Genomic DNA, 55,648 nt, shown 5'->3' on the forward strand with positions numbered 1-55,648 from the left:
GCCGCCGGGCGAGCGCGCGCAGCCAGGGGATGGGGGAGGCCCCGCCCTCGTCGAGCAGGGCCAGTTCGCCGCCCAGATCGCCGACGCGACCCTCGACCACCGCCTCGACCGCATCGCCCATCTCGACCTCGCCCAGATCGGCACCGATCGCGTCCATCGCGGCATGATCGACTTCGCGGGGACGGTCGGGGGCGGCATCGAGATATAGAGCGAGCTTTTCCAGTTCGCGCAGCATCACCGAACGGTCGGCGGCCGCCGACTCTACCAATCGCGCCGGTACTCCGGCGGCCAGGCGCAGGCCCATCTCTCCACCAATGGTGACGGCCAGCCGCTCGGCATCCGCCGCGGTCGGGGCATAGCATCCGAACGCCATCGCTCGCGGCGAATCGAGCGCGAGCTTGACGATCTTGGCCGTCGTCTTGACCGTGGGGGCGATGGCGACGACCGGGTTGCCCGCCGACTCGGCCTCGAGCAGCGCGGTAAAGGCGGCCAGTCCTTCCTCGCCCACGCTGGCGATGCGGATATGGCGCAGGCCGCCGAACAGCGACATGGACGCCGCTTCATCGGTCAGCCGGGCCGGGTCGCTTTTCAGCGTGGCGGAGTCGAGGTCGATCCGCTCGGCCTCCGGGCCCATCGCCTTGGCGAGCACCCGCGCCAATTCGCTGGCACCGGCTTCGTCGGGCCCGTGGAGCAGATAGAGACGAATATCGGCGCTGGGCCGTCCCAGCGCCTGGCGAATCTGGTTGGCGTTGGCTTTCAAGACCGCAGCGCCGTCACGGGCGGGTAGGGGGCGCCATCGCCTCGCCGGGACGCGACCGGGCATAGGTGGCGAGTCGTGCGACGATCTCGTCCGCCACGATCACCGACAGCCGCTCCAGCGCGGTGTTTTCCGCCGCGATCGTCGCATATTCCGAGCGGACGACGTCGATACCCGCATCCGATCCGGCGGTGGCATCGACCAGCACCGCGTTGCTGGTCTGGTCGACAAGCTGATAGCGCGCGCGCAGGATTCGCCGTTCACGCACCACCGAGTCGTCGCGCCGCACGCCAAGCCCGCGAATCTGGTCGTCCAGCTTCACGTCCAGGCGATAGCGCGCCGTGCCGCTCTTGCCGCCCAGCCGGTCGTTCAGCGCATTGGCCATCAGCCAACCGGCCTTCCCCTGGATCGGTGCGACCTCGATCTGCGACAGCGCACCCGCCACCGGGCCGGCGCCGCCCCCCGCATAAAGCGGATGCAGGCCGCAACCCGACAGGCCGAGCGTCAGCGCCAGAGCGGCGGCGATCAGGGGGAGGACACGGTTCATGCGACGATATTCACCAGACGGTCGGGCACGACGATCACCTTCTTCGGGGTTGCGCCGTCCAGCGCGCGGACGATCTTGTCCGACGCCAGCGCGGTCGCCTCCAGCTGGTCCTTGGGCAGCCCCTTGGCGACGGTCAGCGTGTCGCGCAGCTTGCCGTTGACCTGCACCGCGACGGTGACTTCGTCCTCGACCAGCAGGCTCTCGTCCACGACTGGCCAGGCCGCGTCGGCGATAAGGCCGTCCTGGCCCATGCCCGCCCAGGCTTCCTCGGCCATGTGCGGGACCATCGGGGCGACCAGCAACATGGTGGTGCGGATCGCCTCGTTGCGCGCCGCCGACGGCTTGGCCTTTTCGATCGCGTTGACCAGCTCGTACAGCTTGGCGACCGCCTTGTTGAAGGCGAGTGCTTCGATATCCGCCGCGACGCCCGCGATGGTCTGGTGCAGCTTGCGCGAGAGCGGCTTGTCCTCGCCCTCGGCGGCTTCGGAAGCGTCGAACAGACGCCACAAGCGCTGGACGAAGCGCCACGAACCTTCGATGCCCGATTCCGACCAGGGCAGGTCGCGCTCGGGCGGGCTGTCGGACAGCATGAACCAGCGTACCGCGTCCGCGCCATACTGATCCACGATGGGTTCGGGATCGACGGTGTTCTTCTTGGACTTGGACATCTTCTCGACGCGGCCGACGGTGATCGGGTTACCGGTCGCGATCTCGATGCCGTCGCGGATTTCCCCCGGCGCGAGCCAGCGGCCGTCCGAGGACTTGTAGCTCTCGTGCGTGACCATGCCCTGCGTGAACAGGCCCGCGAACGGCTCCGCCACGTCGATCAGGCCGATATGCTTGAGTGCGCGCGTCCAGAAGCGGGCATAGAGCAGATGCAGGATCGCATGCTCGACGCCGCCGATATACTGGCCGACCGGCAGCCACTGCTTGACCACCTCGGGATCGAACGGGCGATCCTTGGGCTGGCTGGCGAAGCGGATGAAATACCAGGACGAATCGACAAAGGTGTCGAGCGTGTCGGTTTCGCGCCGGGCGGGCTTGCCGCAATTGGGGCAGTCGACATGCTTCCAGGTCGCGTGCCGGTCGAGCGGATTGCCGGGCACGTCGAAGGTGACGTCCTCGGGCAAGGTGACCGGCAACTGTTCCTTGGGCACCGGCACCGCGCCGCAATCGTCGCAATGGATGATCGGGATCGGCGTGCCCCAGTAACGCTGGCGGCTGACGCCCCAGTCGCGCAGGCGGTACACGGTCTGGCCCTGGCCCCAGCCTTCGCCCTCGGCACGGGCGATGACGGCGGCCTTGGCGGCCTCCACGTCCATTCCGTCGAGCGGGCCGGAGTTCACCAGCCGCCCGGTGCCGGTATAGGCGGTGTCGCCCTCGAACACCGGGACAGCCACGTCGCCATCGGCGACGACACGAGTGACGGACAGGCCGTATTTGCGTGCGAAGTCGAGGTCGCGCTGGTCGTGCGCGGGCACGCCCATCACCGCGCCGGTGCCGTAATCCATCAGCACGAAGTTCGCGATATAGACGGGCAGGGTGATGCTCTGGTCCATCGGATGCTGCATCCGATAGCCGGTGTCGAAGCCCAGCTTTTCCTGCGTCTCCAGCTCGGCCGCCGTCGTGCCGCCCGCCTTGCAACGCTCGATAAAGGCCGCAGCGTCCGCGTTGGCTTCGCCCAGCTCACGCGCAATCGGGTGATCCGCCGCGATCGCGACGAAGCTGGCGCCGAAGATCGTGTCGGGCCGCGTCGAATACACCTCGATCGGCGTCGCGAAGGGGGCGACGGGCGCAAAGCGGAACTGCAGGCCCTTGCTGCGGCCGATCCAGTTCTCCTGCATCAGCTTCACCTTGTCGGGCCAATGCTCGAGGGTGGTGAGGCCCTCCAGCAGCTCGTCGGCGAAGTCGGTGATCTTCAGGAACCACTGGTTCAGCTTACGCTTCTCGACCAGCGCGCCCGAACGCCAGCCGCGCCCGTCGATTACCTGCTCATTGGCGAGCACGGTCATGTCGACCGGGTCCCAGTTGACCGCCGATTCCTTGCGATAGACCAGGCCACCGGCATACAGGTCGAGGAACAGCGCCTGCTCATGCCCGTAATAATCGGGCTCGCAGGTCGCGATTTCGCGCGTCCAGTCGAGCGCGAAGCCCAGCCGCTTCAGCTGCGCCTTCATCGTCGCGATATTGTCGCGGGTCCAGCCGCCGGGATGGACGCCCTTTTCCATCGCGGCATTCTCGGCGGGCATGCCGAATGCGTCCCAGCCCATCGGGTGGAGCACCTCATGCCCGATCATCCGGCGATACCGGGCCAGCACGTCGCCCATCGTATAGTTGCGGACATGCCCCATATGGATGCGCCCCGACGGATAGGGAAACATCTCAAGGACATAGGACCGGGGCTTGGGGCTGTGGTCGTCGGCGGCGAAGGTGCGCCGTTCTTCCCAGATCCGCTGCCAGGTCGAATCCGATTTCAGGGCATTGTAACGCGAGGCCATCGGTATCGTCTTTTACTTCGTGATCGAGGCACGGCGCAGGTCGCGCGCCTTGGTCAGGATGATGTCTTCCAGCTTCTGGATGGTCGCGGCCTGCACCGGCGCGTCCACCCACTGGCCACCGCGATTGACTTCGCGCAGCGCGGTCACGCGCAGCGCGTCGGCGCGCAGATCCTGGTCGAGGATGGTCACGGTTACCTTCATCCGCTCGGTGGGGACCTGCGGGTTGATGTACCAGTCGGTGACGATGACGCCGCCGTTGGAATCGGTCTGGGTCAGCGGCATGAAGCTGAGCGTGTCGAGGCTTGCGCGCCACAGATAGGAGTTCACGCCGATCGTCGTGACCTTCGACGCGGCCATATCGCCCTGGGGGCGCTCCTTCTTGCCGGCACAGGCCCCGAGCGACAGGGCGGCGATAACCGCGAACGCGGTGGCGGAACGGCGAAGCATCGGCAATATCCTGACTGGGAATAAGGGTTGCCTATCGCCTCTACAGGGGCCCCGTCACCCCGGCAAGCGCCCCGGCGAATCGCGGAAGGCCATTCGATTCTGTGGGGGATGCGCAACACTCGGACAAGATTCGCATTCGTGCCCGTAACAATGGGATCGCTCACGCCGCTTTCCATGTTAGGAGCGAACCTGCAAAGGGTTTCAAGACAAAGGGGTGAGCCGTGTCTTTCGGGCGTGTGGTGATCGGAATCGCAATCGGGGCGCTTGCCGCCACGACCGCGATGGTCGCGCCCGCCATCGGCGCGGTCGAGCAGAACGCCCGGACACCCAAGCGTTCGCTCAGCCTGATGCGCGGCGGTTTCACCCCCGCTGCGGCCGATCCCCGATTGGCGGCGATCTTCGCGCGTAGCGGGCTCGATGCGGGCGATCTGCGCTTCACCCCGGCCGAAAGCCAGCACGGCAACAATCGCGCGGTCAGCGTCGCGGTGCGCGCGCGGACCAGCCGCACCAGTGACGAACGGATCGCGGCGGGTACCGCGGCCACCGTCGGGCTGGCGCCGGTATCCTATAATCTGGGCGCGGCGGTTGGTTGGAAGCGGGTGGCCCTGTCGGGTGACATCGCGCGCGTCGACCTGGCCGGCCTGCCGGGTAGCCGCGAAACCGCCGATGTCGCGGTCAGCTATACCGCCAATCGCTTTACCGGCCGCGTGAAGGCGTCGACCGATCGTCCGATCGACGGCGCGCCCAAGCTGGTCGATATGCCCGCCAATTATTCGCTCGACATGGGCGGATCCTATGCGCTGACCCGCAATCTGGATGTGACGGCAGGTGTTCGTTATCGTTCGGATCGCGAACGGCTGGCACGGATCGACGACGATCGCCGCAACAGCCAGGCCGTCTATCTGGGCACCGCCTTCCGCTTCTGATGCGGCACTGCCCGCCAAGCGGTGGGCGGCGTTTTTTCTCCGATCAGCGTATCTTCGCCGCGATGACGGTCGTGCCGCGTTCGGACCCCTTGATTGCCTGGGCGGGTGCGACGCTGGGATTGGCGGGATAGCCCTTGCCGTCGAAACGCAGCCGGGCGCGGTAGCCGGGCTGGATTCCACCCCCGGCGACCAGCACGCTCAGGTCGTGCCAGCCGTTCGACATGCCGGCCAGCACGCGGATCGGTGGATGCGTGATACTGATGGTCGAAACCACGCGATAACCGGTCGGGGTGAGCGAGAGCACGGTCAGATCGCATCCGCCCGATCCGCACAAATTCACGTCCCGTCCGCCCTCGCGACCTTGCCAGGCATAGACCAGCGCCTCGGGACGGCCGTCACCGTTCAGGTCGGAGAGCGCGTGGTCGTAACGTGTCAGCTTCCGGTCACGGACATAGGCGGCAAGCCCCGCCGGAATCGGTGGCGTCACAGTGGCGGTCAGGATCAGGGCGAGCATCGTCGTTTCCTCTCAAACCATCGGCGAAGGAGACGATGGTTCGGCGAGAGGGTCAAGCCCGGCAAATCCAGGCATCGATCGCCGCCCAGCCGTGAAAGCGTCCGCGCAACGCCCGGAACCGCGCGGCATCCATTCCCCCCAGCGCGATCCTGGGCAAGCCGAGTTCCCGCCCGATCCGCGCGGCGCGGGCCGGGCCCAGCGATGGCGCGCCGGGATGCGAGCGGGTGGGATGAATCGGCGATACGAACAGCAGGTCGGCCCCGGCCTTCCAGCCCTGTACCGCCTCCGTCTGGTCATGCGCGGGCCAGCTTCGCACACCCGTCGTCCGGCCATGCCTGTGCACCCCGTCGCCGGGCAGGCCACCCCCCGCGACCAGCAGGACCAGCCGCCGCGCCTTGGCGATCCGCCATACCCGGCGATGGATTGCCCGCCGCGCCGCCGGGGGTGTCGCGTGATGGCGGAACACCACCCCCGATCCCGGCGGCAGGCGCCTGAGCGCGCGCCACAGCCCGTCGCCCAGCCGTTCGTCGGTCATCAGCCATGTCACGGGGTATCGGTCGGCCATCGGCGCGACTATAGCGCGGGGCATGACCGACGACAGCGTTTCCCGCCTTTCCACCGTTTCCGACCAGCTTCGGCGCGCCGCCGCGCTGGGCGATCACGCCGCCCCGACCCTGATCGCGGTGTCGAAGACGCATGATGCCGACACGATCCGCCCGCTGCTCGAGGCCGGGCACCGCGTGTTCGGCGAAAACCGCGTGCAGGAGGCGGCGACGAAATGGCCCGCGCTGGCCGAGGCGTTTCCGGGTGTCGAACTTCACCTGATCGGCCAGTTGCAGTCGAACAAGGCGGCCGACGCGGTGGCGCTGTTCGACGTGATCCACACCGTCGACCGCCCCTCGCTGATCGCTGCCCTGGCCGAGGCGATGGCCAGGAGCGACAGGCGGCCCGACTGTTTCCTGCAGGTCAATATCGGCGAGGAAGAGCAGAAGGGCGGCTGTGCCATCGCCGACGCCCCCGCCATGCTGGAGCAGGCACGCGCCGCCGGGCTGCCGATCATCGGCCTGATGGCGATCCCGCCGCACGGCGTGGATGCCGCGCCCTATTTCGCGCTGCTCGCCAAGATGGCGCGCGAACTCGGCATGGAAAAGCTGAGCATGGGCATGTCGGACGATTACGAGATCGCCGCGATGCTGGGCGCCAGCCATGTCCGCATCGGCAGCGCGCTGTTCGGAGCGCGCGGATGAGCCGCTTTACCGCGCTGCTGTTCGATTTCGACGGCGTCCTGATCGACAGCGAATATGAGGGCAATCGCCATCTGGCCGAATGGCTGACCGCCAACGGCCATCCGCACACGCCCGAAGAGGCGATGCACCATTATATGGGGCTGGCGGGCAAGGACTTCATTGCGACCATCGAGGGGCGGATCGGGCAGACGCTGCCCGAGAGCTTCTATGCGGCACGGCGCAGCGAAGATGTGCGCGCGATGGACGAGGGTGTCGCTGCGATCGCCGGGGCGGTGGATTTCGTCCGCACGCTGCCCGCCGATCTTCCGAAGGCGGTGGTGTCGTCCAGCCCGACCGTCTGGCTCGACCGGCACCTGCGCCATCTGGGTCTGCGCGAGGCGTTCGGCGAGCATGTCTATAGCGGGCGCGAGCATGTCACGCGGGGCAAGCCCGCGCCGGACCTGTACCTGTTCGCGGCGGATCGCCTGGGCGTTCGGATCGAGGATTGCGCGATCCTGGAGGATTCCCCCGTCGGCGCGACCGGCGCGGTGGCGAGCGGCGGGCACGTCATCGGTATGTGCATGGGCACGCACTGCGCGATCGGGCACGACCAGCGGTTGCGGGATATCGGGGTCGCGGCGATCGCGCACGATTATGCGGATGTGCGGCAGGAATTGGGGCTTTAACCCTAGGTGTTTGATCCACCAGACCAGACCTGTTGCGTTACCACCCCGGCGGAGGCCGGGGTCCAGTTGCGAAGGCTTCATTGATGGGGCGAGCCGGACCATCACAACGGCACCCCCGACTGGACCCCGGCCTCCGCCGGGGTGGCGCTTCGGCTTGGATGGATCAAACACCTGGCCCCCGTTCGGCCTGAGCGAACGGGGCGTGGGGTATCGCCTTAGAGCTGGTGCCCGGTCCGGTCCCGCTTGGTCGCCAGATAGCGTTCGTTGTGCGGATTGGGCGGCAGGCTGTGCGCCACCCGTTCGACCACCTGCACACCCGCGGCCTCCAGCCCGGCCACCTTGGCCGGATTGTTGGTCAGCAATCGCACCCGGTCCTGTCCCATCAAGGTCAACATCCGCGCCGCCACGCCGAAGTCGCGCGCATCGATCGCGAAGCCCAGCCGGGTGTTGGCGTCGACCGTATCGAAACCCTGATCCTGAAGCTGGTACGCGCGCAGCTTGTTGACCAGTCCGATCCCGCGCCCCTCCTGCCGCAGATAGAGCAATATGCCCCAGCCCGAGTCGGCGATGGCATGGATCGCGGCATGAAGCTGCGGCCCGCAATCGCACTTCAGGCTGCCGAGCACATCGCCGGTCAGGCATTCGCTGTGCAGCCGCACCAGTGGCGGCTGGCTGTTCGGCTGGCCGATCAGCAGCGCGACATGCTCGCCCGCTGCATGGGGCGAGCGGAAGGCGACGATCTCGGCGTCTTCCGCCCCCGCCACGGGCAGGCGCGCGCGGGTGGCGATGGCCAGCGCTTCGGCATTTTCATGCGCGGCGATATCGGCCAGGTCGATCTCCGCCTCGACGCCCGTGCCGCCCAGGAAAAAGGCGGGCAGCATCCCGGCGATCCGCGCGAACCGGATCGCCGCCGCCGCGACCGCCGGGTCGGGCAGGGGGAGCGCGCGGAACGGACCTTTCAGCGGGGTGGCGAGGTCGAATTGCGGGTCGGCCAGCGCGGTGGCGGCGGCAAAGTCGATCCAGGGGGCACGCTCGACCAGGACGGCGGCGTCGGGATCGGCCGCCTCGACCTGGTTGGTCAGTTTCAACGTCGCGGCGCGACCGGCCGAGATCAGGACCGGCGCGCGAGCGTCGGGATCGAAGGCGGCAAGGCGCAGCGGATCGGCGGTCTCCACGGCAAGCAAAGGCTGGCCCGCGATCGCGATCGGCCAGCCCCGGCGCAATGCGTCGATCGCGCGCGCCGCCGCCTTGGAGTCGGGAAGGCTCAAAAATCGAATTCCGTCATGATCGGGATATGGTCGGAGGGTTTCAGCCAGCCGCGGCACCCCTCGAACACCTGATGGCCGACCGCCTTTTCGGCCACGTCGCGCGTCGCCCACATATGGTCGAGCCGCCGCCCGCGATCCGAAGCCGCCCAGTCCTTCGCGCGGTAGCTCCACCAGGTATAGAGCCGCTGCGGCGCGGGGATGAAGTGGCGGCCGAGATCGACCCAGTCGTTCGACGCCTGGAGCTTGCCCAGCGTTTCCACCTCGATCGGGGTATGGCTGACCACGTCGAGCAGTTGCTTGTGGCTCCACACGTCCGATTCGAGCGGGGCGATGTTGAAGTCGCCGGTCAGGATGGTCGGACAGTCGAGCTGGCTGGACCATTCGATCATGCGGCCCAGGAAATCGAGCTTCTGGCCGAACTTGGGGTTCACCTCGCGGTCCGCCACGTCGCCGCCCGCCGGGATATAGACATTCTCCAGCCGCACGCCGTTCGGCAGTCGGATGCCGACATGCCGCGCCTCGGCATTGGCCTGCCAGTCCAGGCGGTCGTCCTCGACGATCGGCACACGCGCGACGATCGCGACGCCGTGGTGCATCCGCTGGCCGTGGATGATGATGTGCCCGTAACCCAGCGCGCGGAACAGATCGAAGGGGAAGTCGTCATCGACGACCTTCGTCTCCTGAAGGCACAGCACGTCGGGCGCGGCTTCCTTCAGGAATTGCTCGACGATCGCGGCGCGGAAACGCACCGAGTTGATGTTCCAGGAGGCGATTTTCACGGGAAGCGATGTAGCGGGGGCAGGGGGGTGAGACAAGGTTACCCTGAGCCGGGCAGCCGCGCTGTATATTCCTTATCACCCCGGCGAAGGCCGGGGTTCAGATGCGGCGGATGATCGAGCGCGCGACGCCTTTGCCTCCCACGCCGCGTGATGCGCGCCACCTGCGGCATGGCGACTGGGCCCCGGCCTTCGCCGGGGTGGGAGCCGGAAGAAAAATGGAAAGGCCCCCGCTCCGGGGGCATGGAGCGAGGGCCGACCTAGCGTTCGTCACGCAGGCGGGATGAGGGTGCTCGTCCGAGCAACAGGGGGGAATCTCGAAGGCCCCTCAACCGCAACGCCTTGATAGGCCAGCGAACCTGTCGCGCGGATGAATGAAACGGCCCCCGACCGTTCAGTTACGGGTCGGCGTCCTCCGCGGGTCGTTGAATCGGAACGCCTTGTCGTCCACCGGCACGCCGAATCGCTGGTTGGACAGGCGGATCGTCGTGCGATTGTTCTGGCTGTCCAGCGCGACCCAGCCCTGCATCATCAGGCCGCCCGGCGCCGCCGGATCGCGCGCGAAGACCAGGGTGATCTTGCCATACTCGGGATGCTTGGGGTCGTTCGCCTCGACCGACAACAGCCGCGAATCGGCGCTCGGCACGACCTTGGCATAACGGCCGATGTCACGACTGGGGTCGAGCAGGACGCCCAGCGGCGAGTTCTTGATCGGCCAGCGCTGCACCTGCCGGACCGAATAGTCGATGAAGGTCAGGCTGCCGCCATCGGCGACGATCAGCAGGGGCACGCCCTTTTCATACTGAAACCGGATCTTGCCCGGCTTCTTCATGGTCAGCGTACCGGTCAGCACCTTGCCCGCGCGGTCCTGTTGGGTGAAGTCGGCGGTCATCGTCTGCACCGATTGCAGGTGCCGCTGCACCGCCGCCAGATCGCCGGTGGCTTGCGCGACGGCGGGCACGGGGGCGGCGACCATCGCCATGGCGGTCGGCGCCAGCAGGGCGGACGCCATCATCGAACGGATCATCAAATCACTCCTTTGGGCACGCCTGTCCTTGCGCGCCGCCTATTGAATGGGTCGTGAATTGCCCGCGTTACAGGGTGAAGGCTGCCTTCAAGCCCAGGATCGTCACGTCATCGGCCTGCGCATAGCCGCCGGGATGGTGGACGAACTGGACGTTGGGGCGCATCTCCAGCCATTCGGCGGGGTGGATGCTGTAATAGATTTCCGCCGCATATTCGGAGCCCTGCACGGGCGGCCGGGCGGGATCGAGCCGCTGGCCGTCCGCCACGCGCCCGTTCACATGGGTGCGCGCCAAGCCGAAGCCCAGCACGTCACCCGGCACGGCGGGGACCAGCCCCTTGTAGAACAGCCCGGCGGCGATCTGGTTGTCCGTCACGCTGGTCGCGCGGTCGGCCTGGGTCGCATTCATGAAGACGCTGAGGCCGTTTTCCGCCTTGCCGTCCTTGGTCTCGCCGGTCAGCTGCTGCTGGATGTTGACGTACACGCCGTAGCGGCTGGTCCGCTGCAACGGGGCCAGTCCGGTGATCGCGATCGGACGGCGGTTGATGTCGAGGAACACGTCCGCCGCATCCGCCGTCGCGACCCAGCCGCCCAGCTTGTACGATCCGATCTTGCCCGCACTGGCATTGCGGATCCAGCCGACTTCGGCGGGGACCAGCACGCCGGTCGCGCCCTTGAAATGGCCGATGAAGAAGTCGGTATCCAGGTTGCGCGGATTGATCTCATAGACCGCGCCCTGGACATACAGGTCGTCGCGCGGTTCGTAGCGCAACCGCGCGCCCCATTGGCTGACCGGCCAGTTCTGCCAGTAATCGCCGACCAGATTGCCCGGCTGCGCCCCGCAGAAGCTGAGATTCATGAAATGGCAGGAGAAGATGGCGAAATCCTCGCCCGGATTGGTGCGGCCCAGCTTCAGCTCGAACCGCTCGCCGATCCGCTGTTCGTACCAGAATTGCGTCAGGCGCAGCGTCTGGCCGCGCCCATAGACTTCCTGCACCTGTTGCAGCGTGCCGAGATTCGCGTCATCGCTGAGATTGCGGCCACGGCGATAGGTGAGGGTGGCCTGGAACGCCCCGCCCTTCAGCCCCATCACCTTTTCCAGGTCGAACAGCGCGCCCGCGTCGAACTGCCCCGTCTCGCGGAACAGCGTCTTGCGCCCGCCGGTGAGATTGGCCGCGCTTTCCGAGGCATAGCGCGCGGTGACGGTAATGCCCCGCTCGTTGAGCCGGGTGCGGATCTCGTGCCAGTCGCCGATGATCCCGGGCGGCGGCGTCCGGCGCGTGTCGGCGGTGATCGCCGAGGGGGCGCTATCGGATGGGCGAACGGCGCGGCGGCGGGTCGGGGGCCGCTGCGTATCGCCAACAGCGGCATCGGGGGAGACGCGTGCGGCGGTCGGCACCGGGTCGGTGGTCTGCTGGGGTGCCAGTGGTGCTGCCATCAGCAGCGGAGCCCAACCCCAGACCATCACCATCCCTGCATCCCCTCTTGTTCGATCCCGTCGTTACGGGACGCAAACGACCATAAGGGCAAAAGGTGCCGTTAACGTAAGGTGGCGCAGTTCCTCCCCCGCAAGGGGAGGAATTTTATCCCTGCTCGGCCGCGCGGACCTGATCGACATAGTCGCCATAGCCCTCTGCCTCCATGTCCCCGAGCGGCACGAAGCGCAGCGAGGCGGAGTTGATGCAGTAGCGCAGGCCGCCGCGATCACGCGGGCCGTCGGGGAAGACATGGCCCAGATGGCTGTCGCCATGCGCCGAGCGGACCTCGGTACGAACCATGCCGTGCGTGGTGTCGCGCAGTTCGTTGACGTGCGCGGGCTCGATCGGCCGGGTGAAGCTGGGCCAGCCGCAATGCGAATCGAACTTGTCGGCGGAGGCGAACAGCGGCTCGCCCGAGACGATGTCGACATACAGCCCCGGCTCGCGGGTGTGGAGATATTCGCCGGTGCCGGGACGCTCGGTGCCGCTCTGCTGCGTCACATAGAACTGCTCGGGCGTCAGCTTGCCGAGTGCTTCCTCGGTCTTGGCGTAACGGGTGTCGGCCATGGGATGTCCTTTCTGGCTCAGGCTTCGGCGGCGATCTGGCGCAGCGCCTGCTCGAACGATTCGGGCGGCTGGCCACCCGAGATGAGATACCGGTTGTCGATAACGATGGCGGGCACCGATTGGATGCCGCGCCCCTGCCACAGTCGCTCCGCCTCGCGCACTTCGGTGGCGTAGTGGTCAGACGACAGGATCGCGCGGGCCTGTTCGGCGTCCAGCCCGGCACGGGCGGCGGCGGCGACCAGCACGTCGTGGTTCGAAATATCCTCGCCGCGCGTGAAATAGCTGTCGAACAGCGCGTGCTTCAGCGCCGCCTGTCGCCCCTCGACTTCGGCCCAGTGGAGCAGCCGGTGCGCGTCGAAGCTGTTATAGATGCGCGCATCGTCGGTCATCGCCATGGTGAAGCCGACCGCCGCCGCCCGTTCGCGGATGGTGACGCGGTTGGCGGCGGATTGTTCGGGCGATGCGCCATATTTGCGACCGATATGCTCGACGATATTCTCGCCTTCCGGCGCCATGGCGGGGTTCAGCTCGAAGGGCTGGAAATGGATCTGGGCCTCGACCGTGTCGCCCCACTCGTCCTTCAGCCGCTCCAGCGCGGTCTCCAGCCCGCGCAGCCCGATGATGCACCATGGGCAGGAAACATCGGAAACGAAGTCGATACGCAAAGGGCGGGGCATGGGCGATCCTGCATGATGCGATCGGTCCGATCGCCCCGCTTATGTGGGAAAAGGCCCAACGCCCTGCAACCTCCCCGAGTACTCGGGAGGCGATGTCAGCCGCGCACCGGCACCCAGCGTTCGGGCAGGTGGGGGCGGGGCGAAGCGCGGGGATAGACGGTGCGTACGGCCTCTCCGGAGGTATCGGGTGCGGCTGGTTCCTCGGTCGGGTCCAGGGCGGGGCGGAACTCGCACCATCCCCCCTGCGCGCGCGGGAAGGGGCCGGAGCGGGGAAGGGGCCTGGATAATGCCGGACGGTGGTGCATGTTCGATTCTCCCGCCCGTCCTTCTGGCTGGGCATCACTGTCCGGAACATCCGGGAAAAGCCCTGGTTTCAGTGACATGGTGAGTTTTGGATCGCGGATGCCCGGTAGCGACTTCGTGCAACCGGCCGCTTTGCAAAGCGTACATGGCCCCTGATCCGTATCCCGGATACTCAGGGGGCCGGATTTGAGAGGGAATTGAAACCATGACCAAGACTGTCCTCGTCACCGGTGCGACCGCCGGTATCGGTGCGGGCACCGCGCGTGCCTTCGTCGCGGCCGGGTGGCGGGTGATCGGCACCGGCCGCCGCGAAGACCGGTTGCGCGCGCTGGCCGACGAGCTGGGAGAGGCATTTTGTCCGCTGGCTTTCGACATCACCGACGAGGATGCGCTGGACGCCGCGCTGGCCGGTCTGCCGGATGATTTTGCGGGCATCGACCTGCTCGTCAACAATGCGGGCCTCGCACTCGGCACCAAGCCCGCGCAGGACAGCGACCTGGCACAGTGGCGCACGATGATCGCGACCAATATCGACGGGCTGATCACCATCACCCACCGGCTGCTGCCCCGCCTGATCGAACGGCGCGGGGGGATCATCAACCTGTCCTCGGTGGCGGCGAACTATCCGTACACCGGCGGCAACGTCTATGGCGGGACCAAGGCGTTCGTGAAGCAGTTCTCGCTGAACCTGCGCGCCGACCTGCATGGCAAGGGGGTGCGCGTCACCTCGATCGAGCCGGGCATGGTCGAAACCGAGTTCACCACGGTCCGCACCGGCGGTGACCAGGCGGCGTCGGACACGCTCTATGCCGGGTCCGATCCGATGACCGCCGACGATATCGCGGCGACTTTGCTCTGGGTCGCCACGCTACCGCCACACCTGAACATCAACCGGCTGGAGCTGATGCCGGTCAGCCAGTCCTTTGCCGGTTTCCAGGTTGCCCGAAAAAACTGATCGCCGGATGACTATAGCGGTCGGTGCATCACCAGGGCATCGACCGCCCCCAGATGCGGGTGCCGGAACGCCCCCGGCACCCGTCCGACCGTGGCGAAGCCAAGCGCCGTCCACAGATGCACGGCGGCGGCATTGCTGCTCACCACGAAGTTGAACTGCATCGCGGTGAACCCGCGCGCCCGCGTCTCGTCGAACGAGTGGAGCGCCATCGCCCGCGCCAGTCCGCGTCCGCGCGCGGCGGCGCTGGTCATATACCCGGCATTGGCGACATGGTCGCCGCCGCCCGCCTGGTTCGCGCGCAGATAATAGGTGCCCAGGATCAGCCCCTCTTCCTCCACGACGAAGGTCGCCCGGTCCTGGCCCAGCCAATAGGCGATGGCGGCGGCCTCCGGCATGGCGGGGTCGAGCGCATAGGTCTCGCCCGCGCGGATCACGGGCATGATGATCGCGCCGATGGCGGCGGCGTCCGAGGCACAAGCGGGGCGAATCGGCATCGGACCGCCTTTTCCGCAAGCAGGGCGGCTTCGCAATCCCGGATTTCCCCGGATGGCGGCGGGCCATCCGCCCGACCTACGCACTTGCCGGTTTTAGGCTGGGGGTTTTGTCATGCCATTTTCGGACGGAGATCGGGCGCGGTTGCTGATGCTGGCGGAAAAGGACGTCCGCCGCTGGTGCTGCCCGCCCGAGGAAAAGGTGCTGCGGCGTTATTACCCGGACACGCACTGGCTGCGGCTGTTCGAGGGGCGGGTGAGCGAGGAAGACGCGCACCGGTTTCTCGTCACCTTCCAGCTGACCAAGCGCCAGGCCTGGGACAAACCCGGCGTGGCGAGCGCGATCATGGCGACGCGCGCGGCGGCGACGTTCGATCCGCTGGTCGACATCGCCACGCTGGCGGGCGGGCTGCCGGCTCGCAATGCCCGTCCCCGGCGGCACAGTTCGGCCGCCAGCAAGATCGCGACCTTCACCCGGCCGGAAGCGGACATCTTCATCTGGGACCGGCTGGCCAGCAAGGCGGCCCGGCACCGCGACTGGCATCGCGGCGGGCGGACCGGCCGACGGCGGCTGCATGCGCTCTATCGCACCGGCGGCCAGCATGATTACCCGTCCTTCTGGCATGCCTGCGACGCGGCACGAGCCGACGAGCGGGGCAGGGGTGATTTCTGCGAAGCACGCGACCGGCTGATCGCCGATTTCCGGCGCGGCGCGGGAGGCCGGTTCATGGCGGAGCGAATCGACGACGGCTTCATCGAACGCCGCCTGCTCGACAAGCTGATGTTCGCCGAAGGCCAGTTGCTGGAATCGCGCGAAGTATAGGAAAAGGGGGGCAGGATCGCGGGGGGCGACACGATGCTGTTCGTGTCGTCGCCACCATCGTCGGTGACGTTTGCGTTTTCGCGATGCTGCTGAATGGCGCAGCATGTTCGCTGCGAAAACTGGAGCGGGCGAAGGGATTCGAACCCTCGACCCCAACCTTGGCAAGGTTGTGCTCTACCCCTGAGCTACGCCCGCTCTGGCGTTCCGAACCGGCGAACCGGCTGGGGTGAGGCGGGCTATTAGATGTGGGTTTCGAATCCGGCAAGCACTTTTTTCAGATTTTTTACGGCTGGCGACTCCGGCCATAGAACATTACAAGAACATATATGGAGGAGCCCTTCGCCCTGATCGACCGTTTGCGTGGCGCCGCCGCGCGGGGCGCGCGTGCGGGGGAGGCGCCGGGGGCGGGGCGGCAGGATGATGCGATGCCGTGCCTCGACCCGGCCCGGTTGCATGAGATCCATGCCCTTTCCCAGGAGGAAGCGGCCAGCGGGGCCGGTCTGGCGATCGGGTGCGTGCTGGCGGCCGGGGCACGCCCGATCCTGTGGTTGCGCACCGAGGCGGCCGAGCGACAGGGCGGGCGACTCCATGGCCCCGGGCTGGTCGCGATGGGGCTCGACCCCGCCGATCTGGTCGTGGTGGTGGTCGCCGACGATTCGGCGCTGCTGCGCGCGGCGGCCGATGGTGCGCGCTGTCCGGGCCTCGGCACCGTCATCGCGGAAGGATGGGGGGCGATGCGCGGTTTGGACCTGACCGCCTCGCGCCGGTTGATGCTGGCGGCCGAAGCCTCGGGCGTGCTGATGATCCTGCTGCGTGTCGGGGGACAGGCGGTGCCCAGCGCCGCCGCGACCCGCTGGTCGGTCGCGCCCGCCCCTTCGCGCGTGCTGGCAGCGGATGCGCCGGGTGCGCCCGCTTATGATCTGGAATTGCTGCGTCGACGGGGAGGGCCTGCGGGCGCCCGGTGGCGCGTGGAGTGGAACCGTGACACGCAAAGCTTCGACCCCGCGCCGCTATCTGGCGCTCGTCTTCCCCTGGTTGCCGATCGAGCGGCTGCGGGCCCGGCGCCCGCACCTGTTCGTGGCGCGGGGTGATGCCCCGATCGTCTTCGCCGAATCGGTGGGCGGCGCGATCCGCCTCGCCGCGCTCGATCCGGCCGCGCTTGCGGCGGGGCTGTCGGTCGGGCTGACCCTGGCCGATGCGCGGGCGCGGGTGCCCGAGATCGAGGTCTTTCCGCATGACCCCGGTGCCGATGCCGACTGGCTGGAACGGCTGGCCGAGGGGGCGCGGCGCTACAGCCCGGCGGTGGCGCTCGATCCGCCGCAGGGGCTGGTGCTCGATTCTACAGGCGCGGATCATCTGTTCGGCGGCGAGCGCGGGCTGGCCGAGGATATCGAGACTCGCATGGCCCGGCGCGGCCTGACCGTACGACTGGCATATGGCGACACGCCCGAGGCGGCGCGCGCGCTGGCGCGGCATGCGGGGGCGCCCGCCCCGGACGAGATGGGGGCGATCCGCCGCCTGCCCGTCGCGGCGCTGGAACTGGACGAGGATGCGCGGGCGGCGCTGGTCGCGGCGGGGCTGAAGTCGGTCGGCGACGTATTGGCGCGACCGATGGCGACGATCGCGGCGCGATTCGGGCGCGAGGCGGCCACCGCGCTGCGACGGCTGACCGGCGAGGAGGACAGCCCGCTGACCCCGCGCGTGGTCGCCGCGCCGATCGCGGTGGAGCGCCGCTTCGCCGAGCCGGTGGCGCGGACCGAGCATATGCTGGGCGTGCTGGAGGAACTGGCGGGCGAGGCGGCGCGCGCGCTGGAGGAACGGCACGAGGGCGGGCGGCGCTGGGATGCGCGGCTGTTCCGCAGCGATGGCGAGGTGCAGGTCCTGCGCGTCGAGACGGGGCAGCCGACCCGCGACCCGGCCGTGCTGCTGCGCCTGTTCCGCGAGCGGATCGAGGCACTGGCCGATCCGCTCGATCCGGGGTTCGGCTATGACCTGATCCGGCTGGATGTCGGCCTGGCCGAGAAGCTCGACGCGGTGCAGTTGCGGCTGGAGGGGGGCGAGGCGAAGTCGGAGGCGGTGGCGGCGCTGATCGACCGGCTGGGCACGCGGCTGGGGCGCGAACGGGTGCGCCGGATCCATCCGCGCGACAGCCATATTCCCGAACAGGCCGAATTGATGCTGCCCGCGACGGAAGCGGCGCCCAAGGCGGAATGGACTCGGCCCGAGGCAGGGGAGCCGCCGCTCCGCCCGATCCACCTGTTCGACCCGCCCCAGCCGATCGAGTCGCTCGCCGCCGAAACCCCGGACGGCCCGCCCGCGCGGTTCCGCTGGCGGCGCAAGATGCATGACGTGGCGCGCGCCGAAGGGCCCGAGCGGATCGCAGGCGAATGGTGGCGGCGCGCCGACATGGCCCCGCCGACCCGCGACTATTACCGGGTCGAGGATGTGCGCGGGCGGCGCTTCTGGATCTTCCGCCACGGCCTTTACAGCGAGACCGAGCGGCCGCGCTGGTATGTGCACGGCCTGTTCGCGTGATCGACCTGACGCTGGGGACCATCGGGAGGATGGTGGAGGGGTGTCACGGGTTGCGACGATTGGGACGCTCACAACCGGGGACACCCCTCTGTCAGGGCTTTGCCCTGCCACCTCCCCTTGCAGGGGAGGAAAAGATTAAATGCCCGACTTCGCCGAACTGATCGCGGCGACCCATTACTCCTTCCTCGACGGCGCGAGCCCGGCGGAGGATATGGTCAAGCAAGCCATCATGCTGGGATTGGACGGACTGGGCGTTGCCGATCGCAATACGGTGGCGGGGGTGGTGCGCGCGCACCGGGCGCTGCGGGAGCTCCGCGAGGAACTGGACGGGCATATGCCGCCCTTCGAACTGGTCGTCGGTGCCCGCCTGGTCTTTGCCGACGGCACGCCGGATATCGTCGCCTATCCGATCAACCGCACCGGCTGGGGACGGCTGACCCGTTTGCTGACCGTTGGTAACAAGCGCGCCCGGAAGGGCGGCTGCATCCTGGGGCTGGGCGACCTGACCCGTCATGCCGAAGAGATGCTGTTGATCGCGCTGCCCGAATCCTCGGCGCGGCCCTGTGAGCCGATGGCGGAGGCGATGCTGCCCCCGAAACGGGCCGATCCGGGGCTGGCGGCGACCCTCGACCGGCTGGTGGCGGTGGCGGCGGGGCGGGTCTGGCTGGGCGTGACCATGCCGCGATCGGGGGCGGACCGGCGTCGGCTGATGGCGCAGGGCGTGCTGGCCGAGGCGCGGGGGGTGCCGCTGCTCGCGACCACCGATGCGCTGTTCGCCACACCCGCCGACCGACCGGTACAGGATATACTGACCTGCATTCGCGAGGGGCTGACCATCCGCACCGGCGGGCGGCGGCTGGCGGCCAATGCCGAGCGGCACCTGAAACCCGCGTCAGAGATGGCGCGGCTGTTCGCCGACCGGCCGGGGGCGGTGGCGGAGAGCGTGGCGATCCTCGAGCGGATCACGTTCCGGCTGGATCACATCGCCTATCACTATCCCAACGAACCGATACCCGAAGGGTGGGCAGCACAGGACTGGCTGGAAGACCTGGTCTGGAAGGGGGCGGCGGAGAAATTTCCCCAGGGGATTCCGGCCAAGCTCCGGTCCACCCTGACGGAGGAACTGGGGCTCATCCGCGACTGTCGATACGCCCATTATTTCCTGACCGTGCACGATGTCGTGCAGCATGCGCGCAGCCTGGACCCGCCGATCCTGTGCCAGGGGCGGGGCTCGGCGGCCAATTCGGCGGTGTGCTGGATCTTGGGCGTCACCTCGGTCGATCCGACCAGGCATGACCTGCTCTTCTCGCGTTTCGTCTCGAACGAGCGCAAGGAGCCGCCCGATATCGACATCGACTTCGAGCATGAGCGGCGCGAGGAGGTGATCCAGTATATCTATGACCGCTATGGCCGCCACCGCGCCGCCATCGCCGCGACCGTCATCCATTATCGCCCGCGCAGCACGGTGCGCGAGGTCGGCCGGGCCTTGGGGCTGAGCGAGGATGTGACGCAGCGGCTGACCAGCACCGTCTGGGGCAGCTTTTCCAGGCAGTTCGAGGAGAAGCGCTTCCACGAAACCGGCTTTTCCCCCGACAATCCGGAGATCGCGCGGTTGCGCACCCTGGTCGACCGGCTGCTGGGCGCGCCGCGGCATCTGTCGCAGCATGTCGGCGGTTTCGTGCTGACCCAGGGGCGGCTGGACGAGACGGTGCCGATCCACAACGGCGCGATGGAGGGGCGGACCTTCATCGAGTGGGACAAGGACGATATCGACGAGCTGAAGATCATGAAGGTCGACATATTGGCGCTCGGCATGCTGACGTGCATCCGCAAGGCGTTCGACCTGATGGAGGCGAACGGCCTCGACCGTCCCGACCTCACCGATCTGGCCCAGGACGAGGACGAGCGGGTCTTCAGGATGCTGCAAAAGGGCGACAGCATCGGCGTGTTCCAGGTGGAGAGCCGGGCGCAGATCAACATGCTGCCCCGGCTGAAGCCCCGCGAATTCTACGACCTGGTCGTGCAGGTCGCGATCGTCCGGCCGGGGCCGATCGAGGGCGACATGGTCCACCCCTATCTGCGCCGACGGTCGGACAAGGAGGTCGTGACCTATCCTTCGCCGCATCCCGATCATGGTCCGAAGGACGAACTCTACCAGTTGCTCCACAAGACTTACGGCGTACCGCTGTTTCAGGAACAGGCGATGAAACTCGCCATCACCGCTGCGGAGTTTACCCCCGACGAGGCCAACCAGCTTCGCCGCGCCATGGCGACCTTCCGCAATGTCGGCACGATCCAGAATTTCCGCGAGAAGATGGTCGGTGGCATGGTCCGGCGCGGATACGAACAGGATTTCGCCGAACGCTGCTTCAAGCAGATCGAGGGGTTCGGCTCCTACGGCTTTCCCGAAAGCCATGCGCTGTCCTTTGCGCGGCTGGTCTATGTCTCGGCCTGGTTGAAATGCCATCAGCCCGCGATCTTCACCTGCGCGTTGCTCAACGCCCAGCCGATGGGGTTCTACGCCCCCGCGCAACTCGTTCGCGACGCGCGCGAAAATGGCGGGGTCGAGGTGCGGCCGGTCGATGTGAATCACAGCGGCTGGGACAATCGGCTGGAACGGCGCGACGATGGCGCCTTCGCGCTTCGGCTAGGCTTTCGCCAGATCGACGCATTCCGCGAAGCCTGGGGCAGGGACATCGCGGACCACGCCCCCTATGACGCGATCGAGGCGGTCGCCATCCGCGCCCGGCTGCCCCGCCGCGCGCTCGATCTGCTGGCCCAGGCCGACGCCTATCGCTCGCTGGGGCGTGGGCGGCGCGAGGGGCAGTGGGAGGCGCGGCGGATGAAGTCGGCGCAACTGCCGCTGTTCGCGGCGATGGATGCCCCCGAAATGGCGGCCGAACCCGATGTCGCGCTGCCGCCCATGCCGCTGTCCGAACAGGTCAGCGCCGATTACCGGGCGACGCGACTGTCGCTTAAGGGCCATCCCATGGCGTTCCTGCGCCGCGAGCTGGCGGCCGAGGGCATCTTGTCCGCCGCCGATCTCCACCGGCTGGCCGATGGGCGACGCGCCAAGGTGGCGGGGGTGGTGCTGGTCCGCCAGCGGCCGGGCAAGGGCAATGCGATCTTCGTCACGATCGAGGACGAGACGGGCATCGTCAACGCCCTGATGTGGGCGCGCGATTTCGAGGCGAACCGGCGCGCCGTGATGGCATCGCGACTGATGCTGATCCACGGCGTCGTCCAGCGTAGCGAGGAGGGCGTCGTCCACCTGATGACGGCGGGTGTCGAGGATCGCAGCGCGATGCTCGCCCGGCTGGAGGACGTGCCCGCCGTCGCCACCCGGTCGCATGATCCGCGCGGGACCCCGGCCCAGCGCGGCGTCCATCCGCGCGACGTCCGCCTGCTGCCGCGCTCGCGGGATTTTCACTGAAATGTGATTCCGTCCATGCTCCACCCCCGGCGAAGGCCGGGATGGTGTGGCAGGTGATGCAACGATCCATGGACCGGGACACCCCGCCGTCAGGGCCGTGCCCTGCCGCTTCCCTTTTCAGGGGAGGAATGAAACCATGCCGATTTATACGAACGATCCGCCCGCCAAGGGCTTGTGCGTACCCCCCGCCATGCCATATTTTGTCGTCATGGCCCAGAACAGCGACACTCTCACCCATCCTCTGGGAATGGCCGGTAATGGGCCGGGGCAAGGCCCCGATCATGGGGACGACGAAGGCAACGGCCTGGGCGTCGCGACCCGCACCCGGACGCGCACCAAGCAGCCGACGCCCTACCGCGTGCTGATGCTGAACGACGATTACACGCCGATGGAATTCGTCGTGCTGTGCCTCCAGCGGTTCTTCCGCATGAGCATGGACGACGCGACCCGCGTGATGCTGCACGTGCACCAGCGCGGCGTGGGCGTGTGCGGTGTGTTCTCCTACGAAGTCGCCGAAACCAAGGTGGCGCAGGTGATCGACTTCGCCCGCGCCAACCAGCATCCGCTGCAATGCACGTTGGAGAAGGCGTAACGCTGCTGACCGGCTTCTATCCGGCCAGCACTGCCTCCGCTGCCTGTCGCCCGGACAGCCAGGCGCTTTCGACCCGTGGAGCGATCAGCCAGTCGCCACAGGCCGCCAGCCCCAGATCGGGTCGGTGCCAGGCGCCGATCCCCGCCTTGCCCGACCGCGCATAGCGCCAGCGATGCGCCGCCGCATAGGTCGGGGAGGGCAGCGTTCCGACCCGTTCCTCCAGCGCGCGTAGCAGCGATGCGGTGACCGAGGCGGTGTCGCTTTCGAGATGGCGGCGCGACCATTCGGGTGTGGCATGGATCGTCCAAGCCTCGCCGCCGTCACGGCCGGGCTTGGCGGAGTTGCGGGCGGCCCAGTCGATAGGACTGTCGCCCGCATCGCCATTCGCCAGGATGTCGGCGGCCGACAGCACCGCCTCGAACCCCAGCATCACGGTCCAGCAGGGGGCGGACGGATGCGCCTCGGCCCGTTCGGCCAGGTCGGGGGCATGTGCCGTGGCCAGCGCCGGAACCTGTTCGGCCGGGATCGCCAGGATCACCGCGTCGAACGGCCCCTCCCGCCCGGCGTCATGGCCCAGCCACCAACCATCGGACCCGCGCATCAGTTCGCGGATATGCGTCGACCAGCGCGGGGCGAGCGGCGCGGCCATGTGGGTGGGGATTGCGTTCATGCCCGGCACCCCGACCCAGGCATCCTCACCCGCCGCCGGCCAGGGGGCGACGACGCCGTCCCGTGCCCAGACCTCGACCTGCGCGACGAAGGTGGGATCGCGCGCCGTCATATACTGTGCGCCGTAATCGAAGGCGAAGGACTGTCCGTCCGCCATGACCACCTTGCTCGACAGGCGTCCGCCCGGACGGCGGCCCTTGTCGAACAGCGCGACGCGCCAGCCGTCCTGCGCCATCCGCGTCGCGCAGGACAGCCCCGCCATGCCAGCGCCGATAATGGCGGCCGATCCGACCATCGCTGAATTCCTCCATGCCCGGTGCGCATGCCGCTGCGCAAACCGGACTTTTTGCCGAACAGGGTCAACGCCCTAATATTCGGGCTGATCCAGGATAATTTTTTAGGGCAGGCCGGGCCTGACGAAGGATCGACGCCGGGTGCGCAACGTTGTCGAAGCGGATGAGCGGCGAATGTGTTTGTCGCTTCAGGAAAGATGCGGCCGCCGATGTTCCCGACAGGTGACATGATCCTCGCCGATCACGGCATGACGGCGGACGACCTTGTCCGTCGTCCCGGTGCGGCTTGCGCGATTTCAACCCGATAGACCCGAAGAGGCTGGCAGATGGAAGATTACAAGACCGTGCTCGAAGGCAAGTGCCCCTTTGGCGGCGACCGGATCGGGGGCAGCTTCACCACGCCGCCGACGCTGGCCGAATGGTATCCCAACCGGCTGCGGGTCGAGCAGTTGCACCGCCATGGCCCGCGCGCCAATCCGCTGGGTGAGGATTTCGATTATCGCGCCGAATTCGCCAAGATCGACCTCGATGCGCTGAAGGCGGAAATCAAGCGCTTCCTGACCAGCTCGGTCGCATGGTGGCCGTCCGACTATGGCAATTACGGGCCGCAGATGATCCGCATGTCGTGGCACTCGGCGGGCAGCTATCGCATCGCCGACGGGCGCGGTGGTGCCGGCGAGGCGATGCAGCGTTTCGCGCCGATCAACAGCTGGTGGGACAATGGCAATGTCGACAAGTCGCGTCGCCTGCTCTGGCCGATCAAGCAGAAATATGGCGCGGCGCTGTCCTGGGCCGACCTGATCGTCCTGACCGGCAACTGCTCGCTCGAGATCATGGGGCTGCCGACCTATGGCTTCGGCGGCGGGCGCGAGGATGCGTGGGAAGCCGATGACGCGACCTATTGGGGGCCCGAGGTCTTCGACATGACCAAGGTCGATTCCTATGACGAGATGGTCAATCGCGACAAGCGCTGGCGTGGCCAGAATGGTGATGCCGATTACGATCTGGAACAGCCGCTGGCCGCCTCGCACCAGTCGCTCATCTATGTGAATCCCGAAGGGCCCTATGCCAATGGCGACCCGATGGGCTCGGCTCGCGATATCCGCGTCACCTTCACCCGCATGGCGATGAACGACGAGGAGACGGTGGCGCTGATCGCGGGCGGCCACGCCTTTGGCAAGAGCCATGGCATGGTGAAGGCCGACCGCATCGGCGCGCCGCCGGAGATCGCGGCGATCGAGGAGATGGGGCTGGGCTGGCACAATCCCGAAGGCACCGGCAATGCCGAGTTCACGATGACCAACGGCATCGAGGGCAGCTGGACGCAGGACCCGACGACCTGGGACAACAGCTATCTCGAAAACCTGCTGGGCCTGGAATGGGAACAGACGCGCAGCCCGGCGGGTGCGCTGCAATGGACGCCGGTCAGCGGTGACGCGCCGCGCACCCCGGATGCGCATATCGAGGGCAAGACCCATGCGCTGATGATGATGACCAGCGACATCGCGCTGAAGGTCGATCCCGTCTATCGCCCGATCTGCGAGCGCTTCCTCAACGACTTCGACTATTTCACCGAGCAGTTTTCCAAGGCGTGGTACAAGCTGACCCACCGCGACATGGGTCCGCGCGAACGCTATGTCGGTCCCGAGGTCACGATCCAGCCCGACCTGTTGTGGCAGGACCCGATCCCGGAGCGCGATTACGAACTGATCGACGCGGCCGACATCGCGCAGCTGAAGCAGCAGATTCTGGGCAGTGGTCTGTCGGTCTCGGACCTGGCCTTCACCGCCTTTTCCGCGGCCGTCACCTACCGCGACAGCGACAAGCGCGGCGGCGCGAACGGTGCGCGGCTGGCGCTGGCGCCGCAAAAGGACTGGGCGGTCAATCGCCGCACCGTGCCCGTCATCGCGAAGCTGCGCGAGATCATGGATGCGTTCAACGGTGCGGCGACCGGTGGCAAGCGTGTGTCGCTGGCCGACCTGATCGTGCTGGGCGGCACGGCGGCGGTCGAGAAGGCGGCGGCGGATGCCGGGATCGCGTTGGAGGTGCCGTTCACCGCCGGGCGTCGCGACACCACCGACGAACTGACCGACGCCGACAGCTTCGAATGGCTGAAGCCGGTGGTCGACGGCTTCCGCAACTATGTCGATGATCACTTTGCCGAGGTGACGGCGGGCCGTGTCGCGCCCGAGGAACTGTTCCTCGACAAGGCGGCGCTGCTGAAGCTCAGCGCGCCCGAATGGGTGGTGCTGACCGGTGGCCTGCGCGCGCTAGGCGCCAACTGGGACGAGAGCGAGGCGGGTGTGTTCACCGACCGGGTGGGCGTGCTCAGCAACGACTTCTTCCGCGTGCTGACCAGCATGGACTATGTCTGGACCAAGCAGGACGAGGCCGGGCTGCGCTTCACGCTGGATGACCGGGATACGGGCGAGACGCGCTATGCCGCGACGCGCAACGACCTGATCTTCGGCGCCAACTCGCAGCTGCGCAACATCGCCGAATTCTACGCCGCCGAGGATGGCGAGGCCCGCATGGTCCGCGATTTCGTGAAGGTGTGGAACAAGGTGATGACGGCGGATCTGTTCTGATCGCCCGTGGCGGCCCGGCAGGACCGGGCCGCCACGTCACACGGACAAGCGCCATGAAGACCGTCACCGTCTGGTACGACAATGCCTGTCCGCTGTGCCGCCGCGAGATCGCGATAATGCGGCGGCTGGACACGCGCAAACGGATCGATTTCGTAGCGATCGGCGGGGACGGCCCGGACCAATGCCCGATCGACCGCGACACCCTGCTCGCGCGCTTCCATGCGCGGGAGAATGGCCGGATGCTGTCGGGCGCGGCGGCCTTTGCCGCGATGTGGCGGGCGATCCCGTTACTGCGCCCGCTGGGGCTCGCTGCGCGCTCGCCATGGCTGCTGGGGGTATTGGAGCGAGCCTATCGCCGGTTCCTGACGGTCCGGCCGCGCTTGCAGAAGTGGGCGGGCGGCCGTTCCTGAACATCGCTTCCCTCCCCGTCATAGGGGAGGAATGAAGCGGCCTACCGCCCCGGCGGCAGCCAGCTGAGGTCCAGCCCCTCGAACCGGTCGATATAGCGGGCCTCGCCCACCAGTTGTGCTTCGTTCAACAGGTGGACGCGGCCACCCTCTCGCTTGATCAGGCCCTCGTCCTCCAGCTGGCGCAGCATGCGGTTCACATGCACTGCGGTCAGCCCGATCGCATCGCCCATCTCCTCCTGGGTCAGGCCGGGCGCGAAGGAGGCGCCGACATCCATGCCCGCCTGGCGCATCTGGCCCCGCAGCGACAGCAGCAGCGTGGCCACCCGCGTCCGCGCCGAGGTGCGGCCCAGTCCCGCCAGCCGATCGGTGGTGATGACCCGTTCGATCTGGTTGAGGACGAGGATCAGGCTCAGCAGGCGCGGATGCTCGGTCGCCAGCATCGTGATCTGCCCCCGGTCGAACGGACAGACGACCGCGTTCGATACCGCCACCACCGTATCGGGCGACCGGTCATAGAGCAGCGCCGACAGGGCAAAGAGATCGCCGGGAAACAGGAAGCGCAGGATCTGGCGGCTGCCGTCGTCGAGCAGGACATAGCACATCAGCATGCCCTGTCGGACCACGTACATGTCCTCGCTGCGCATCTGTTCGTCGGTCAACACGGTCCCGCGCCGTATCGCGCGGGGCCGATCCTCCAGCTGCGACAGCGCGTCGCGCTCTGCTGGGGTCAGCGAAACCCATTTGTCCAGGCGATCCCCAAGCCCGAAATTTCCCACTGACACCTCATTCCCCGAGCGGAACAGTGCCTTAGCCATCAAGGGGATCGGCATGCATTGATATCGATCAACCGGCCCTTTTCTTGGTTTTTCCTGCCGCTTTTCGCCCTCTGGGGCGGGGCGTGACCCTTGGCGATGCCCCGGACCTTCGCTAGGAAGGCGGGTCTATGGACCGTATCCTTATTCGCGGCGGCAACCGGCTGTCGGGTCGCCTGAAGATCTCGGGCGCGAAGAACGCCGCGCTCACCCTGATGCCTTGCGCCATCCTGACCGACGAACCGGTCACGTTGCGCAACCTGCCGCGTCTGGCCGATGTCGACGGGTTTGGCCATCTGCTGAACCAGATCGGTGCGTCGACCCGTGTCGAGGGGACGCGGCCGGAGGATTTCGGCCGGGTCATGACGATCCGCGCAGGCCAGCTGTTCTCGACCGAGGCGCCCTACGACATCGTGCGCAAGATGCGCGCGTCGATCCTGGTGCTCGGCCCCATCCTGGCGCGCGCGGGCGAGGCGCGGGTATCGCTGCCCGGCGGCTGCGCGATCGGCAACCGTCCGATCGACCTTCACCTGAAGGCGCTGGAGGCCATCGGCGCGGAGATCGAACTGACCGCCGGTTATGTGAAGGCCAGCGCGCCCGGCGGTCGCCTGTCGGGTGGGCGCTATACCTTCCCGGTGGTGTCGGTCGGCGCGACCGAGAATGCGCTGATGGCCGCGGTGACGGCCAAGGGCACCTCGGTGCTGGGCAATGCCGCACGCGAGCCCGAGATCGTCGACCTGTGCCGCCTGCTGATCGCGATGGGCGCACGGATCGATGGCGTCGGGACCGAGACGTTGACCATCGAGGGTGTCGACCGGCTGCACGGCGCCACCTATTCGGTGATGCCCGACCGGATCGAGGCGGGTTCCTATGCCTGCGCCGCCGCGATCACCGGCGGTGACCTGGAACTGGTCGGCGCCTGTGCCGAGGATATGCGCGCGACCCTCTCCGCGCTGACCGAGGCGGGCGTCACCGTCGAGGAAGGCCGCGATTCGATCCGGGTGAAGGCCGATGGCCCGCTCCAGCCGCTGACCCTGTCGACCGCACCCTATCCGGGCTTCGCGACCGACATGCAGGCGCAGTTCATGGCGATGCTGTGCAAGGCCGAGGGCACCAGCACCCTGACCGAGACGATCTTCGAGAACCGCTACATGCACGTACCCGAACTGGCGCGCATGGGCGCGGACATCCAGGTGCATGGCCGCACCGCGATGGTGAAGGGCGTCGAGAAGCTGACCGGCGCGCCCGTCATGGCGACCGACCTGCGTGCTTCGATGAGCCTGATCCTGGCGGGCCTGGCCGCCGAAGGCGAGACGTCGGTCGCCCGTGTCTATCACCTCGACCGTGGTTACGAGCGGCTGGAGGAAAAACTGTCGGCCGTGGGTGCCGATATCGAGCGCGTCGGCGACTGATCTTGGTCCTCCCCGGGCTTCTGCTTGGGGAGGCGGTTGTGGAGGGGTGTCACCATCGGTGTGGACACCCCTCCGTCAGCCCTTCGGGCGGCCACCTTCCCTTGCAGGGGAGGAAATAGCGGCCGTTACCACCAGCCCTCCGCCTCCAGCACCGGCACCATCGCGCGCGATACCCGCGCCTCGACCCCGCCGGTCAGGACCAGCCGCAGTCCACGCCCTTCGCGACGCGCCTCGCGCACGGCATCGCGCGCCACCCACCAACTGCGATGCACCTGCGCGCCGATCAGCGGCGCGACCTCCGGCACCGCGTCGCGCATCCGCAGCAGGATCAGCTCCGACCCATAGGCACCGTGGACGCGCAGATAATGGTCCTCCATCTCCAGCGCCACGATGGTGGGGCCGAAGCCCGGCGGCAGGCGGTCGAGCAGTGCGGGGTGGGGTGTCGCGATCGGCGCGGAGGATTCGGGCTGGGTGGATTCGGGCGGGGCGGCCTCCGGGGCGGGGGCTCGCCGCTTATCGCCATACCAGAGCAACAGGCCGGCCAGCCCGCCGATCACCAGCACATTGCCATAGAGCAGCACCGCCTGATCCGTATCGGGCCAGCGCATCGGCAGGCCCAGTCGCCCGACCCACCAGACGACAACGCTCATCGGTATGCTGGCCAGGATCGCGGCTCCGGCCCAGCCCGCCATTTCGGGCAGGTGCAACCGCGCCGCCACGACCAGCGCCCCCGCCATCACCGGCTTGTAGAGGAGATAGCCCGCCAGCATCAGCGTGATCCAATAGATCAGCCGATAGGCAAAGCTCGCCCCGAACGTCCCGAACGGCCCCAGCACCGCCAGCAGCAGCCCGACGCCGATCATCGCGGCGATATCGATCACTATGCGGCGAGAGCGGGGCATCACGGCCCCGTGACTATGGCCAATTGGCGCTTCGCGAAATGGCAAATCGGCCTGTCCACGAAGGGAAACGGCCGATCCGCGCAAACAGGCTGGCAAAGGCCCGGTGCGACGGCAGGACCGGGGGCGAACCGTTTCCGATCAGGATTTCGACCGATGACCGACCTTTCGCTTCTTCCTGCGCAGCCCCGCCGTGGCGACACATCACTGCTGTTGCGCGCCGCCATCCTGGCCGCCGGGGGTACGTTGTCGCTGATGGCGGTGGTCGCCATGGCACGCGGCGCGCTGGGCCTGTCGCCGACGCTGGCGCGGGCGCATGACGTGGCGGTGTGGATCCATCTCGGCTCGGTGCTGCCCGCCCTGCCGCTTGGGTTATATGTCCTGCTGTCGCGCAAGGGCGATGCGCGGCACCGGATGCTGGGCAGGATATGGGCGGGGCTGATGGTGGTCGCGGCGCTGTCGGCACTGGCGCTGCGCGACCTGAATCACGGGCAGTTCAGTTTTATCCACATTTTTATCCCCATCACCCTGATCGGCCTGTGGCGGGCGATCGCGGCGGCGCGGGCGGGGCGGATCGCTACGCACCGCAAGGTCATGGTCAGCCTGTATCTCGCCGGGTTGATCGGCGCGGGCTCCTTTGCCTTCATGCCGGGCCGGGTGATGGGGACGTGGCTGTTCGGTTGAGGGGCGGAACGGCGTGTTTCAGGTGATCAGCCGCTTGAGCGTCTCCACCCGGTCGGCTTCCTCGGCGGGCTTGTCGGTGCGGATGCGGGCGATCCGGGGAAAGCGCATCGCCACCCCCGATTTGTGCCGCTTCGATTCGTGGATCGAATCGAACGCGATTTCCAGCACCAGATTCTTTTCCACTTCGCGTACCGGTCCGAAGCGCTGGACGGTATGGACGCGCACGAAGCGGTCCAAAGCCCGCAACTCCTCGTCGGTGATGCCCGAATAGGCCTTGCCCACGGGCAGCAGTTCGCCCTCCTTGGTCCAGCAGCCGAAGGTGTAATCGCTATAATAGCTCGACCGCCGGCCACTGCCGCGCTGGGCGTACATCATCACGCAATCGGCGGTCAGCGGGTCGCGTTTCCACTTGTACCACAGGCCGACGCGCCGCCCGCCGCTATAGGGTGAATCGCGGCGCTTGAGCATCACGCCCTCGATCGCGGCATCGCGGGCGGTGGCGCGCAAGGCCTCCAGCGCGGTGAAATCCGCAGCCTCGATCACCGCGCTGACGTCGAAGCGCTCGGGGTCGAGCCTGGCCGCGAACGCCTCCAGCCGTTTCCGTCGCTCGGTCCAGGGGAGGGGGCGGAGATCCTCCGTCCCGTCGACCAGTATGTCGTAAAGCCGGACGAAGGCGGGGTAATCGGCCAGCATCCGGGCCGACACGGTCTTGCGCCCCAATCTCTGCTGGAGCGCGTTGAAGCTGGCCGCGCCGCCGCCATCCTCCAGCGTACCGCCCTGATGCTCGCCCTTGACCAGCAGCTCACCATCGACCGCGCCCACCGTATCGAAGGCGCTGGCGATATCGGGAAAGGCGTGGGTCACATCGTCGCCGGTCCGGCTGTACAGCCGGGTCTGCCCGGCGACATGGACGATCTGTACCCGGATACCGTCCCATTTCCATTCGGCGGCATATTCGTCGAGATCGACCCGCAGATCCTCCAGCGGATGCGCGAGCATGAAGGGGCGGAAGACCGGCACATCGGCCGTCGTCGGCTGCGCGCCCGTCCCCTCGCCCCAGGCGAACAGTTCGGTATAGGGCGGCGACAGGCCGTGCCAGATTTCCTCCACCGCCTCGACATCCAGCCCGAAAGCCTGTGCGAAGGCGGTCTTGGCCAGTCGCGCCGACAGGCCGATGCGCAGGCCGCCGGTCGCCATCTTCAGAAGGGCGAACCGCTCCTCCGCGGTCGACCGATCGAGCATGTCGGCCAGCACGGCGGGCGCGTCGGAGCGGGACAGATGCCGCAACCGCTCGACGACCGCACTGAGCGACAGCGGCTCGGGATCGAGCGGCCGGTCGGGCGCTGGCCAGAGCAGGGCGACCGTCTCCGCCGTATCACCGACATAGTCACGGCTCATGCGAAAGAGGACGGGGTCGACGCGTTGTTCGATCAGGGCGCGAATGAGCGCGGGCTTGACGCCGGGCAGGTCGAGGTTGCCGGTCAACGCCGCCATCGCCCAACCCCGGTCGGGATCGGGCGTGGCGGCGAGGTAATCCGCGACCAGCTTCAGCTTGGCGTTGCGCGACCGCGTGTAGATCAGCGCGTCGAGCAACCCCGCAAACTCGCGCATATGCGAATCAGTCGATCGCGTTCTTCACCGACTTGCCCGCGACCAGCCCGAGCACCAGGAAGATCACGAACAGCGCGATCGCGATGAAGAACAGGATCTTGGCGATCCCGACGAACGCGCCGCCGATACCGCCAAAGCCCAAGGCCCCCAGGACCAGACCGACGATAAGGAACGTGATGGCGAGCTTGAGCATGGGGCAATCCTCCTGACCTGATAAGGGCTTAACCGGCCAGGAGGGTTGGTGTTCCGGTTACGCATGAAGAGCGTGATTTGCAGCCCCGTTTCCAATCGCCATCCCAACCATATCCGCTCGCCCCGGCACCCACGGACACGGCAAATCCGGCCATGCGAGCGACCAAGCAAACGGTATAAGATAACCCAAATTTAAGCCTTGCCCGCAATATCGACGCAAACCAAAGCGCACCTCGCGAGAGGAGCCGGTAATGGATTGGTTGTTCGGGCTTCGTCCTGGAGAACCTGATGGCCCGCCGGGAGACGTTGGCCGCCTCATTCGGGAATCACGAATGACGTGATCCTGTTCCGCCATGCTTGGGTGTTGTCAAACGCCTCATCAATCGGGAAATTTCTTCATGCGGCCTACCATCAAGGTCAAATTGGGGGCGGTCTTCGTGATCCTGCTCTTGCTGATGTCGACGGTCATCGGACTGGGTCTGCTCAAGATGAATGCGCTGAACAGTGCGATCAACGACCTGGTGGCCGGTCCGGCCAAGCGCCTGGAACTGGCGCAAGGTTTCGCGATCAAGGCGTCCTATGTCGCGCGTCAGGAAAAGAACCTGGCACTGACCAGCGACGACGCGCTGATGCATGCGATCGACACCAGCCTGATGAAGGCGCGCGCCGATACGCAGGCGATCCTGAACGAAGGCTATGCCAACGCCACCGACGAATCGCGTCCCCTCTGGAATCAGGCGCGGGGCCGGTGGGCCGAATATCTGCCGATCAACGACCAGATTCGCGAAATGGGCATGCGCAACGACAATGCCGCAGCGGGCCAATTGTCGATCGGCAAATCGCGTGTCCTGCTGGGCCAGCTCTCGGACGTGTCCGATCAGATCGTGGCGCTCAGCAAGCGGAACATGGATAAGGCCGCGCGCGAAACCGATGAACTGTACGACCAGGCGGCGATGGTCCTGCTGCTGACCGGCGCCATCGCGATGGCGATCGCGATCGCCGGTGCCGTCTGGATATCGCGCATCGTGTCCAAGGGGCTGCGCAGCATCGGCGGCGCGATCACGGCGGTCGCGGACGGCGACCTGAGCACCGAAGTGCGCGTGACCACCAACGACGAGATCAAGGACCTGATGGATATCGTCAACCGCATGATCGAGCGGCTGCGCGATACGATCGGCCAGACCAGCCTGGCGGCGCAGAATGTCGCGGCGGGCAGCGAAGAGCTGTCGTCGACGTCGCAGCAGGTCAGCGAGGGCGCGACCGAGCAGGCGGCGGCCGCCGAGGAAGCCTCTGCCGCGATGGAGCAGATGGCGGCCAACGTGAAGCAGAATGCCGACAATGCCAGCCAGACCGAGAAGATCGCGCGCCAGTCGTCGATCGATGCCGATCAGAGCGGCGAGGCGGTGCAGCAGGCGGTCGTCGCGATGCGTACCATCGCCGACAAGATCACGATCGTGCAGGAAATCGCCCGCCAGACCGACCTGCTGGCGCTGAACGCGGCGGTCGAGGCGGCGCGGGCCGGGGAACATGGTCGCGGCTTTGCCGTCGTGGCGGCCGAAGTCCGCAAGCTGGCCGAGCGCAGCCAGATCGCGGCGACCGAGATCAGCGGCATGTCGAGCGACACCGTCACCGCGGCCACCCGTGCGGGTGACATGCTGGCCAAGCTGGTTCCCGACATCCGCCGCACCGCCGAACTGGTCGCCGAGATCGGCGCTGCGTGCCGCGAGCAGGATATTGGTGCGGTGCAGATCAACGAGGCGATCCAGCAGCTCGACAAGGTGACGCAGCAGAATGCGTCGGCCTCCGAACAAATCTCGTCCACCTCGGAGGAACTGGCCTGTCAGGCGGAGGAGATGCAGCAGAGCATCAGCTTCTTCCGGATCAACGTCGCCGATCGCGGCGCGCCACCCGCGCCGCGTGCCCCAGGCCGCAGCCCGGCACAAAGGCGCGCGACCGTCACGCGCGCCGGATCGATCGCCGATCAGCAGGCCCGGGTGCGCGGCTTCGCACTGGACCTGAGCGTCGGGGCGCCGGATGCCGAGGACGCCGATTTCGGACGGGCGGCATAAACCGCAAGGGGAGGGGCGGCAGGCCCCTCCCGATATTCCACGAAAAAGCCCCGGCTTTCACCGGGGCTTTTTTATCGTCGAAAGGCGCAGGCGCGGCTCAACCCTTGCGGCCCGCCTCGAACAGGAACCAGGCGCGTTCCTCGGCCTGGTCGGTCCATTCGTCGACGATGCCGCTGGTGGCATTGTCCTTGGCCTCTTCGGCGGCATCCTTGACGGCGCGGAAACGCTCGACGAGCTTCAGATTGTCGTCGCGCAGTTCGACCAGCATGTCGGCGGCCGACACGAATTCGCGGTCATTGTCGACGATGGTCTGGCGGCGGGCAATGTCGCCGATCGAGCGCAGCGTCAGGTTGCCGGTCTTGCGCACCCGCTCGGCAATCGCATCGGTCACGCCCAGGATCTGTGCGGCCTGATCGTCGAGCATGAGGTGATAGTCGCGGAAATGCGGGCCCGAGACGTGCCAGTGAAAGTTCTTGGTCTTCAGATACAGCGCATAGCAATCGGCCAGTGCGCCGTTCAGGGCATCCGCGACGCTGGCGGTCGCGTTGCGGTTGAGGTCGGTCGGCGTATCGAGCGCCGGGTTGATATCGGACATGGACGTGCTCCCGCAATCAGTCGTGGCAGTCTGGATCGTTGCGTGAACGAACCGATGGCGCAAATGCTCCCCCCATGTCCATCGACAAAGCCCGCGCAATCTGATCGATCGCCTAGATCAACCCCTTTGCCGACAAGCCGACGACCACGCCCGCCAGTATCAGCACCGCGCCGATCGCGATGCGGATCGTACGCCAGGGCAGGCGCTGCCACTCGCGCTCGCCCAGCATCAGCGGGGGCAGCAGCGCGCCGAGCAGGCCCAGGATCGCGGCGGGCCAGGCCGCCCAGGGCAGCGGCGATCGCGCGGCGGCGGCCGCCACCAGCATCATGCCCGAATCGGCGACCAGGATCGCGCCGCCCCCGAACAATGCGGTGCCGAACGCCCCCAGCCGGGGCCAGCCGAACGGCGATCCGGGCCGGGGCATGCGCGTGGTCAGCGCGATACCGATCAGGACCAGGGCGAGCGCCAGCAACAGGCTGCGCAATTCGGGGGTCAGCTCCGGCGCGATCGCGATGCCCAGCGCGACCGCCATCGCGGCAAGCACCGCTTGTGCGACGAGAAGGCCGGACAGCACGGGCACGATCGCCCCGGTCCGCTCGGCCAGCCGGGTCGCAAAGCCGCTCGACCGTCCACCAAGCTGGGCCAGAAACGTCACGACCAGAACGATCATCAATGCGTCCATCAGCGCGCCAGCCGGACCGAACAGGCTTCGGCGAAATGCTGGGTCGTCTCCAGGTCCTGGCGCTCGCTGGCCACCGCGTCGGTCAGCATCGCCAGCCAGCCATGGACGGGCGGTGTATCCACCGCGCGCATCAGCGCACGGTCGATGAAATGGGTGACGGTGACCGCAGAGGTCAGGCCATGCGCATGGGCCAGGCGGCGAATCGCGTCGATGCCGGGCATCAGCTCGGTGGCGGGTGCATAGGGTGCCCGGACGTCGAGCGCGGCGATTCGCGCCCGAAGCTGGTCGCGGACATCGGTATGCTCGCGAATCGCAGATCCCGAATCGGTCATGTTCCTCGCACCTTTCCCCTCGCCGCCATGGCGGTTTTCGTGCGCCCGCCTAGGAAGTCGATGGGACGTCGTATAGGCTCTTGGGTGTAAAGAGGGGCTTAAATGGGGCGAAATGCTTGACTCAGGCAGGTCCATGGGCCATGGACGGCCCTTATATAGCGGCGGCTTCGGCTGCCGCTTTCGCTTTTTCACGCATACAGGAACCAGGTCATGGCCAAGCCGACCACCGTCAAGATCAAGCTCGTCAGCTCGGCTGATACCGGCTTCTTTTACGTCACGAAGAAGAACCCACGCACCAAGACCGAGAAGCTGAGCTTCAACAAGTACGACCCGGTCGTGCGCAAGCATGTCGAGTTCAAGGAAGCCAAGATCAAGTAATTCGCGAGGGGCGCTGGCATAGCGCCCCGCGAAGGACTTGAAGGCGTGAAGCCGCCGTCCGGAAGGGCGCGCGGCTTTTTGTCGTTTGTTCTTTTTTGCATCCGCGGGCCAAAAGCGCACCCCCTCCCGCAGGCGGGAGGGGCGTGCTCGTGGCGGGTGTTTGGGGCGCTACCTACGCCGCCTCCGGGTACAGCGTCCCGATCAGCCAGTCGTGGAACAGCTTCACCGACTTCTGCTGCAACGCGCGCGGGCGGCACACGAACCAGTGGCTGTACGGGCTGTCGACCTCGATATCGAACAGCCGCACCAGGCGGGGGTCGTGCGCGTGTTCGAAATGGCTGGCATGCATGAACGCGACGCCCAGTCCCTGCGCCACCGCCTCCAGCATCAGGCCGCCCGAATCGAAGAAGTCGATCGCCTTGGGCTTGATGTCGCTCAGGCCCGCGACCTGGCACCAGGCGGTGAAGGCGTCCGGCATTTCGCGGTGCAGCAAGGCGGTCATGCCGTTCAGCTGTTCCGGGCGGAGCAGCGGATTAGGGCCTTCGAGCAGCCGCTTGGCGCCGATGACATAGACCTTGTTGCGGTCGAGTCGCTTGGCATAGAGCGACGGATCGATATCGCGGCCCAGCGCGATCACCGCGTCCAGCCCCTCGCCCAGCCGCGCGATGCCATGCCCGGCGGTGTCGATATCCAGATGCAATTCGGGATGCGCCGCGCGCAACAGCCCCATATGCGGGAACAGCCGCTGCGACGCATAGAGCGGCAGCACACCCAGTCGCAGGCGCAGTACCTCCTGCCCGCTGGTCATCGCCTCCACCGCGTCGGACAGCTGGTCGAGCAGGGGGGCGATCTGTTCCATCAGCCGCTGGCCGTCCTCGTTGGGCACCATCGCCTGATGCCGCCTGGCGAACAGCGGCTTGCCGACGAAGCGTTCCAGCGTCTGCACCCTGCGGCTGAGCGCGGGCGCGGACAGCGCCAGTTCCTCGGCCGCCGCCTTGATGGAGCCCAGGCGCACGACCTGGACAAATGCTTCGATCGCACCGAGCGGGGGGAGCCTGCGCATGGAGTACCTGTACTCGTTGACCTATTGGTCAGAGGATTGCACAAACTGCAATCATAGCCAAGCTTTTCGCACTTGCAACATAACGTTTCGCACCGCAAAAGGAACGGGCCTTTCAGGCATCCTCTCCTAAAAACTTTCACGGGCTGGTCGTTTCGATCGGCCCTTTTTTTTGCCTCGGCTGGGCCGTCCGCCCTTTTGCAGACCGGAACCCACCCCCACGTCCCGCGCTTTCGTGTCTCAGACACTTTGCCAAGGGACGATCATGGCCGACAGCGACGCGCCGACCCGCAAGATACAGGTGGCCAATAGCCGCCCCGAGGATTCGGGCCGGGGCCTGGCCCATGTCCCGCGCAGCCTGATGGCCGCGCTTGGCATCACCGAGGGGGATGTGGTCGAGATCGTCGGCAAGCAGGCGACGCCTGCGCGCGTCGTCGCCCCCTATCCCGAGGATGAAGGCCTGGACCTGGTCCGCATCGACGGGTTGCAGCGGGCGAATGCGGGCGTCGGCTCGGGTGATTTCGTCGAGGTGCGCCGCGTCGAATCGAAGCCTGCGACCCGCGTCGTCTTCGCGCCGGCACAGCAGAATCTGCGGCTCCAAGGCTCGGCCCAGGCGCTCAAGCGCACCTTCTTCAACCGCCCGCTCTGCCAGGGCGACGTGGTGGCCACCGCCGGACAGCAGCGCGTGACCAACATGCCGCCGGGCGTCGCGCAGTTCATGAACGCGCCAGCTTACGCGCTCCAGGAAATCCGCCTCGCCGTCGTCGCGGCCAGCCCGAAGGGCGTCGTGCATATCGACGAAAATACCGAGGTCGAGCTGCGCCCCGAATATGAGGAGCCGCGCGAGGCCCGGCGTGCCGACGTCACCTATGACGATATCGGCGGCATGGCGTCGACCATCGACCAGTTGCGCGAGATGGTCGAGCTGCCGCTGCGTTATCCCGAATTGTTCGAGCGGCTGGGTGTCGAGCCGCCCAAGGGCGTGCTGCTTCATGGGCCGCCCGGCACCGGCAAGACGCGGCTGGCGCGCGCGGTGGCCAATGAGTCGGATGCGCAGTTCTTCCTGATCAACGGTCCCGAGATCATGGGTTCGGCGTATGGCGAGTCGGAACAGCGGCTGCGCGACATCTTCGAGGAAGCGACCAAGTCGGCGCCCTCGATCGTGTTTATCGACGAGATCGACTCGATCGCCCCCAAGCGTGACCGTGTGCAGGGCGAGGCGGAGAAGCGGCTCGTCGCGCAGTTGCTGACGCTGATGGACGGGCTGGAGGCGCGGGCGAACCTCGTCATCATCGCCGCGACCAACCGGCCTGAGGCGATTGACGAGGCGCTGCGGCGGCCGGGTCGCTTCGACCGCGAGATCGTGGTGGGTGTGCCCGACGAGCGCGGGCGGCGCGAAATCCTGGGCATCCATACGCGCGGTATGCCGCTGGGCGACAAGGTCGACCTGAACGAACTGGCGCGCACCACCTTCGGTTTCGTCGGCGCGGACTTGGCGGCGCTGACCCGCGAGGCGGCGATCGAGGCGGTGCGGCGGATCATGCCGCGCCTGAATCTCGAGGAACGGACGATCCCGGCCGAGGTGCTCGACACGCTGTCGGTGACGCGCGAGGACTTCCTGGAGGCGCTGAAGCGCGTCCAGCCCTCGGCGATGCGCGAGGTGATGGTGCAGGCGCCCAGCGTCCGCTGGGATGACGTCGGCGGCCTGGACACCGCGCAGATGAAGCTGAAGGAAGGCGTCGAGCTGCCGCTGAAGGACCCGGACGCGTTCCGGCGACTCGGTATCCGCCCCGCCAAGGGCTTCCTGCTTTATGGGCCGCCCGGCACCGGCAAGACGTTGCTGGCCAAGGCGGTGGCGCGCGAGGCGGAGGCGAATTTCATCGCCACCAAGTCGAGCGACCTGCTGTCCAAATGGTATGGCGAGAGCGAGCAGCAGATCACGAAGCTGTTCGCCCGCGCCCGCCAGGTCGCGCCCACGGTGATCTTCATCGACGAACTCGACAGCCTCGTCCCCGCACGCGGCGGCGGGCTGGGCGAGCCGCAGGTGACGGAGCGGGTGGTCAACACCATCCTGGCCGAGATGGACGGGCTGGAGGAGTTGCAGTCGGTCGTCGTGATCGGTGCGACCAACCGGCCCAACCTGATCGACCCGGCGCTGCTGCGGCCGGGGCGGTTCGACGAGTTGATCTATGTCGGCGTGCCGGACAAGGTCGGGCGGCGGCGGATCCTGGGCATCCAGACCGCCAAGATGCCACTCGCCAGCGATGTGGATCTGGACGATGTGGCGGCGCGGACCGATCGCTTCACCGGCGCCGATCTGGGCGATGTGGTGCGCCGGGCGGGTCTGATCGCGCTGCGCAAGTCGCTGGGCGCGACACAGGTCGACATGGCCGCCTTTGACGAGGCGCTGACCGAGGCACGGGCCAGCGTGACCCCGGAGATGGAGCGCGACTATGAACAGATCGCCGCCAAGCTGAAGCAGGACGCGGCGGCGATCCAGCCGATCGGCTTCATCGCGCCGGGGATGCTGACACCGCGCGGGGACAAGCAGCCCTGAGGCGGAGGCCATCCTCCTTCTGAAGCCCCTCCTCCCGGCAGGGGGGAGGGGCTTGGGGTGGGGGCAGAGCCACAGACGACGATCTCGATGAGACTCCTTTCCCTCCCGCCTGCGGGAGGGGAGCGGCAAGATCGGAGGTCGGGGCTAATATGCCGACCACCCATAACTCCGCCCCACCTTGGCCACCGCGACCTCATACCGCGCATACCATCCCGCCCGCCCCCGCTCCCGGATCGACGCATGTTCGGGATGCGCCCGCCACGCCAGGGCGCTCGCCTCGTCCGCCCACCAACTGACGGTAACCCCGGATCCGTCAGCGTCGCGGGCGCTGTCGACACCGCGATAGCCCGGCTGTGCCGCCGCCAGCCGATCCATGGCCGACGCCGCATCGGCATAGCCCGGTTCGTCATCCCCCGTCCGTTGGGACATGAAAATCACCGCGATCTGACTCGTCCGGTCCATGATATTCCCCCATCCGCCCCGTTCGCTTTGCGACGGAATGCACCCATCGCGCGCAACCCAATAGCTTGAAAGTCGTTCGGCACCTGTGCGACGAGGGGGTTTCCCTCGCGCGTCCCTTACGCGGGGATCACGAACGACAGGAACTCGATGCCCAGCTCGACCACCGCCGCGCGCAAGTCCCGCACCGATGCCACGGGTTATCCGTCGCCCGGCCAGATGTTCTTTCAACAGTTCCTGAAGCATCCGGTGATGGTGGGCTCGATCATTCCGTCGTCGGGCAAGCTGATCCGCAAGATGCTGGGCCCGGTCGACTGGGCCAATACCAAGCTGTTCGTGGAATATGGCCCCGGCGTCGGCACCTTTTGTCGTCCGATCCTGGAGCGGATGGCGCCCGACGCCAAGCTGATCGCGATCGATACCAATGCCGATTTCTGCGACTATCTCAGCCACACCATCGTCGACTCCCGTTTCGCGGCGGTGAACGGCTCGGCGGCCGATGTGCAGAAGATCGTGCGCGACCATGGTTTCGATCATGCCGATTACGTCCTGTCGGGCCTGCCCTTCTCGACCCTGCCGCCCGGCGTCGGCCCGGCGATCGCCAAGGGCACGCACGACGTGCTGCGTCCCGGCGGCGCCTTCCTGGTCTATCAGTTCAGCCCGAAGGTGAAGGACTTCCTGGTCCCGCACTGGTCGAACATCGACCATGACATGGAATGGTGGAACGTGCCGCCCGCGCAGCTCTACTGGGCCTGGAAGGACTGAATCACGCCTCCCCGCCACGGGGAGGATCAATCGCCGTCGGGCGATTCGATCCCGAAATTCAAACCGCGCGATACCGACGGGTCGATCACCGCGATCAGCAGATAGGCGGTAAACTGGCGCAGTCGCTGGAACCAGCCGGTGTTGCGCTTGTACCAGTCCGGGGTGATCGCCTCCGACCGGGCGACCTCGCCATCGATATAGGCGCGGACGTGTCTCGCAAAGGCCGCGTCCTCCACCCTGAGCATCAGTTCCAGGTTCACGAACAGGCTGCGCATGTCGAAATTGGCCGAGCCGACATGCACGGCATCGTCGATGACATAGAGTTTGGTGTGCAGCTTGGTGAGCTGATATTCGAAGATCTGTACGCCCTTCCGCAGCAGGCCCGCATAGGTGAAGCGCGCCGCCGCGATGGTCGCCTGATTGTCCGACTTGCCCGCCGTCACGACCCGCACCTCGGCATCGCGGCGCCCGGCGCGGTCCAGCCGCCGGAGCATCGTCGGGCTGGGGGTGAAATAGGCGGCGATCACGTCGATGCGCTTGCCCCGCCGCATATCGTCGCGCACCGTCCGCGCCCAGGGCGACAGCCGCCGGGTCGGCCCGCCGATCAGCCAGCGAAGCCGCCCCTTCGACTCGCTCCAACGCGCCAGCGTCTTGTTCAGGTCGCGCAGCCGCCCCTTGGGATTTTCCGTCCAGGCGAACAGTGCATCGAAATACCCCGCCATCCGCGCCGCCGCCGGCCCCTCGACCAGCAGGCCCAGGTCGCGCCAGCTCTGGTCGGCGGGCGTGCCGAAATAATCGTCCTCGATATTGAAGCCGCCGATGATGATCCGTGGATCGGGTCCTTCGGCATCGGCCAGCGCCAGCTTCTGGTGATTGCGCAGCAGATAGCGGCGGCCGAAGCGCGGCTCGAACCGCGACAGCCGTGCACCGGCATCGACCAGTGGCTGGAAGAACGCCGCGTCCGCACCCGCGCCGAAGCCGTCGACGACGACCGATACCGCCACCCCCCGTCGCGTGGCGGCGATCATCGCATCGCGCACCCGTCGCCCCGTCGCGTCATCGGCATAGATATAATAGAGGATGCGCAAGCTCGTCCGCGCCCCCTCGATCAGGTGCATCACCGCATCCAGACGGCGCGGCCCGGTATCGAGCAGGGTCAGGGCCTGTCCGTCGACGTCGAAACGCGGCTGTTCGGACGGCGGAGCAAGCGACAGGGACGTGGCGACTGACAAGATATCCTCCGGGTCGCTATAACGATCCAGGCGACATGCGCGTTGCAAGGGCCAAGGCTTTTGACTTGCCCCCCCTTTGCTGTTAGGGGGCCCTCTTTCATCCCAGCATTATTTGCGAAGGACACACGCATGGCGCGCGTCACCGTCGAGGATTGCGTCGACAAGATTCCCAACCGGTTCGATCTGGTGCTGTTCGCGGCGCAGCGGGCTCGTCAGATTTCGGGCGGGGCCGACCTGACCGTCGACCGCGATCGCGACAAGAACCCGGTCGTCGCCCTGCGCGAGATCGCCGAGGAAACCGTCCGTCCGACCCATCTGGAAGAGTCGGTGGTCAGCAGCCTCCAGCGCGTCCAGATCGACGACGAGGACGAGGCGGACGACGTCGGCAGCCTGCAGGCATCGGCCGAGGCGCTGCGCCTGACCGCCGCCGCACCGCCGCGCAACCAGAATCTAGGTGCCGACTACGACGGCTGATCGCCGTCCGTCACCCTGATGAAAAAGGGCCGGTGCGAACCCTCGCACCGGCCCTTTTCACGTCTGGCGAATTGCGGCCCTTAATAGCCGTCCCAGTAATCCCGCCGCGCGGCATGTTCTTCGTGCCGGGCGAAATGCGCGTCGCGGCGTGCCTCATGTCGACGGACGGCGGCCGCATGGGCATAGGCGTCGGCCGCGCGGTAATCGCCATAGTAGGCCGCGGTGTCCGCCGCCCGCTGGTCGCGGCCCGCCTGATAGGCCCGGACCTCCGCGCCGCGTGCGGCCTGATGCGCGCGATATTCGTCATAACGCCAGTCCTGCGCGCTGGCGGCGGTCGCACCCAGCATGGCGCTACCGGCCAGCGCGACCAGCAATCCCGTCCTGAGCAGTGTCATCGCAACATCCTCGAAACGATAGGCTCCCGTACGCTGCGGACCATGTGCGACTTATCCTGAACGGACCGTGGCGCCGGCGTTCAGCGAATTGGCAGCTTGGCTGCGAGCCGGTCGGGCAGAACGTCGGATCGCCAGCATCGGCCTCGACCGAACTCCTACGTTGCGGCGCTTTCACAATGACCTGGTCGTCGTTGCGACCCCGTCGGGTGCGCAAGAAGCGCTTCTATCCGGCATGGCGCCCCGCCACCGACCCATACTGTATTGACTCAATAATACACCGCGCTCATGGTCCTTCACAATCGACGGAGAGGATATGCATGCCCAGCGATATCGACAGGCCCGGCGATCGACCCGGGCTCGACCAGGCCCTGCGCGGGCGGCGGCGCGCGCGGCGCGTGCTGGACCTGCTCGAGGGGTGGGCGATGGTCGGCGTCATGGCGTCGGCCCTGTCCGCCGATCGCCAGCGCGAATTGATCGGGCGATTGCGCCAGTCGCCCCTGCAGCGCACGCCGGATCGGTCCGTGTCGTCACCGGATGCCGTGTCCGATGCCTTGGCCGATTTCGCCGCAGGCCGCGACATGGTGGTCCTGGTCGGATGGCATGTCGATGAGGAGCCCGCGCTGCTGCTGTCGTTCCGGGCGCTTATCCGGGCGCTGCCGTATCTGCGCACGGTCTACCCGGACGGCTTCGTGCTGCTCGACCAGTCGCTCTGCGCGGCATTGCTCGTCGATGTCGATGCCGACGATCCCGCGCGCGTCCGGATCGACCGGCTGACGTTGAAGGCGGAGGGTCGGCAGGACTGACCGCTCATTCGAGGCGACAGGTCGAAGCGGGTTAGTGCAGAGTCTTTGTCCAGCCCATCATCCCGGTCGAGCCGGAGAGCGATATGCTTCGTCATCGCTCTCCGATCCTTGCGATTGCGAGCCCGCAATTCCTCAATAGGCATAGGCCCGGACGAGATCGTACAGATAGTCGCGCCCGTCATAGAGCGACTTGGCCCGGATCCGCTCGTTCAGGCCGTGGATGCCCGACATGTCCTTTTCGATGAATATGCCCGGCGCGCCGTAGACCGGGATGCCGATCGCCTGGAAGAAGATGCCGTCGGTCGCGCCGGTCGACATCATCGGGACCAGCGGCACGCCGGGGAAGTGCTTCGCCGCCAGCGTCTTCATCGGGCCGATGATCTTGGGATCGAGTTTCGGCGGAATGGCAGTCGGGCGGACCGGCTGGTTGGCGGTGACGGTGATCTTGGGGCCCGCCAGTTCCTTCAGCCTGGCGAGCGTGCCCTCGACGGTTTCGCCGGGGAAGATGCGGCAATTGATATTGGCGGTCGCGCGCTGGGGCAGGGCGTTTTCGGCATGACCGGCCTGCAACAAAGTCGCGACGCAGGTGGTGCGCAGCGTCGAGTGCAGCGCCTTGTCCTGGCTGACGATCGCATCCGCCGCCTTGTCGTTCGGATCGGCGAGCAGGCGGGTGATCGCATCGCCCAGCTGGCCGCCGACCTTTTGCGCGGTCGCGGTCATGAAGGCGCGGGTGGTGTCGGTCAGGTGGATGGGAAATTCGTAACCCTGCACCGCCTTCACCGCATCGGCGACCTCGTAGATCGCGTTTTCCGGTGTCGGCTGCGAGCTGTGACCACCCGGATTGGTGGCGAGGAAGGTATAGTTCTGCGCCGCCTTCTCGCCCACTTGCACCGCCAGCAATTCGCGCTTGCCGTCCGAATCAAGCCGCCCGCCGCCGCCTTCGTTCAGGACGAACTCGGCCGCGATCAGGTCGGGCTTGTTCCTGGCCAGCCACTCCGCGCCGTTGAACGCGAAGGTCGTCTCCTCGCCACAGGTCAGCGCCATCTTGATCGTGCGCCTGGGCGGGGTCTTTTTCAGGCGGATCAGCGTATCGGCCCAGACCGCGCTCATCGTCTTGTCGTCGACGGTGCCACGACCATAGAGGAAGCCGTCCTCCTCGATCAGCTTGAACGGATCGCGGGTCCAGTCCTCGCGCTTGGCCTCGACCACGTCGAGATGGCCGAGCAGCAGCATCGGCTTCAGCGCCTTGTCGGTGCCGGGCAGGATCGCGACGATGCCGCCGTCCTTGGGATGCTCGGGCACCGAGAACAGGGTGATATCGGCGTCCTGATAGCCCGCCGCCTTCAGCCGGTCGGCGATCTGTGCCGACGCCTGGGTGCAGCTGCCCACCGACAGGCTGGTATTGGTTTCGACCAGTTGCTTGTAGAGGTCGAAGAATGCCTTCTGGTCGGGCCTCCCTTGCGCCGCCGCGATACCGGGCATCAGCGCCAGCGTCGCCGCCACCCCGCCGAGCCATTTTGCCAACCGCATGTGATCCCCCTCTTTTCCATGTCGGCGGGGAATAGAGCGGTTCGTGCGACCGGGTGCAAGCGTTCCTCCCCTGCAAGGGGAGGGGGACCATGTGCAGCATGGTGGAGGGGGCGTGCCATGAATGACATCCTTTGTGGAGAACCCCCTCCACCACCGCTTCGCGGCGGTCCCCCTCTCCGTACCGGGGAGGATCGCAAGTCCTTTGCCCCGGCCCGATTTCGCGCTAGCAGTCGCCGATGGACCAGCCTGACATTTCCACTCGCCCCCGCCTGATCTCGCCTTCGCTGTTCGCGCTGTCGATCTTCTATGGCGGCATGGTGTGTATCGCGGGCGTGCTGGGCAACAAGCAGGTGGCGCTCGGCCCGCTGGCGGTGGAGGCGGGGATCTTTGCCTTCCTGCTGCTGGTCGTCACGTCGAGCGCGGTGGCCGAGCTTCACGGTCCGGCCACTGCCGGGCGGCTGGTGCGGGTGGGCTTCGTGCCGCTGCTCGTGTCGCTGGCGCTGTCCTGGGTGGTGTTCGTGCTGCCGGCATCGCCCGACATGATCCCGGCCAATCGCGACGCGATCCAGCTCGTGCTGGGGTCTACCTGGCGGATTTGGCTGGGCGGGATCGTCGCCTATGGCGTGTCGCAGACGCTGAACGTCACCATCTTTGCAGCGCTCAAGGGGCGGGAGGGCAGCAAGCTCCTCTGGCTGCGCGCGGCGATCGCCAGCATGCTCAGCCAGGTGGTCGATACGCTGTTGTTCGTCACCATCGCCTTTTACGGCGCCTTCCCGATCGGCCAGCTCCTGGTCGGACAGATGATCGCCAAGGTCACGCTGTCGGCGGTGCTGGTGCCGCCGCTGATCTATGTCTTCGTCGCGATCGGGCGTCGGCTGGACCGGGCCTGATCCATATTGCCGGTTTTCCCCGCCGCGCGCGCGCGATAAAGGGCCGCTCATGACCAACCACGATCCCGACGCCGCCCTGCTCGCCAAGGCCGAGACGCTGACCGAGGCGCTGCCCTATCTGCAGCGTTATGCGGGCAAGACCTTCGTGGTGAAATATGGCGGCCACGCCATGGGCGACCCCGAGCGGCAGCGTGATTTCGCCGAGGATATGGTGCTGCTGAAGGCGGTCGGCATCAACCCGGTGGTGGTGCATGGCGGCGGTCCGCAGATCGGCGCGATGCTCAAGCGGCTGGGCGTCGAGTCGCAGTTCGTCAACGGCCTGCGCGTCACTGACCGCGAAACCGCGCAGATCGCCGAAATGGTGCTGGCGGGTTCGATCAACAAGGAAATCGTCAGCTGGATCTCCGCCGCCGGCGGCCGCGCGGTCGGCATCTCGGGCAAGGATGCGGGCCTCGTCATCGCCGAGAAGATCCAGGGCCGCGAGGCCGATCCGCTTCAGGGCATCGAACGCCATGTCGATCTGGGCTTCGTCGGCGAGCCGGTGTCGGTCGACCCGCGCCTGATCGAGAGCCTGTGCGCCGACGGCATCATCCCGGTCATCGCGCCGGTCGCGATCGGGCTGGACGGCCATACCTACAACATCAACGCCGACACCATGGCGGGCGCGATCGCCGCGCGGCTGGGCGCGTCGCGCTTCTTCCTGCTGACCGACGTCGCGGGCGTGCTCGACAAGCAGGGCGAGCTGATGACCGACCTGAACCCGGCCAGGATCGCCGAACTGCGTGTCGATGGCACGATTTCGGGGGGGATGATCCCCAAGCTGGAAACCTGCGTCAACGCGGTCGAGGCGGGCGTGGATGCGGCAGTGATCCTGGACGGCCGGGTGCCGCACGGGATGCTGCTGGAGATCTTCACCAAGCAGGGTGCGGGGACGTTAGTGCGTCGGTGATGGGGTGAGGTCGTGGGCGTAGCCTTCGACTTCGCTCAGGCCGAACGGGGTTGGGGTAGTAGAACCCGGCCTCTGGCCGCTCCCCTCCCGTAAACGGGAGGGGATGGGGGAGGGCAGGCCCCAAGCAATGCGCTCTGCGAGGCTCCTTACCCTCCCCAAACCCAGTTTCAGGTAAACGATGCCCCGCATCGTTTAAGTCATGCCGGGGGCATGACCGACCTGAAACTCGCCTGCGGGAGGGGCTTCAGAAGAAGAAGGCGGGAGGGTCTCGACCCTCAAAAATCGACCGCGACGCCCTTCAACTCCCAATCGCCATATCGCACCGGATTCTTGCCCAACGGATCGTCTTGCGGCTCCGGCTTGGCCTCCGGTTCCGGCACCGGCGGGTTTTGCGACAGGTAGGCGGGCGGCTTCACATGGTCGGGGCGCTGGCCCATGGGCGGTCCTTTCGACTAAGGGGCAATGATTGCAGCCCATGTCGGGGCTGACAGGAGTTTTGCCAAGTGACACGTCCTCCCCAATCGCCGACCCGTGGCCGTTCCGATCGTCGCGGGCCCCCGAAGGGCGAGGACCGGCGCGGGCGGCAGCAGCGCCCGACCGACCCGCTGGGCACCGCCGCCCGCCGCGCCGCCATCCGCCTGCTCGACGCGGTGCTGCGTCGGGGCGAGCCGCTGGAGGCCGCGCTCGCTTCGGCGACGCGCGCGCTGGCGGGCGGGCCGGACCGGGGTCTGGCCCATGCCATCGCGGCGGAGACGTTGCGCCGCCTGCCCGATCTCGACGCGCTGATCGACTCGGCGACCAAGCAGCGGCTGCCCGACGATGCCAAGGCGCGCTTTGCGCTGCGCATCGCGCTCGTCCAGGTGCTGGCGCTCGGCACGCCGCCGCATGCCGCGATCTCGACCGTGCTGCCGCTGGTCGATGGCGGCCCGCGCAAGCTGGTCCACGGCGTGTTCAGCACTATCACCAAGAGCGGTGTGCTGCTGCCCGAAATCCCCGCTCTCCCCGAGGCGACCGAAGCACGCTGGGAAGAGAATTGGGGGGAGGACATGGTCGAGGCCGCCGCCCACGCCATCGCCGCCCCGCCGCCGCTCGACCTGACGCTGGCCGATCCGGCGGCGACCGAGGAATGGGCGGAAAAGCTGGGCGGGGTCAGCCTGCTGCCCGGCCATGTCCGCCTGCCCTCTGGCCATTCGGTCATGGAGCTGCAGGGCTTCGACGAAGGCGCCTGGTGGGTGCAGGACCTGGCCGCCTCGATCCCCGCGCGCCTGTTGGGCGAGGGCAGAGGCAAGGTGCTCGACCTGTGCGCCGCGCCGGGGGGCAAGACGCTCCAGCTCGCCGCCGCCGGGTGGGACGTGACCGCGATCGACCAGTCCGAGCAGCGTCTGGGGCGGCTGAACGAGAATCTGGAACGCACGAATCAGACCGCCCAAGTGGTCGTCGCCGATCTGCGCGAATGGGCCCCCAAGGACCAGGTCGACGCGATCCTGGTCGATGCGCCGTGCAGCGCCAGCGGCATCTTCCGCCGCCACCCCGATGTCCTCTACCGCGTCCGCCCCGCGATCATCGCCGAGATGGCGGAGTTGCAGCGGGTGATCCTGGCCCGCGCCGCCGACTGGCTGAAACCCGGCGGCACGATGGTCTATGCCACCTGCTCGCTCGAGCCCGAAGAGGGGGAGGCGCAGATCGCGGCGTTCCTGGAGCAGCGGCCCGATTACGCGCTGTCGCCGATCACCGGCGACTGGCCCGGCATCACCGAACAGGGCACGATCCGCACCCTGCCGACGATGCTCGCGAAAGAAGGGCGGCTCGACGGGTTCTTCATCGCGCGGCTGCAACGCAAAGGCTGACTTGGGCGCGATATGGGGTTAAGGACACACGCCATGCTCCCGGTCCGTATCGCTCCCTCCATCCTGTCCGCCGATTTCGCCAAACTGGGCGAAGAAGTCAGGGCCATCGACGCCGCCGGCGCCGACTGGATCCACATCGATGTGATGGATGGGCATTTCGTGCCCAACATCACCATCGGCCCGGCGGTGGTGAAGGCGCTGCGCCCGCACACGACCAAGCCGTTCGACGTGCATCTGATGATCTCGCCGATCGACGCCTATCTGGACGCCTTCGCCGAGGCGGGGGCGGACACGATCACCGTCCACCCGGAGGCGGGACCGCACATCCACCGCACGATCCAGCATATCAAGGGGCTGGGCAAGCGGGCGGGCGTCGTCCTGAACCCCGCCACGCCGGCCAAGATGCTGGATTACCTGATCGACATGGTCGACCTGGTCCTCGTCATGAGCGTGAACCCCGGTTTCGGCGGACAGAGCTTCATCGAGAGCCAGCTCAAGAAGATCGCCGCGATCCGCAAGATGATCGAGCATTCGGGCCGCGCGATCGACCTCGAGGTCGATGGCGGCGTCGATCCGCATTGGGCCAGACGCTGTATCGAGGCCGGGGCCGACGCGCTGGTCGCGGGCACCGCCGCCTTCCGGGGTGGCCCGGAGCATTACGCCGCGAACATCGCCGCTTTGCGCGGTTGAGCGTAATGCCCGATCGCATGGGGGCCGAAGAGGCCCGGATTGCCGCCGACAGCATCGAAGAGGGCAAACGCCTCGTCCGCGTGCAGAGCGGCGGCCTGTCGCTCGCCGATCGCCTGAGCGAGCATCTCCACCGGCTGACCTGGCGCACGCCGCTCCATTCGCTGCGGTTGAAGGGTCGGCATCCGCTCAAGCTGATGGCGGTGCCCGAGGACCCGGTGCTGGGCGATATCGAGCGCGGCCATGCGCTGCTTGGCGGGGTGCTCGACTGGCGCGGCGAGGAACGCGGGGTCGAATCGATCGATTTCGCCCGGCCCGACTGGTCGACCGGGTTCGCCGACCATCTGCACAGCTTTGCCTGGCTGCGCGACCTGTCGACCGTCGCGACTCGGGCGCAGGGCGCGCCGATCGCCGAATATCTGATGGGCCGCTGGCTCGACGCCTTTGCCGAGACGGTGGATGCCACCGCCTGGCGGCCCGACCTGTGGGGTCGGCGCATCCTGTTCTGGACCGCGCACGCCCCGCTGATCCTGTCGTCGACCGATCTCGTCTATCGCTCGCGCGTGCTCAACACGATGGCGCGCGGGGCACGGCATCTCGATCGCGGTGCGGACAAGGCACCGCCGGGCGTGGCGCGAATCGCCGCCTGGTGCGGGGTGATCGCGGCCGGGCTGCTGCTGGCGGGGGGCGATCCGCGCCAGGCGTTCGGCGAGGCGGGGCTGGCCCGCGCGCTCGACACCGGGCTGTTCGCCGATGGCGGCGTCATCGCGCGCAGTCCGGCGGTGCAGCTGGACGCGGTCATGCTGCTGACCATGATGCGCGAAGTCTATGACGCGCGTGGACTGGCATTCCCCGAAGCCTTCCAGACGCGGTTGCAGCGCATGATTTCGGCACTGCTCGGCGTCATGCATGGCGACCGCGCGCTGTCGAGCTGGCAGGGCTCCGGCCCGGAGACGCCCGAACGCATCGCCGCCGTCATCGAGGCGTCGGGCGTGCGCACCCGGCCGCTGCGCCAGGCGGGCGACTGGGGTTATCAGCGGCTGGCCGCCGCGCAGGCGGTGCTGGTCATGGACGCCGCGCCGCCGCCGATCGCCCGCGCGATCGAGGGCGGCTGCGCCTCCACCCTGGCCTTCGAGTTTTCGGACGGGGCTCAGCGGATTGTCGTGAATTGCGGCGGCGCGCGTGCGACCGTGGCGCAGGTGCCCGCCAGCCTGGCGCACGGCCTGCGCACCACGGCGGCGCATTCCACGCTGACGCTGGGCGATTCGAACTCCACCGCGATCCATGCCGACGGCACGCTGGGGCGCGGCGTCGCGCAGGTCGAGCTCAGCCGCCAGGAATCGGACGCCGCCAGCCGGATCGAGGCGAGCCATGACGGCTATGTCCGCCGCTATGGCTTCACCCATCGCCGCCAGTTGCTGCTGACCGGCGACGGGCGCGAATTGCGCGGCGAGGATGCCTTGCTGCCCGAGGGGCGCAAGCGTCAGGCGGGTAGCACGAACTTCGCCCTGCGCTTCCACCTCGGCGACGGGGTCGAGGCGATGGTGACCGCCGAGAGCGGCCAGGCGATCCTGCGGCTGGAGGACGGCGCGCTGTGGCAGTTCCGCTGTCGCGGCGGCGTGCTGGCGATCGAGGAATCGCTGTGGATCGACGGCACCGGGCGCCCCGTCGCGACCCAGCAGCTGGTCGTGATCGGCGAGACGCCTGCCGGCGGCGCGCATGTCAGCTGGGCGTTCAAGCGGGCGCTTTGACGGCAGGCCCGGCGATCACGCCGGAGCCCGCCGAAAGGGCTCCGCTCAATCGATCCGGTACAATCTGAGCGGCGAACCCTTGGGCAGCGGCAGCGGCGTCAGCCACTTCGGCGTCCAGCCATGCGCCAGCCGGTCGTAGAAGCCCCCCGGCGCGCGCGCGCGGTAATTGGTCGACTCGGCCATGTCGGGGCAGATCAGCAACAGCGTCGCACCATGCCGCTTCATGATGCTGTGCGCCTGCGCCTCGCCGCCCTGGAAGGCGTGCTGCACGTCCAGGATCGCATCGCCGTTGCGGTGATAGGGCCCCGCGATGGCATCGTGATGAGTCGTCACGATCAGGCGCGGTCCCAGGTCGACGAAGGTGAAGACCGTGGCGCGCGGATAGGCATTGACCCGGGTCAGCACCGATGTCCGCACGCACTGGCCGGTCGCGGTGTTGACGCGGTTGGCATAGGCGTTGGACTGGGCGGCGGGCAGATACTTGACCACCCATGTCGCCGTGATCCCGGTCGGGACCAGGATCGCCAGCACGATCGCGGGGACGCGCAGCAGGGGCGAGCGCAGCCGGAGCAGCCAGGGCAGGATCATCCATAGCAGCGCGGCGATGCCGGGCACCGCCAGCATCTGCGCCGCCGGGGCGGCGCGCGCCTGCCACAACAGCATCAGGCAGGCAAAGGTCGTGAACAGCGCCACGGCGGTCCAGCCGATCGTCCGCCGCCGCCATGCCGCCGCGATCGCACCGATCATGCCGATCAGCGGCATCGTCGCCATCGGCAGGGCGACGCGCAGCGGATGCTTGTAGATCGGCTTGGCCTCGCGGACATTGTTCAGCCAGTTGCGCTGCAACTCGGGGCTGACCTGTTCGGGACGGGTCAGGCATTGCGGGAACAGGCTGGCAAAGCCGCCCGCGATCACCGCGCCCGCGCCGACCGCCAGGCCCAGGCGCGCCGCGCGCGACTCCGGGTTGATCCGGGCCATCACGAACAGCAGCGCGCCGGCCACGACCGTCACCGACAGCCAGACCGGGGTCAGCGCGTCGCAGCGCATGGCGTAATTGGCATTGGAGGCAAAGGCGGCGAACCCCGCCGCGCTCCCCCCGCCCAGGGTCAGCGCATAGACCGCCAGCCGCTCGGCCTCGGCCCGGTCCCAGACCCAGCGCAACGTCAGGATCGCGCCCGCCATCGCGGCATAGGGTAGCATTTCCAACCCGATCGCCAGCGACACCGCACTGGCCAGGCCGACCAGTGTGCCGCCGCGCCGTGCCTTCGGATCGCACAAGCCGGCGACGGTGACCGCCAGCATCGCCAGCTGCCACCCGTGATGGTCGATGCGCATTGGCATGTACATCAGCTGGGTCGCGCCCGCACACATCAGCAGGATCATCGCGAGCGGCCAGGCGAGCGGCGCGATCAGCCGCCGCGCGGTCGCCGCGATAGCCAGCATGGTGATCGACAGCGGCAGGATCGGTGCGATCCCGCACGCGAGCCGCTCCGCCCAGGCCGGGGTGGTGAACAGGCGGAAGAACAGGATCAGGCCCGCGATCGGCAGGTCGACGATGCGGCTCCAATGGATGTCGAAGCCGACCGGCGGGTTCATCCGGTACTGGCGCAGATCATACCAGCCTTGGCCCGCCATCCAGGCGCGCACCTGCATCAGGCGCATATTGTCGTCGGTGTCGGACAGCGACCACCAGCGGATCTGACCCCACCGGTCGTAGAGATACCAGGCGGCGATCGCGGCCCACGCCACCAGCACCCAGCGTTGCCAGTTGCGATCGATCTCGCGCTGCAGACGTTCCAAAGACGCTTCCCTCATACCCGCCCGCAGCCTAAGGCGCGGGGACTCGGGGCCCGCTCTATCGCGGGCCGCGCAAAGGGCAAGGTTGGGCGAGGACGCGTGGCAATTCTTCACGATCGGATCGAACGGTGGCGGGACAGCGGGATGCTGGGCCAGCTGATCCGTTTCGGTATCGCGGGCGGATTGTCGACATTGGTCTATTCCGCCGTGTACCTGCCGCTGACCGCGTGGGTCCTGCCGAAGAGGCAGGTGGTGCTGGCGGTGCCGCCGGCCTTCCTGGTCGCGGTGATCTTCGGTTTCTTCCTGCACAGCGCCTGGAGCTTTCGCGGCCACGGCACCCGCGATTCCAGCGGACGGCAGCATTTGAAATTTCTGGTGGTGCAAGGCTTTGGACTTGTGCTGAATGCGCTCTTCACCTGGATCGTCACCGGGCTTTTGCATCAACAACCCTGGGTCGCGCTGATCCCGGTGGTCACGATCACGCCGATCGCGACCTTCGCGCTCAACCGCCAATGGGTCTTCGGATAAGTTCATGGACCGTATCGTTTACGACCGCATGGCCGCGCACGACTCCACCCATTGGTGGTACCGCGCGCGCCGCGACATCCTGGCCGACTATCTGACCCGCTACGGAAAGCTGCCCGGAAACGCCCGCATCCTGGAGATCGGTTGCGGCACCGGGCACAACCTGCCCATGCTGGCGCAGTTCGGCACGGTCGACGCGATCGAGATCGATCCGGCCGCGAGGCAGATCGCGTCCGAGCGGCTGGGCAAGCCGGTGCAGGCCGCGCCGCTGCCCGAACTGCCGGGGATCGAACGCGGCGCGTACGACCTGATCGCGGTGCTCGACGTGGTCGAGCATATCGAGGACGACGTCGCTGCGCTGGCCGCGATGAAGGCCTGCCTGAAGCCGGGCGGCAAGATCCTGATCGCGGTGCCCGCGCACCAGTGGATGTGGTCGGCGCATGACGTGGTGAACCATCACCATCGCCGCTATTCCAAGGGCACGCTGGTGTCGGCGATCGAGAAGGCGGGGCTGAAACCCCGTAAGCTCAGCTATTTCAACTCGCTGCTCTTCCCCCTGGCCGCCGCCGCGCGCATCGCCGGGCGGCTGACGGGGCGCGACGACAGCGACGATTCGCCGCCGCCCGCGCCGCTCAACAAGGCGTTCGAGGCGATCTTCCGGCTGGAGCGGCATCTGGTCGGCCGCGCGCCGATGACGCCGGGGGTATCGATCGTGACTTTGGCGGAGCCTGTTTGAGTTGGGCGTCGGGGCGTGGCCTTCGACTTCGCTCAGGCTGAACGGCTGTTGGAACATTGGGCTGGATACAAACTCCCGTTCAGCCTGAGCCCTTCGGCTGGCTGGTGAGCCAGCCGCTCAGGATAAACTTCGGCGCGTAGCGCCGAAGTCGAAGGCCGCGGGAATCCCTCACCTTTCCGGGTTCCGCTCTCTTCCTAAGGGCGATACGGAAGCCCCCATGCTGGACTTTCATCGCGCCGATCTGGCCCGACTGGCCGCGCGGGACCGGTTGCGGGGACTGGCTCCGCAACGGGGCAGGGACTTTGCTTCCAATGACTATCTCGGCCTGGCGGGCCATCCCCGCCTCGCCGCCGCCATCACCCACGCGGTGGCGGAAGGCGTGCCCGTCGGATCGGGCGGGTCGCGGCTGTTGCGCGGCAACCATCCCGAGCATGAGGCGCTGGAGGCGGAGGCTGCCGCGTTTTTCGGCGCGGAGGCCAGCCTCTATTTCTCGTCCGGCTATACCGCCAACGCCACGCTGCTGGCGACGCTGCCGCAGCGCGGCGACCTGATCGTCCATGACGCGCTGGTCCATGCCAGCATGCATGAAGGGATGAAGCTGTCGCGCGCCGAAAGCGTCGCGGCGGCGCATAACGATCCGGCCGCCTTTGACGACGCGATCCGGGCCTGGCGTGGGCGGGGCGGCAAGGGCACCGCCTGGATCGCGGTAGAGAGCCTCTATTCGATGGACGGAGACACCGCGCCGCTCGCCGACCTGATAGCGGTGGCCGAATGCCACGACGCGATGCTGATCGTGGACGAGGCGCATGCCACCGGCGTGTTCGGGACGCACGGGCAGGGCCTGGCGACGGCGGGCGAGCGGGTCGTGACCCTCCACACCTGCGGCAAGGCGCTGGGTTGTGAAGGTGCGCTGGTTGTCGGGCCCGCGATCGTGCGCGACTATCTGGTCAATCGCGGGCGGGGCTTCATCTTTTCCACCGCCCCTTCGCCGCTGATGGCGCGCGGCGTGCGCGAGGCCTTGCGTATCCTGGCCGACGAGCCC

At 67.4% G+C, this 55,648-nt stretch carries 55 protein-coding genes and 1 tRNA gene (2 of these 56 cut by a window edge); 27 read left to right on the forward strand and 29 right to left on the reverse strand.

Annotated features, from left to right (window positions below; genetic code table 11):
* The 4 genes in view from holA to U1703_RS13775 are tightly spaced (at most 13 nt apart) and all read right to left on the reverse strand, a layout consistent with a single transcriptional unit that may run on beyond the window.
* On the reverse strand, positions 1-760 hold the 5' portion of the coding sequence (gene holA / locus U1703_RS13760) for a DNA polymerase III subunit delta (protein WP_332786129.1). It extends 260 nt beyond the left edge of the window; only the first 760 of its 1,020 coding nucleotides appear in the window; it begins with the start codon at positions 758-760; its stop codon lies beyond the left edge, outside the window.
* A gap of 13 nt (positions 761-773) precedes the next feature.
* Positions 774-1,304 (reverse strand): LPS assembly lipoprotein LptE, encoded by a 531-nt coding sequence (lptE, locus tag U1703_RS13765; RefSeq protein WP_332786130.1) that lies wholly within the window; start codon positions 1,302-1,304, stop codon positions 774-776.
* The gene (gene leuS, locus U1703_RS13770; protein ID WP_332786131.1) at positions 1,301-3,802 is read right to left on the reverse strand and encodes a leucine--tRNA ligase; all 2,502 of its coding nucleotides are present in this window, start codon (positions 3,800-3,802) and stop codon (positions 1,301-1,303) included. The genes lptE and leuS overlap by 4 nt, the downstream gene beginning before the upstream one ends.
* A gap of 12 nt (positions 3,803-3,814) precedes the next feature.
* A complete protein-coding gene (locus tag U1703_RS13775) occupies positions 3,815-4,249 on the reverse strand; it encodes a DUF3576 domain-containing protein (RefSeq protein WP_320452848.1) in 435 nt (144 codons plus the stop codon).
* Between the two features lie 221 nt (positions 4,250-4,470).
* Here U1703_RS13775 and U1703_RS13780 point away from each other — a divergent pair, with 221 nt between their 5' ends.
* On the forward strand, positions 4,471-5,175 hold the full coding sequence (locus U1703_RS13780; protein ID WP_320452849.1) for a hypothetical protein: 705 nt from the start codon (positions 4,471-4,473) through the stop codon (positions 5,173-5,175).
* Positions 5,176-5,218: 43 nt separating this feature from the next.
* Here the strand turns inward: U1703_RS13780 and U1703_RS13785 are convergent, their stop codons facing one another.
* Both U1703_RS13785 and U1703_RS13790 read right to left on the reverse strand, forming a co-directional pair.
* Positions 5,219-5,689 (reverse strand): COG3650 family protein, encoded by a 471-nt coding sequence (locus U1703_RS13785; RefSeq protein WP_332786132.1) that lies wholly within the window; start codon positions 5,687-5,689, stop codon positions 5,219-5,221.
* 52 nt (positions 5,690-5,741) lie between these two features.
* Positions 5,742-6,278 (reverse strand): thiamine phosphate synthase, encoded by a 537-nt coding sequence (locus U1703_RS13790; RefSeq protein ID WP_332786133.1) that lies wholly within the window; start codon positions 6,276-6,278, stop codon positions 5,742-5,744.
* Between U1703_RS13790 and U1703_RS13795 the strand changes: the two genes are divergently transcribed.
* On the forward strand, positions 6,277-6,936 hold the full coding sequence (locus tag U1703_RS13795; RefSeq protein WP_332786134.1) for a YggS family pyridoxal phosphate-dependent enzyme: 660 nt from the start codon (positions 6,277-6,279) through the stop codon (positions 6,934-6,936). The genes U1703_RS13790 and U1703_RS13795 overlap by 2 nt on opposite strands.
* Positions 6,933-7,601 (forward strand): HAD family hydrolase, encoded by a 669-nt coding sequence (locus U1703_RS13800; protein WP_332786135.1) that lies wholly within the window; start codon positions 6,933-6,935, stop codon positions 7,599-7,601. The genes U1703_RS13795 and U1703_RS13800 overlap by 4 nt, the downstream gene beginning before the upstream one ends.
* Before the next feature lie 215 nt (positions 7,602-7,816).
* On the opposite strand, the gene ribA is transcribed toward U1703_RS13800, so the two are convergent.
* The 6 genes from ribA to U1703_RS13830 form a co-directional block, all read right to left on the reverse strand.
* Positions 7,817-8,869, reverse strand: coding sequence for a GTP cyclohydrolase II (gene ribA, locus U1703_RS13805; protein WP_332786136.1), 1,053 nt, complete (start codon positions 8,867-8,869; stop codon positions 7,817-7,819).
* Positions 8,866-9,648, reverse strand: a complete 783-nt coding sequence (locus U1703_RS13810; protein WP_332786137.1) for an exodeoxyribonuclease III — start codon at positions 9,646-9,648, stop codon at positions 8,866-8,868. The genes ribA and U1703_RS13810 overlap by 4 nt, the downstream gene beginning before the upstream one ends.
* 391 nt (positions 9,649-10,039) lie before the next feature.
* Positions 10,040-10,672, reverse strand: coding sequence for a LolA family protein (locus U1703_RS13815; protein ID WP_414712054.1), 633 nt, complete (start codon positions 10,670-10,672; stop codon positions 10,040-10,042).
* A gap of 67 nt (positions 10,673-10,739) precedes the next feature.
* On the reverse strand, positions 10,740-12,140 hold the full coding sequence (locus tag U1703_RS13820) for a carbohydrate porin (RefSeq protein ID WP_332786138.1): 1,401 nt from the start codon (positions 12,138-12,140) through the stop codon (positions 10,740-10,742).
* Between the two features lie 112 nt (positions 12,141-12,252).
* Positions 12,253-12,714 carry a peptide-methionine (R)-S-oxide reductase MsrB gene (msrB, locus tag U1703_RS13825; RefSeq protein ID WP_332786139.1) on the reverse strand — a complete coding sequence of 154 codons (462 nt, stop codon included), beginning with the start codon at positions 12,712-12,714 and terminating at the stop codon, positions 12,253-12,255.
* 17 nt (positions 12,715-12,731) lie between these two features.
* A complete protein-coding gene (locus U1703_RS13830) occupies positions 12,732-13,391 on the reverse strand; it encodes a DsbA family oxidoreductase (RefSeq protein ID WP_332786140.1) in 660 nt (219 codons plus the stop codon).
* A 508-nt stretch (positions 13,392-13,899) separates the two neighbouring features.
* On the opposite strand from U1703_RS13830, the gene U1703_RS13835 reads away from it, so the two are divergent.
* Complete coding sequence (locus tag U1703_RS13835) at positions 13,900-14,649, forward strand: SDR family NAD(P)-dependent oxidoreductase (RefSeq protein ID WP_332786141.1); 750 nt, start codon at positions 13,900-13,902, stop codon at positions 14,647-14,649.
* A gap of 11 nt (positions 14,650-14,660) precedes the next feature.
* Here U1703_RS13835 and U1703_RS13840 read toward each other — a convergent pair whose 3' ends face one another.
* Positions 14,661-15,143, reverse strand: coding sequence for a GNAT family N-acetyltransferase (locus U1703_RS13840; RefSeq protein WP_332786142.1), 483 nt, complete (start codon positions 15,141-15,143; stop codon positions 14,661-14,663).
* 112 nt (positions 15,144-15,255) lie between these two features.
* Between U1703_RS13840 and U1703_RS13845 the strand changes: the two genes are divergently transcribed.
* Complete coding sequence (locus U1703_RS13845; RefSeq protein WP_332786143.1) at positions 15,256-15,963, forward strand: hypothetical protein; 708 nt, start codon at positions 15,256-15,258, stop codon at positions 15,961-15,963.
* Positions 15,964-16,083: 120 nt separating this feature from the next.
* Here the strand turns inward: U1703_RS13845 and U1703_RS13850 are convergent.
* Positions 16,084-16,158 (reverse strand) — tRNA-Gly (locus tag U1703_RS13850).
* A 131-nt stretch (positions 16,159-16,289) separates the two neighbouring features.
* On the opposite strand from U1703_RS13850, the gene U1703_RS13855 reads away from it, so the two are divergent.
* The 4 genes from U1703_RS13855 (at position 16,290) to clpS (ending at position 22,523) form a co-directional block, all read left to right on the forward strand.
* Entirely contained in the window at positions 16,290-17,054 is a 765-nt protein-coding gene (locus U1703_RS13855; RefSeq protein ID WP_320452862.1) for an ImuA family protein, read from the forward strand.
* Positions 16,945-18,498 (forward strand): Y-family DNA polymerase, encoded by a 1,554-nt coding sequence (locus U1703_RS13860; RefSeq protein ID WP_332786144.1) that lies wholly within the window; start codon positions 16,945-16,947, stop codon positions 18,496-18,498. Before U1703_RS13855 ends, U1703_RS13860 begins: the two co-directional genes overlap by 110 nt.
* 139 nt (positions 18,499-18,637) lie before the next feature.
* The gene (locus U1703_RS13865) at positions 18,638-21,931 is read left to right on the forward strand and encodes an error-prone DNA polymerase (protein WP_332786145.1); all 3,294 of its coding nucleotides are present in this window, start codon (positions 18,638-18,640) and stop codon (positions 21,929-21,931) included.
* Between the two features lie 247 nt (positions 21,932-22,178).
* Positions 22,179-22,523: an ATP-dependent Clp protease adapter ClpS gene (gene clpS, locus U1703_RS13870; protein WP_042486836.1), complete on the forward strand. Its 345-nt coding sequence runs from the start codon at positions 22,179-22,181 to the stop codon at positions 22,521-22,523.
* A 16-nt stretch (positions 22,524-22,539) separates the two neighbouring features.
* Here clpS and U1703_RS13875 read toward each other — a convergent pair whose 3' ends face one another.
* A complete protein-coding gene (locus U1703_RS13875; RefSeq protein ID WP_332786146.1) occupies positions 22,540-23,487 on the reverse strand; it encodes an NAD(P)/FAD-dependent oxidoreductase in 948 nt (315 codons plus the stop codon).
* Between the two features lie 324 nt (positions 23,488-23,811).
* Here U1703_RS13875 and katG point away from each other — a divergent pair, with 324 nt between their 5' ends.
* Both katG and U1703_RS13885 read left to right on the forward strand, forming a co-directional pair.
* Positions 23,812-26,073 carry a catalase/peroxidase HPI gene (gene katG / locus U1703_RS13880; protein ID WP_332786147.1) on the forward strand — a complete coding sequence of 754 codons (2,262 nt, stop codon included), beginning with the start codon at positions 23,812-23,814 and terminating at the stop codon, positions 26,071-26,073.
* 53 nt (positions 26,074-26,126) lie between these two features.
* The gene (locus tag U1703_RS13885; RefSeq protein WP_332786148.1) at positions 26,127-26,483 is read left to right on the forward strand and encodes a thiol-disulfide oxidoreductase DCC family protein; all 357 of its coding nucleotides are present in this window, start codon (positions 26,127-26,129) and stop codon (positions 26,481-26,483) included.
* 41 nt (positions 26,484-26,524) lie between these two features.
* Here U1703_RS13885 and U1703_RS13890 read toward each other — a convergent pair whose 3' ends face one another.
* A complete protein-coding gene (locus U1703_RS13890; RefSeq protein ID WP_332786149.1) occupies positions 26,525-27,265 on the reverse strand; it encodes a Crp/Fnr family transcriptional regulator in 741 nt (246 codons plus the stop codon).
* Between the two features lie 161 nt (positions 27,266-27,426).
* On the opposite strand from U1703_RS13890, the gene murA reads away from it, so the two are divergent.
* Positions 27,427-28,707, forward strand: coding sequence for a UDP-N-acetylglucosamine 1-carboxyvinyltransferase (murA, locus tag U1703_RS13895; RefSeq protein ID WP_320452869.1), 1,281 nt, complete (start codon positions 27,427-27,429; stop codon positions 28,705-28,707).
* Positions 28,708-28,832: 125 nt separating this feature from the next.
* Here murA and U1703_RS13900 read toward each other — a convergent pair whose 3' ends face one another.
* Positions 28,833-29,588, reverse strand: a complete 756-nt coding sequence (locus U1703_RS13900; protein WP_332786150.1) for a LytTR family DNA-binding domain-containing protein — start codon at positions 29,586-29,588, stop codon at positions 28,833-28,835.
* A gap of 174 nt (positions 29,589-29,762) precedes the next feature.
* On the opposite strand from U1703_RS13900, the gene U1703_RS13905 reads away from it, so the two are divergent.
* On the forward strand, positions 29,763-30,290 hold the full coding sequence (locus U1703_RS13905) for a DUF2306 domain-containing protein (protein ID WP_332786151.1): 528 nt from the start codon (positions 29,763-29,765) through the stop codon (positions 30,288-30,290).
* A gap of 18 nt (positions 30,291-30,308) precedes the next feature.
* Here U1703_RS13905 and U1703_RS13910 read toward each other — a convergent pair whose 3' ends face one another.
* Positions 30,309-31,901, reverse strand: a complete 1,593-nt coding sequence (locus U1703_RS13910) for a cisplatin damage response ATP-dependent DNA ligase (RefSeq protein ID WP_332786152.1) — start codon at positions 31,899-31,901, stop codon at positions 30,309-30,311.
* A 7-nt stretch (positions 31,902-31,908) separates the two neighbouring features.
* Positions 31,909-32,094 carry a DUF1328 domain-containing protein gene (locus tag U1703_RS13915; RefSeq protein ID WP_332786153.1) on the reverse strand — a complete coding sequence of 62 codons (186 nt, stop codon included), beginning with the start codon at positions 32,092-32,094 and terminating at the stop codon, positions 31,909-31,911.
* A 397-nt stretch (positions 32,095-32,491) separates the two neighbouring features.
* On the opposite strand from U1703_RS13915, the gene U1703_RS13920 reads away from it, so the two are divergent.
* The gene (locus U1703_RS13920; RefSeq protein ID WP_332786154.1) at positions 32,492-34,162 is read left to right on the forward strand and encodes a methyl-accepting chemotaxis protein; all 1,671 of its coding nucleotides are present in this window, start codon (positions 32,492-32,494) and stop codon (positions 34,160-34,162) included.
* Between the two features lie 97 nt (positions 34,163-34,259).
* On the opposite strand, the gene U1703_RS13925 is transcribed toward U1703_RS13920, so the two are convergent.
* The 3 genes from U1703_RS13925 to U1703_RS13935 all read right to left on the reverse strand — a co-directional run bounded on the left by U1703_RS13925 (position 34,260) and on the right by U1703_RS13935 (position 35,771).
* Positions 34,260-34,757 (reverse strand): Dps family protein, encoded by a 498-nt coding sequence (locus tag U1703_RS13925; RefSeq protein ID WP_320452875.1) that lies wholly within the window; start codon positions 34,755-34,757, stop codon positions 34,260-34,262.
* A gap of 112 nt (positions 34,758-34,869) precedes the next feature.
* Positions 34,870-35,439 (reverse strand): TMEM165/GDT1 family protein, encoded by a 570-nt coding sequence (locus U1703_RS13930; protein ID WP_332786155.1) that lies wholly within the window; start codon positions 35,437-35,439, stop codon positions 34,870-34,872.
* Positions 35,439-35,771, reverse strand: coding sequence for a hypothetical protein (locus tag U1703_RS13935; RefSeq protein ID WP_320452877.1), 333 nt, complete (start codon positions 35,769-35,771; stop codon positions 35,439-35,441). Before U1703_RS13935 ends, U1703_RS13930 begins: the two co-directional genes overlap by 1 nt.
* A gap of 210 nt (positions 35,772-35,981) precedes the next feature.
* On the opposite strand from U1703_RS13935, the gene rpmG reads away from it, so the two are divergent.
* Positions 35,982-36,149 carry a 50S ribosomal protein L33 gene (gene rpmG, locus U1703_RS13940; RefSeq protein WP_007407030.1) on the forward strand — a complete coding sequence of 56 codons (168 nt, stop codon included), beginning with the start codon at positions 35,982-35,984 and terminating at the stop codon, positions 36,147-36,149.
* A 172-nt stretch (positions 36,150-36,321) separates the two neighbouring features.
* On the opposite strand, the gene U1703_RS13945 is transcribed toward rpmG, so the two are convergent.
* Positions 36,322-37,212 carry a LysR substrate-binding domain-containing protein gene (locus U1703_RS13945; protein ID WP_320452878.1) on the reverse strand — a complete coding sequence of 297 codons (891 nt, stop codon included), beginning with the start codon at positions 37,210-37,212 and terminating at the stop codon, positions 36,322-36,324.
* Positions 37,213-37,474: 262 nt separating this feature from the next.
* Here U1703_RS13945 and U1703_RS13950 point away from each other — a divergent pair, with 262 nt between their 5' ends.
* Positions 37,475-39,766: a CDC48 family AAA ATPase gene (locus U1703_RS13950; protein WP_332786156.1), complete on the forward strand. Its 2,292-nt coding sequence runs from the start codon at positions 37,475-37,477 to the stop codon at positions 39,764-39,766.
* Positions 39,767-39,910: 144 nt separating this feature from the next.
* Here the strand turns inward: U1703_RS13950 and U1703_RS13955 are convergent, their stop codons facing one another.
* A complete protein-coding gene (locus U1703_RS13955) occupies positions 39,911-40,228 on the reverse strand; it encodes an antibiotic biosynthesis monooxygenase family protein (RefSeq protein ID WP_332786157.1) in 318 nt (105 codons plus the stop codon).
* Positions 40,229-40,375: 147 nt separating this feature from the next.
* Here U1703_RS13955 and U1703_RS13960 point away from each other — a divergent pair, with 147 nt between their 5' ends.
* The gene (locus U1703_RS13960) at positions 40,376-40,990 is read left to right on the forward strand and encodes a class I SAM-dependent methyltransferase (protein WP_320452881.1); all 615 of its coding nucleotides are present in this window, start codon (positions 40,376-40,378) and stop codon (positions 40,988-40,990) included.
* 26 nt (positions 40,991-41,016) lie between these two features.
* Here the strand turns inward: U1703_RS13960 and U1703_RS13965 are convergent, their stop codons facing one another.
* Entirely contained in the window at positions 41,017-42,222 is a 1,206-nt protein-coding gene (locus U1703_RS13965; RefSeq protein WP_332786158.1) for a phospholipase D-like domain-containing protein, read from the reverse strand.
* Between the two features lie 129 nt (positions 42,223-42,351).
* Between U1703_RS13965 and rpoZ the strand changes: the two genes are divergently transcribed.
* Positions 42,352-42,696 (forward strand): DNA-directed RNA polymerase subunit omega, encoded by a 345-nt coding sequence (rpoZ, locus tag U1703_RS13970; protein ID WP_320452883.1) that lies wholly within the window; start codon positions 42,352-42,354, stop codon positions 42,694-42,696.
* A gap of 80 nt (positions 42,697-42,776) precedes the next feature.
* Here the strand turns inward: rpoZ and U1703_RS13975 are convergent, their stop codons facing one another.
* Positions 42,777-43,091 carry a hypothetical protein gene (locus tag U1703_RS13975; RefSeq protein WP_332786159.1) on the reverse strand — a complete coding sequence of 105 codons (315 nt, stop codon included), beginning with the start codon at positions 43,089-43,091 and terminating at the stop codon, positions 42,777-42,779.
* Positions 43,092-43,408: 317 nt separating this feature from the next.
* Between U1703_RS13975 and U1703_RS13980 the strand changes: the two genes are divergently transcribed.
* On the forward strand, positions 43,409-43,894 hold the full coding sequence (locus U1703_RS13980; RefSeq protein WP_332786160.1) for a hypothetical protein: 486 nt from the start codon (positions 43,409-43,411) through the stop codon (positions 43,892-43,894).
* Between the two features lie 132 nt (positions 43,895-44,026).
* Here the strand turns inward: U1703_RS13980 and U1703_RS13985 are convergent, their stop codons facing one another.
* Complete coding sequence (locus U1703_RS13985; RefSeq protein ID WP_332786161.1) at positions 44,027-45,424, reverse strand: M20/M25/M40 family metallo-hydrolase; 1,398 nt, start codon at positions 45,422-45,424, stop codon at positions 44,027-44,029.
* Positions 45,425-45,660: 236 nt separating this feature from the next.
* On the opposite strand from U1703_RS13985, the gene U1703_RS13990 reads away from it, so the two are divergent.
* Complete coding sequence (locus U1703_RS13990; RefSeq protein WP_332786162.1) at positions 45,661-46,314, forward strand: queuosine precursor transporter; 654 nt, start codon at positions 45,661-45,663, stop codon at positions 46,312-46,314.
* 49 nt (positions 46,315-46,363) lie between these two features.
* Positions 46,364-47,263 (forward strand): acetylglutamate kinase, encoded by a 900-nt coding sequence (argB, locus tag U1703_RS13995; RefSeq protein ID WP_332786163.1) that lies wholly within the window; start codon positions 46,364-46,366, stop codon positions 47,261-47,263.
* 275 nt (positions 47,264-47,538) lie between these two features.
* Here the strand turns inward: argB and U1703_RS14000 are convergent, their stop codons facing one another.
* Positions 47,539-47,700: a DUF1674 domain-containing protein gene (locus tag U1703_RS14000; protein WP_267435977.1), complete on the reverse strand. Its 162-nt coding sequence runs from the start codon at positions 47,698-47,700 to the stop codon at positions 47,539-47,541.
* A 66-nt stretch (positions 47,701-47,766) separates the two neighbouring features.
* Between U1703_RS14000 and U1703_RS14005 the strand changes: the two genes are divergently transcribed.
* From U1703_RS14005 to U1703_RS14015, 3 genes are read left to right on the forward strand one after another with little or no spacing between them, the layout of a single operon-like run.
* Positions 47,767-49,110: an RsmB/NOP family class I SAM-dependent RNA methyltransferase gene (locus U1703_RS14005; protein ID WP_443025814.1), complete on the forward strand. Its 1,344-nt coding sequence runs from the start codon at positions 47,767-47,769 to the stop codon at positions 49,108-49,110.
* Positions 49,111-49,143: 33 nt separating this feature from the next.
* A complete protein-coding gene (gene rpe, locus U1703_RS14010) occupies positions 49,144-49,800 on the forward strand; it encodes a ribulose-phosphate 3-epimerase (RefSeq protein ID WP_332786164.1) in 657 nt (218 codons plus the stop codon).
* A gap of 17 nt (positions 49,801-49,817) precedes the next feature.
* Entirely contained in the window at positions 49,818-51,548 is a 1,731-nt protein-coding gene (locus U1703_RS14015; protein WP_332786165.1) for a heparinase II/III family protein, read from the forward strand.
* A gap of 45 nt (positions 51,549-51,593) precedes the next feature.
* Here the strand turns inward: U1703_RS14015 and U1703_RS14020 are convergent, their stop codons facing one another.
* Entirely contained in the window at positions 51,594-53,363 is a 1,770-nt protein-coding gene (locus tag U1703_RS14020) for an AcrB/AcrD/AcrF family protein (protein WP_332786166.1), read from the reverse strand.
* Between the two features lie 126 nt (positions 53,364-53,489).
* Here U1703_RS14020 and U1703_RS14025 point away from each other — a divergent pair, with 126 nt between their 5' ends.
* The 3 genes from U1703_RS14025 to U1703_RS14035 all read left to right on the forward strand — a co-directional run.
* Complete coding sequence (locus tag U1703_RS14025) at positions 53,490-53,873, forward strand: GtrA family protein (protein WP_332786167.1); 384 nt, start codon at positions 53,490-53,492, stop codon at positions 53,871-53,873.
* 4 nt (positions 53,874-53,877) lie between these two features.
* The gene (locus tag U1703_RS14030; protein ID WP_320452894.1) at positions 53,878-54,606 is read left to right on the forward strand and encodes a class I SAM-dependent methyltransferase; all 729 of its coding nucleotides are present in this window, start codon (positions 53,878-53,880) and stop codon (positions 54,604-54,606) included.
* Positions 54,607-54,823: 217 nt separating this feature from the next.
* Positions 54,824-55,648 carry the 5' portion of an 8-amino-7-oxononanoate synthase gene (locus tag U1703_RS14035; RefSeq protein ID WP_332786168.1) on the forward strand. Its footprint extends 285 nt past the window's final position, so only the first 825 of its 1,110 coding nucleotides appear in the window; its start codon is at positions 54,824-54,826; its stop codon lies beyond the right edge, outside the window.

The organism is Sphingomonas flavida (genome assembly GCF_036663655.1).
Taxonomy (GTDB): domain Bacteria; phylum Pseudomonadota; class Alphaproteobacteria; order Sphingomonadales; family Sphingomonadaceae; genus Sphingomonas.

Excerpts from the sequence above, each read along its gene's own strand:
- U1703_RS13975 (WP_332786159.1), bottom strand. The coding sequence starts at position 43,091 with ATGACACTGCTCAGGACGGGATTGCTGGTCGCGCTGGCCGGTAGCGCC.
- msrB (WP_332786139.1), bottom strand. The coding sequence starts at position 12,714 with ATGGCCGACACCCGTTACGCCAAGACCGAGGAAGCACTCGGCAAGCTG.
- U1703_RS13925 (WP_320452875.1), bottom strand. The coding sequence starts at position 34,757 with ATGTCCGATATCAACCCGGCGCTCGATACGCCGACCGACCTCAACCGC.
- U1703_RS13795 (WP_332786134.1), top strand. The coding sequence starts at position 6,277 with ATGACCGACGACAGCGTTTCCCGCCTTTCCACCGTTTCCGACCAGCTT.
- U1703_RS13930 (WP_332786155.1), bottom strand. The coding sequence starts at position 35,439 with ATGGACGCATTGATGATCGTTCTGGTCGTGACGTTTCTGGCCCAGCTT.
- U1703_RS13875 (WP_332786146.1), bottom strand. The coding sequence starts at position 23,487 with ATGGTCGGATCGGCCGCCATTATCGGCGCTGGCATGGCGGGGCTGTCC.
- U1703_RS13815 (WP_414712054.1), bottom strand. The coding sequence starts at position 10,672 with ATGATCCGTTCGATGATGGCGTCCGCCCTGCTGGCGCCGACCGCCATG.
- U1703_RS13865 (WP_332786145.1), top strand. The coding sequence starts at position 18,638 with ATGCCCGACTTCGCCGAACTGATCGCGGCGACCCATTACTCCTTCCTC.
- U1703_RS13785 (WP_332786132.1), bottom strand. The coding sequence starts at position 5,689 with ATGCTCGCCCTGATCCTGACCGCCACTGTGACGCCACCGATTCCGGCG.
- rpoZ (WP_320452883.1), top strand. The coding sequence starts at position 42,352 with ATGGCGCGCGTCACCGTCGAGGATTGCGTCGACAAGATTCCCAACCGG.
- U1703_RS13955 (WP_332786157.1), bottom strand. The coding sequence starts at position 40,228 with ATGGACCGGACGAGTCAGATCGCGGTGATTTTCATGTCCCAACGGACG.
- rpmG (WP_007407030.1), top strand. The coding sequence starts at position 35,982 with ATGGCCAAGCCGACCACCGTCAAGATCAAGCTCGTCAGCTCGGCTGAT.
- U1703_RS13950 (WP_332786156.1), top strand. The coding sequence starts at position 37,475 with ATGGCCGACAGCGACGCGCCGACCCGCAAGATACAGGTGGCCAATAGC.
- lptE (WP_332786130.1), bottom strand. The coding sequence starts at position 1,304 with ATGAACCGTGTCCTCCCCCTGATCGCCGCCGCTCTGGCGCTGACGCTC.
- U1703_RS13915 (WP_332786153.1), bottom strand. The coding sequence starts at position 32,094 with ATGCTCAAGCTCGCCATCACGTTCCTTATCGTCGGTCTGGTCCTGGGG.
- U1703_RS13790 (WP_332786133.1), bottom strand. The coding sequence starts at position 6,278 with ATGCCCCGCGCTATAGTCGCGCCGATGGCCGACCGATACCCCGTGACA.
- U1703_RS14030 (WP_320452894.1), top strand. The coding sequence starts at position 53,878 with ATGGACCGTATCGTTTACGACCGCATGGCCGCGCACGACTCCACCCAT.
- U1703_RS13845 (WP_332786143.1), top strand. The coding sequence starts at position 15,256 with ATGCCATTTTCGGACGGAGATCGGGCGCGGTTGCTGATGCTGGCGGAA.
- U1703_RS13920 (WP_332786154.1), top strand. The coding sequence starts at position 32,492 with ATGCGGCCTACCATCAAGGTCAAATTGGGGGCGGTCTTCGTGATCCTG.
- U1703_RS13945 (WP_320452878.1), bottom strand. The coding sequence starts at position 37,212 with ATGCGCAGGCTCCCCCCGCTCGGTGCGATCGAAGCATTTGTCCAGGTC.
- U1703_RS13960 (WP_320452881.1), top strand. The coding sequence starts at position 40,376 with ATGCCCAGCTCGACCACCGCCGCGCGCAAGTCCCGCACCGATGCCACG.
- argB (WP_332786163.1), top strand. The coding sequence starts at position 46,364 with ATGACCAACCACGATCCCGACGCCGCCCTGCTCGCCAAGGCCGAGACG.
- U1703_RS13905 (WP_332786151.1), top strand. The coding sequence starts at position 29,763 with ATGACCGACCTTTCGCTTCTTCCTGCGCAGCCCCGCCGTGGCGACACA.
- U1703_RS13885 (WP_332786148.1), top strand. The coding sequence starts at position 26,127 with ATGAAGACCGTCACCGTCTGGTACGACAATGCCTGTCCGCTGTGCCGC.
- U1703_RS13910 (WP_332786152.1), bottom strand. The coding sequence starts at position 31,901 with ATGCGCGAGTTTGCGGGGTTGCTCGACGCGCTGATCTACACGCGGTCG.
- U1703_RS13855 (WP_320452862.1), top strand. The coding sequence starts at position 16,290 with ATGGAGGAGCCCTTCGCCCTGATCGACCGTTTGCGTGGCGCCGCCGCG.
- leuS (WP_332786131.1), bottom strand. The coding sequence starts at position 3,802 with ATGGCCTCGCGTTACAATGCCCTGAAATCGGATTCGACCTGGCAGCGG.
- U1703_RS13830 (WP_332786140.1), bottom strand. The coding sequence starts at position 13,391 with ATGCCCCGCCCTTTGCGTATCGACTTCGTTTCCGATGTTTCCTGCCCA.
- U1703_RS13800 (WP_332786135.1), top strand. The coding sequence starts at position 6,933 with ATGAGCCGCTTTACCGCGCTGCTGTTCGATTTCGACGGCGTCCTGATC.
- U1703_RS14020 (WP_332786166.1), bottom strand. The coding sequence starts at position 53,363 with ATGAGGGAAGCGTCTTTGGAACGTCTGCAGCGCGAGATCGATCGCAAC.
- U1703_RS13835 (WP_332786141.1), top strand. The coding sequence starts at position 13,900 with ATGACCAAGACTGTCCTCGTCACCGGTGCGACCGCCGGTATCGGTGCG.
- katG (WP_332786147.1), top strand. The coding sequence starts at position 23,812 with ATGGAAGATTACAAGACCGTGCTCGAAGGCAAGTGCCCCTTTGGCGGC.
- U1703_RS13775 (WP_320452848.1), bottom strand. The coding sequence starts at position 4,249 with ATGCTTCGCCGTTCCGCCACCGCGTTCGCGGTTATCGCCGCCCTGTCG.
- U1703_RS14000 (WP_267435977.1), bottom strand. The coding sequence starts at position 47,700 with ATGGGCCAGCGCCCCGACCATGTGAAGCCGCCCGCCTACCTGTCGCAA.
- murA (WP_320452869.1), top strand. The coding sequence starts at position 27,427 with ATGGACCGTATCCTTATTCGCGGCGGCAACCGGCTGTCGGGTCGCCTG.
- rpe (WP_332786164.1), top strand. The coding sequence starts at position 49,144 with ATGCTCCCGGTCCGTATCGCTCCCTCCATCCTGTCCGCCGATTTCGCC.
- U1703_RS13985 (WP_332786161.1), bottom strand. The coding sequence starts at position 45,424 with ATGCGGTTGGCAAAATGGCTCGGCGGGGTGGCGGCGACGCTGGCGCTG.
- U1703_RS13990 (WP_332786162.1), top strand. The coding sequence starts at position 45,661 with ATGGACCAGCCTGACATTTCCACTCGCCCCCGCCTGATCTCGCCTTCG.
- U1703_RS13840 (WP_332786142.1), bottom strand. The coding sequence starts at position 15,143 with ATGCCGATTCGCCCCGCTTGTGCCTCGGACGCCGCCGCCATCGGCGCG.
- U1703_RS13820 (WP_332786138.1), bottom strand. The coding sequence starts at position 12,140 with ATGGTGATGGTCTGGGGTTGGGCTCCGCTGCTGATGGCAGCACCACTG.
- U1703_RS13935 (WP_320452877.1), bottom strand. The coding sequence starts at position 35,771 with ATGACCGATTCGGGATCTGCGATTCGCGAGCATACCGATGTCCGCGAC.
- U1703_RS14025 (WP_332786167.1), top strand. The coding sequence starts at position 53,490 with ATGCTGGGCCAGCTGATCCGTTTCGGTATCGCGGGCGGATTGTCGACA.
- U1703_RS14015 (WP_332786165.1), top strand. The coding sequence starts at position 49,818 with ATGGGGGCCGAAGAGGCCCGGATTGCCGCCGACAGCATCGAAGAGGGC.
- U1703_RS13980 (WP_332786160.1), top strand. The coding sequence starts at position 43,409 with ATGCCCAGCGATATCGACAGGCCCGGCGATCGACCCGGGCTCGACCAG.
- clpS (WP_042486836.1), top strand. The coding sequence starts at position 22,179 with ATGGCCGGTAATGGGCCGGGGCAAGGCCCCGATCATGGGGACGACGAA.